This is a genomic window from Aliarcobacter faecis (genome assembly GCF_013201705.1).
Taxonomy (GTDB): Bacteria; Campylobacterota; Campylobacteria; order Campylobacterales; family Arcobacteraceae; genus Aliarcobacter; species Aliarcobacter faecis.
This window is the reverse complement of sequence record NZ_CP053837.1, coordinates 1-57,671: the sequence shown is the minus strand read 5'-3', so window position 1 is coordinate 57,671 and position 57,671 is coordinate 1. Positions and strand designations below refer to the sequence as shown.

The window sequence follows — 57,671 nt, the reverse complement described above, 5'->3', positions numbered from 1 at the left end:
AGCAAGTTCATATACCAAAGTAGGCACACCTTATACCGAAGATACGGTGCTAGTTTGCAGAGTTCCTTAAAGAGGGTTCTTCCACGCGCCTTAGAATACTCATCCCACCCACCTGTGTCGGTTTACGGTACGGGCAACATATAATATACTTAGTGGCTTTTCTTGGCACGACAGTATCATCGATTCTCCATCTCCTCCGAAGAGTGTCAAGAGCCTGTAAGATCTCGGTCTAACGTTAAGCGGATTTGCCTACTTAACAACCTACATCCTTCGAGCCACACTTCCATCCGTGACCTCGATTAACTCTATGCGTCCCCACATCGCGCTTATATGTTGGTATTGGAATATTAACCAATTTGCCATCGTCTACCCCTTTCGGACTCGACTTAGGACCCGACTAACCCTACGATGACGAGCATCGCGTAGGAAACCTTGGGTTTTCGGCGAAGGGGATTCTCACCCCTTTTAACGCTACTCATGCCTGCATGCTCACTTCTATCCGCTCCAGCACTCCTTACCGGTATACCTTCAACGCTGAATAGAACGCTCTCCTACCACTCAATTAAAATTGAATCTAAAGCTTCGGTGTACATCTTAGCCCCGTTATATTTTCCGCGCAGAATCACTAGACCAGTGAGCTGTTACGCTTTCTTTAAAGGATGGCTGCTTCTAAGCCAACCTCCTGGTTGTCACAGTAACTCCACATCGTTTTCCACTTAGATGTAACTTAGGGACCTTAGCTGTTAGTCTGGGTTGTTCCCCTCTCGACGACGGATTTTATCACCCACCGCCTGACTCCTGTGATTCCACATATAGTATTCATAGTTTGATAGGGTTTGGTACCGCGGTAAGCAGCCCTAGCCCATTCAGTGCTCTACCCCTATATGCTACAACACAAGGCTATACCTAAATATATTTCGGAGAGAACCAGCTATCACGAAGTTTGATTGGCCTTTCACCCCTATCCACAAGTCATCCCAAGACTTTTCAACGTCAGCGGGTTCGGTCCTCCACTGGCTCTTACACCAGCTTCAACCTGCTCATGGATAGATCACTTCGTTTCGGGTCTGCAGCATCTGACTATGTCGCCCTATTAAGACTCGCTTTCGCTACGGCTTCGCACTTGGCTTAACCTTGCCAGACACCACAACTCGCAGGCTCATTATGCAAAAGGCAGTCCATCACCCTGATAAATCATAGGGCTCTGAATGATTGTAAGCTAATGGTTTCAGGTTCTATTTCACTCTGCTCGCTGCAGTACTTTTCACCTTTCCCTCACGGTACTTGTTCACTATCGATCTGTAAGTAGTATTTAGGATTGGAGGGTGGTCCCCCCAGCTTCAGTCAAAATATCACGTGTTCCGACCTACTCAGGATACCATTAAAGTTATTGAGAATTTTAATTACAGGAGTTTCACCTTCTATGCTACACTTTTCCAAGTATTTCATCTATCCTCTTTAATCTTATATCATGGTCCTACAACCCCCAATGCAAGCATTGGGTTTGTCCTAATCCGCGTTCGCTCGCCGCTACTTACGGAATCTCTTTTGATTTCTCTTCCTCTAGCTACTGAGATGTTTCACTTCACTAGGTTTGCTCCCCGTAGGGTAATATAATTCTCATTATATTGGGTTGCCCCATTCAGAAATCCACGGATCAAAGCTCTTTGGCAGCTCCCCGTGGCTTATCGCAGCCTAATACGTCTTTCTTCGCCTCTTACAGTCTAGGCATCCACCATTAGCCCTTAATAGCTTATATACGGAGCCTAAAAAAATCTTACGATTTTATTCAGGTTCCTTTTTTCTTGCCTATAAATATAATTTCTTATATTTATAAATTTGATAATATTCTTTGGCTACTATCTTATTAAACATATATATCTCTATATACTCTAATAATCTAGTTGTGTTATCTATAGTTAATTTAATATCTCTATTAAATTTTAGATATGAAATTTTTTTGTTTTAAAATTAAATATTTCTATTTAACCTTACGAAAAAAATTAAAAGACTTTAACATTATATTTTTAAATATCTTTAGAAACTTCTATTTAAAGCTCTAATATAAATCTTATATCTCTATAAAACTTATATTAAATCTCTCTTTAGTGGTGGAGAATAGCGGGATCGAACCGCTGACCTCCTGCGTGCAAAGCAGGCGCTCTCCCAGCTGAGCTAATTCCCCACTCTAATCTTTTAAGATTATTTAATGGTGGGCCTATCAGGACTTGAACCTGAGACCTCACGATTATCAGTCGAGCGCTCTAGCCAGCTGAGCTATAGGCCCATTTCACCTATTTATCAAATAATCTTTATAAACCGAATATATTATCTTGATTTTCTTTTTTTCTCTTTTGAATCATTAAGAAACAAATCTTAATTCTATTCTCTGAAAGGAGGTGATCCAACCGCAGGTTCTCCTACGGTTACCTTGTTACGACTTCACCCCAGTCGCTGAATCCACTGTGGAAGGTAGCTATTTTAGCATCCCCGCTTCGAATGAGTTCAACTCCCATGGTGTGACGGGCGGTGAGTACAAGACCCGGGAACGTATTCACCGTAGCATAGCTGATCTACGATTACTAGCGATTCCAACTTCATGTAGTCGAGTTGCAGACTACAATCCGAACTGGGAGGTATTTTATAAGATTTGCTCCACATCACTGTATTGCCGCTCTTTGTATACCCCATTGTAGCACGTGTGTAGCCCTGGACGTAAGGGCCATGATGACTTGACGTCATCCTCACCTTCCTCCTACTTGCGTAGGCAGTCTCCTTAGAGTTCTCAGCCGAACTGTTAGCAACTAAGGACGAGGGTTGCGCTCGTTGCGGGACTTAACCCAACATCTCACGACACGAGCTGACGACAGCCGTGCAGCACCTGTATGCAAGTTTCTGCAAGCAGACACTAATCTATCTCTAAATCATTCTTACTATGTCAAGTCCAGGTAAGGTTCTTCGTGTATCGTCGAATTAAACCACATGCTCCACCGCTTGTGCGGGTCCCCGTCTATTCCTTTGAGTTTTAATCTTGCGACCGTACTCCCCAGGCGGTACACTTAATGTGTTAACTGCATTACTGCAAGATCTAGTCTCACAACAACTAGTGTACATCGTTTAGGGCGTGGACTACCAGGGTATCTAATCCTGTTTGCTCCCCACGCTTTCGCATCTCAGCGTCAATAATGTTCCAGTAGATCGCCTTCGCAATCGGTATTCCTTCTGATCTCTACGGATTTTACCCCTACACCAGAAATTCCATCTACCTCTCCCACATTCTAGATTAACAGTTTTCAAAGCAGTTCTATAGTTAAGCTATAGGATTTCACTTCAAACTTATCAATCCGCCTACATGCTCTTTACGCCCAGTGATTCCGAGTAACGCTTGCACCCCCCGTATTACCGCGGCTGCTGGCACGGAGTTAGCCGGTGCTTATTCATATAATACCGTCATTATCTTCTTATATAAAAGGAGTTTACGCACCGAAATGTGTCATCCTCCACGCGGCGTTGCTGCATCAGACTTTCGTCCATTGTGCAATATTCCCCACTGCTGCCTCCCGTAGGAGTCTGGACCGTGTCTCAGTTCCAGTGTGACTGATCATCCTCTCAAACCAGTTATGTGTCATTGTCTTGGTAGGCCATTACCCCACCAACTAACTGATACAATACAGGCCAATCTCTTACCGATAAATCTTTCCCTTATTAACTTATGTTAATAAGGAGTATAAGGTATTAGCAAACGTTTCCATTTGTTATCCCTTAGTAAGAGGCACATTACCTATACATTACTCACCCGTGCGCCACTTAGCTGACAACTATAGCAAGCTATAGCCCGTTCTCGTTCGACTTGCATGTGTTAAGCACGCCGCCAGCGTTCACTCTGAGCCAGGATCAAACTCTCCATAAATTTTTTATTCTATATTTAAAGTATGTATTTATATACATAAAAATTAAATATCTTTTATCTTTTTATAGTGTTTGAAACTGACATATTTTATAATTACTCTAAATTTCTCAATTTATTGTTAGTTACAAAATTATCACTCAAATTTATAGACAAGAATTTACTTCTTGTTCTTTTTTATTTTTTTTGAATATCAAGTTTAACATATTCGGTTTACAAAGATTACTTCACTTCTTCTTTACAAACTTACTTATCCTTTTAAAGATCGTAATTTTAACCCTCTGTGGTCAAATTGGACGGGAATTATAATAGGTTTTTTCCACTTTGTCAAGAGGTTTCTTATTAAATCTAGCTTAAATTTGCGGATTTGCGTTTTATTTACCTTTTATTTACCAAATTTATATACTATAATGTCTAACTTAATATATTTATTAAGAAAAATTTGTTTTCAAACTTTAAAATAAAAGGAAGAGAAAATGTATAACAGAGATTATTTAACTGATCAAACATCTCAGTATTCACAAGAATCATCACAAGCTTCTATGATAAGCTTTTTAAAAGCTACATATCAATTGTTTGCTGGTTCACTTTTAGCAGCAACTGCTGGAGCTTATATTGGATTAGGAATTGTTAATATTTTAGCAGGTCCAATGAAATGGGTTTTATTTGCAATAGAAATTGCTCTAATTTGGTTTGTAATTCCTAGAGTTAAACATACTCCAGGTGTTAATTTAGCTGTATTATTTGTATTTACATTTATTACAGGTCTTACAATTGCACCTTTATTGTACTCTATTTTTGCAATGCCTGATGGTGCTGCTATTGTTGGACAAGCATTTTTAATGACATCTATTGCATTTGGTGCAATATCTATGTTTGCTATGACAACTAAAAGAGATTTTAGTTCTATGGGGAAATTCTTATTCATTGCTTTAATTATTATGATTGTTGCTGGTATCTCAAATATCTTTATTCAATCATCAATGATGCAATTAATGATAGCAAGTGCTGGAGCTTTAATTTTCTCTGCATTTATTTTGTACGATACACAAAATATAATAAAAGGAAACTATGACTCTCCTGTTGAAGCTGCTTTATCTTTATATTTAGATTTCTTTAATCTATTTATATCACTTCTTCAGATTCTTGGTATTGCAAGAAATAATGAATAAAATAAAAAGAGGTTAGAAATAGCCTCTTTTTTAATAAAAATATGCAAAGTAATACTTTAAGAATAATAGACGCAAACCTTAATAGATTAAGAGAAGGAATTAGAGTTGTAGAAGATATTTTTAGATATATCTACAATAATAAAGAGATTTCTATAAAATTAAAAGAGTTAAGACATCTTGCTAGAGTTGAAAATTTTTTTGAGATTTTAGAAGCAAGGGATGTCCAAAATGATGTTTTACGAACATCAATAAAAAGTGAACAAAATAGAACTGATTTAAACTCAATTTTAATAGCAAACTTTAAAAGAGCACAAGAGAGTGCTAGAGTCTTAGAAGAGCTTACAAAATTAACTTCAATAAAAGATAGTGAAAACTTTAAATATATAAGATATGAACTTTATAATTTAGAGATTGTTTTAACAAAAATAACTTCAAATTCTAAATAATTTAAACTATACTCTTTATAAAGTTTTTTTGCTTTTTCAAAAGATAGTTCATTACTTCCACTAACACCTGATTTCTTAATATAATCAAACAAAGATTTTTTATCCTCAAACTCTAAGTTATAAGAAATTTTTTCAAATTCACATAAAAAATATTTAGAAAAAGCCTCTTTTATACTTTGTTCATCTAATATTGGTGATTTAGAATTTGTAATATTTTGAATAGTTTTAAAAGTATTTGAAGTGAATAAAACTGCATTTATCTCTTTTGTAATCTTTGATAAAGCCTCTATAATTTTTTTTAAATCATTAGACCATTGTAGGGCAGATGAAGATAAAACCATATCAAAACTCTCTTTTTTTATCTCTTTAAAAAACTCAACACTGTCAAAATTTAGACATTTAACACTTAAATTCTTTGCTTTTGGATGGAGTTCACACATCTGCTTTGAGCCATCTATTGCTAAATATTTATTAAATTCCCAATTTATATTTGAAAAGATTTGTCCTGAACCACAACCTAATTCCAAAATCCTCTTAGGTTTTGATTTTAGTTCTCTCACCAATGATTTTGCACAAATTTGTTGAATAATATTATATGATTTATACTCTTTTGCATATTTTGAAAATTGGTTTTTTTCTTGCATCTATCTCTTTAAGATTAAAATTTAAGTTTTATTTTAGCTAGTTTTTAATAAGCATTGGATAAAATAGACACCATTTTTTAAAAAGGAATATAGATAATGACATCTACACTTTTAATAGTTCAATTTGTTTTAGCAGTGCTTATTGTAATTGTAGTGCTTCTTCAAAAAAGCTCAAGTATGGGGCTTGGAGCATATAGCGGAAGCAATGAATCACTTTTCGGAGCGAAAGGACCTGCTAATTTTCTAACAAAAGCAACTATGGCTTTAGGTTTAGCATTTGTTATAAATACACTAGTTTTAGGTTATACATACAATCAAGAGAGAAATAAAAGTGCTATTGATTCAGTAAAACAAGAATCTTTAATACCAGCAAATCCAACTCCTGTTCAATCTGCACCAACGGCTCCAGTTGCTCCAACAACTGATAACAAAGTACCTGAAAGCAAATAATTAATCACTTATGAAGTATCTTTTACTTCTTTACTTTTTACCTTTGTATCTTTTTGCAGATGCAAAGGTTTTTGTTTATCATAGATTTGATGATTCAAAACATCAAAGTACAAATACAAGTCTAAAAGAGTTAAAAAAACAATTTGAATATTTTAAAACAAATAATTATGAAGTTGTTCCTTTAGAAAAGATTTTAACTAAGCTTCAAAATAATGAAGAAATTCCATCAAACTGGGTTGCACTTACAATAGATGATGCTTACAAAAGCTTTTATACAAATGGTTTAAAACTTTTCAAAGAATATGGTTATCCTTTTACTCTTTTTGTATATGTTGAAGCAACTAATGATAAATATGGTGATTTTATGACTTGGGATGAGTTAAAAGAGACAAAAAAGTATGGGGATATAGAACTTCATTCATACTCTCATAAATCTTTAGTAAAACTTTTAGATGAAGATATAGAAAAAGATACACAAAAAGCTATTGAACTTTTTGAGAAGAATATGGGCTATAAAGCAAAAATCTACTCTTATCCATATGGTGAATATGATGATAGAGTAAAAAACAGACTAAAAGAATTTGATTTTATCTCAATATTAAATCAGAATAATGGTTCAATAAACTCTAAAAGCGATATTTTTGATATAAATAGAATTGCTTTAGTTGGTAATGTAAATATAGAAGAGAAAATCAAATATAATAGCTTGGAAGTAGAATGGATTGAACCAAAAGAGTATCCAAAAGATGGGATATTAAAAAGTATTAAAGCTAAAGTTGATCCAAAAATTGAGAAAGCAAAAGTTTTTGTATCTACTTATGGTTGGCAAGATGTAAAAGTAAATAATGGTATAATTGAAATTCAATTAAATAAAAAACTAAATTTAGCTAGAAATAGAGTTGCAATAAGCACGGATTATTATACTATTTCAAATAAATTATTAATCAAATAAAGGAGAATTAATGTTGAATGAAGTTTATTCACAAACAAAAGAGCAAATGGAGAAATCTATTGAATCTCTAAAAAGAGATTACAAAACTTTACGAACAGGTAAAGTAAATGTAAATATTTTGGACAACATCAAAGTTGATTACTATGGAACACCAACTGATTTAAGCCAAGTTGGTTCTGTTTTGGCAACTGATGCTACAACTATTACAATTAGTCCTTGGGAAAAAAACCTTTTAGGAACTATTGAAAAAGCTATTCAAACTGCAAATATAGGAGTAAATCCAAACAATAATGGAGAAGTAATCAAACTATTTTTTCCACCAATGACAGTTGAACAAAGACAAGAAACTGCAAAACAAGCTAAGGTTATGACTGATAATGCAAAAGTTGCAATTAGAAATATTAGACAAAATGCAAATACAAAAATTAAAAATCTTCTAAAAGATAAAGAGATAACAGAAGATGATAGTAAAAAAGCACAAGATGAAGTTCAAAAAATAACTGATAGTTTTGTTATAAAAGCTGATGAAACTTTAAAAACTAAAGAGAAAGAGATTTTAACGGTATAAATATGAATATAGAACAAATTTATAAAAATTCTAATGCTCTTCTTGAGGGGCATTTTAAACTAAGTAGTGGTAACCATTCTAGTTTTTATCTACAAAGTGCAAAAGTTTTGGAAGATCCAAAAACAGCAAAACTTTTAGCTGAAGCATTAGCAGTTGAGATAAAAAAATCTGGAATAAAAATAGATGCTGTTTGTGCTCCAGCACTAGGTGGTTTAATAGCTGGATTTGCTCTTGCAACTGCTTTAGATGTACGATTTATCTTTGCTGAAAGAGCTGAAGGTGAAATGACTATAAGAAGAGGGTTTGAAGTAAAAGAAGGTGAAAAATATCTAGTTTGTGAAGATATTATAACAACTGGTGGAAGTGCATTAGAAGCTGCAAGAGAAATTGTAAAAGGTGGCGGAGTTGTAGTAGCTTATGCGGCTTTAGCAAATAGAGGTTTTTGTCAAAGAGTGGGAAGTGAAATAGAGAGAAAAGATAACTGTAAATTACCACTTGATAAACCACTTTTTGCACTAGAAGATTTTGCATTTGAAATGTATAGTCCAGAAACTTGCCCTATGTGTAAAGAGGGTAGTATAGCTATAAAACCTGGTAGTAGAGGGAACTAATGGCAAAATGGAGAGATGTAAAACAAAATAGAATTAAAAAATCTGATGAAAAGTCTATAAAACAAGCTTTAAAATCAAATGGTTTTGCAACTCTTGGGAAAAGGCTTAAAGCCTTTTTAATTGACCTATTCCTAGTAACTACTCCAATATTTTATATTGTAATCTATTTTATAATGGGTGGAGGAGAAGGTTTTGCACAAAATAGAATTTTAGGTTGGAGTATTATTTTAATTGTTGTTTTTTTAATACTTATATCTTTATGGCTTAAAAATGGTCAAACACCAGGGCTTAAAGCTTATGGAATAAAACTTGTAGATAAAACTACAAAAGAGAAAATCAACTTTTTTCAAGCTCTTATTCGTTACTTTGCAACACTTTTCTCAATCATTTTAATAGTTCCACTTTTTTATCCATTTTTTAATAAAGAGAAAAAAACTGTACAAGATATACTTTCAAGTACAATAATAATAGATGAAGAGTAATGCTCTTTTTTAATCTATCTGCATTTTATTTTTTCTATTTTGCAGCAACAGGAATATATGTAATCTTTTTACCAAAAGTTTTAAATGATATAGGATATAGCTATTTTGATATAGGTGTGGTTCTAGCTGTTGCTCCTTTAATGAGATTTTTAGTACCTTTTTTATTTCTAAAGCATATCAAACTCGATAGCTCAATGTTTACAAAATCACTTTTTATAGCTATTTTAGGAGCTACTTTATTTTATCTTACTATTAATAATTTTTATCTATTTTTAGTAAATAATGCTATTTTAGCGGCTGCTTTATCTCTTATCTTACCATATTTAGAAATTACTGCTATATCAATTCTAGGGAAAGAGAAGTATGGAAAATCAAGGCTTTTTGGTTCTATTGGATTTATGGTAATAGCTTTAGTTCTTGCAAAACTTTTAACAAATAGTTTTGTGGCTATTCACTTTTATTTAGCTGTTATTATACTAACTGTAATTTTTTCTCTACTTTTACTAAAATATGATAAAAAAAATGATGTAATAAATAGTTCAAATGAGAGTTTGAATTTTTTTAAATATCTTCCTTTTTGGTTAGCACTATTTTTTATGCAATTAAGTTTTGGTTCTTTTTACAACTTCTTTACAATCTATGAAACAGATAATGGAATAAGTCTTGAAATAACATCTTATCTTTGGTCTTTTGGAGTAGTTTGTGAAATTTTAATGCTATATTTTCAAGCACCAATTTTAAAAAACAATCTTTTAAATATTATAAAATTTTGTTTAGCTATCACCTCTTTTAGATGGTTTTTACTCTTTTTATTTCCAAACTCTTTAGAAATTGCCTTTTTAACTCAAAGTATTCATGCTTTCTCTTTTGGGCTTTTTCATAGTGCAGTTGTGATTTATCTATACTCTATTTATGAAAATAAAAAGTTGGCTCAACAATTTATGTATGGAGTTGCTTATGGACTTGGAGGATTCTTAGGAGCCTTAATTGCTGGAAAAACTTATGGAGAATCTCTATTTTTATATAGTGCAATATTTGCTTTCATCGCTTTTTTATCACTATTTTTTATGAAAAAAAAGATTTTAAATTAAGCTAATACATATATAATTACCCTTACTTTTTATTAGGGAGAGAATTATGTGTACAAGTATTTTTACAAAAACATTAGACAAAAATTATATGTTATCTAGAACTATGGATTTTGAAATTGAGTTAGAAACATATCCGACATATATTCCAAGAGATTATAAATGGATTTCCAAAGCAGACAGCAAAGAGTATATAACAAAATATGGCTTTATTGGAGCTGGTTCATTAGGGCTTAATTTTGTAGCTGATGGTGTAAATGAGTGTGGACTTTCAATTGCAGAACTTTATCTTCCAGACGAAGTTAAATATTTAGATAAAGCCAATAGTAATAAAAACAACTTTGCCCCTCATGAGCTTATTTTATATATTTTAGGTAACTGCAAATCAATTAGTGAAGTAGAAGCTATTATTAATAATATCGCTATTGTAAATAGTCCTGTTCCAAAACTAAACATAGTAGTTCCTCTACATTGGATTATTACAGATTCAACTGGTCGTTGTGTTGTAATTGAGCCAACTACAGAAGAACTTAAACTTAAAGAAAATCCAGTTGGAGTTATGACAAATACTCCACAACTTGAGTGGCATATTCAGAATTTAAGAAACTATTTAAATGTTCGCCCAAAACAGTATGAAGCAGTAAAATTTGGAGAGTACATAGCAAAACCATTTTCACAAGGAACAGGAACTGCTGGTTTACCAGGAGGATATACACCACCTGAAAGATTTGTTCGTGCAGCATTTTTTAAAGAGCATATAGAAACTGCTAAAAATGAGCAAATGGGTGTAACTAATGCTTATCATATTTTAAACAGTGTTCGTATTCCAAAAGGAGCGGTAATAACTAATACTGGAGCTTTAGATTACACTTTATATGTAAGTTGTATGTGTAACAATAGTAAAACTTACTACTTCTCTTCATATGAAAATCATCAAATTAATAAATTAGTACTAAACGATGAGTTACTTAAAAAAAGTGAACCAATTATTTTTAAATATGATTCAAAAAATGAGAATTTTAATACATTAACAATTTAAAATAAAAAACTCTCTTTAATCTACCATTCGTTCCCAAGCTTATAGCTTGGGAATATTTTTGCTTTGATAAATTAAAATCTCTTATTTTAAATCCACTTCTTCTTTTTAAAAATATAAAATTGAAAGCCAACAACCGTAACTAAAATCAAAATAAATATATAAAAAGCATTATCAGAAGTTGCACCTGGAATCCCACCAACATTTATCCCTAAAAGCCCTGTTAAGAATGTAAGTGGCAAAAAGATTGCAGATAAAATAGCCAAAATATACATCTTTTTATTCATCTGTTCAGTTAAACTATTTACTAACTCTTCTTGAAAAAGTATAACTTTATCTCTAATTGTATCAAGCTCTTCAATATGTCTTATTAGTTGGTCTGTTGTCTCTCTTAATTCAATCTTTTGATACTCATCTATCCATAAAAGTTTTTCATTATAAAGTTTTACTAGTGCCTCTTTTTGTGGAGTTAAGTATCTCTTTAAAATAATACTTTCTCTTCTAATTTTTAATATTTCTGTTCTAAACTCTGTATTATTCTCAGCATCTAAAATATTTTCTTCCAAAAAATCAGCTCTATCTTGGATTTTATCTATTACACTATCCATTCTATCTATCATTCTATAAGTTAGTTCAACCAAAAATTCTGAAGAACTTTTTACACCTTCTCCATTCCTTAAATCTTCACTTATCTCTGATACAGATAATATATTTTTTCTACTTGTTGAAATAATTAAATCTGAAGATATAAAAATACGAATAGAAATCATCTTCTCTGGTTTTGCATTTTTCTCTAAATTTACACCTCTTAAAGCGATTAATAAAGCATCATTTAAAAGAACTGTTCTAGGTCTTGTTTCATCTGCTAAAAGCGCATCTACAGCAATAGAATCTATTCCACTTTTATTTGTAATCCAATCTTGTGCTTCCTTACTTGTATAATCAAAGTGTAACCATAAAATTTTATTAACTCTTTCTAAGTTATCTAATTTCTCATATTTTAACTCTTGTGCTGTTCCATCTTTTTGTATTAAAAAACCTTGAAATGGTTTCATGTTTTTACCTTTAATTGATACTATAAACTATCTCTTTTTTTAATTTTTGCTCTTTTATCTCAACAATAGATAAATTCTTTATCTCAAGATTTAAAAGTTCATCAAAAGTTTTTATATCTTTTTGTGCAAGTAATTTTAAAATTTCTCCTCTATAAGCTTTTGCAAAATGGCTTACAACCTTCCCATCTTTTATAAACTTCATAGTTAAATATGTTTTTTTTATAGTATAAAATTTCTCATAAAATCCTGCTCTTAAGTCTAAAATATCTTCATCTTTTAAATATTCATCTAATGAGTTTGAGAAATTATCGTTATAAAACTTCTCTATTTTTAGAGATTCAAAAGTTTCACCTTGTTTGAGTTTATAATCTGGTATCTTATCACTTGCTTTTAAAACGCCAAAAAGATTTGAAAATATTAGTGTATTTTCATCTATATATTTTTGTGCATTTTTATCTAAATTATTATAATCCAAATAATCATAAGCAACTCCTTCATATCTTTGAATTGCTTTCATAGTAGGACTTTTAAAAATATTTATTTTATATTTTTCTATAATATCAGCTTTCTTTGTTCCAAAAAGTTTTTCTAGTTCCTCTTTTGAAGCTGTTCTTAAAAAGTCATTGTAAGTGTTTACTATTTCTAATCTTTTTTCATAAAGTTCTGGAAAAATAAATGAATTTTTATTTAAAAATTCTTCATCTCCACCAGCAATTTTTGTCTCACTTGGAGAAAATAGTATCTTCATATTTATCCTTTAATTTGGAAAATTTAAAATTATCTCTTTAACACCATTTATAACAAATTGTGTTCCCATACAAACAAGTAAAAATCCCATCAATCTTGAAATTGCATCAACACCATTACGACCTACTATTCTCATAATAGTATCCGCACTTCTTAAACTTAACCATAAAATAAAACTTAGTATTAATGGAACTACAATAGATGAAACATATATTATCCACATAGGAGTTGTGTTTTGATCACTATGAACAGTTGAAGCTACACTAATAACCATAGCAATAGTTCCAGGTCCAGCAGTACTTGGCATTGCAAGTGGAACAAAAGCTATACTTTTAATTGTCTGGGTTTTAGTATCATCATCTTTCTTTTCAGGGAAAAGCATTCTAAATCCAATATATGCAACTATTAATCCACCAGCTATTCTTAATCCTGGAATAGATATTCCAAAAGTCTTCATTATAAATTGCCCAAAGTAAAACGAGATAACAAGAATAAGGAAAACATAAACTGAAGCCAAAAAAGCCTGTCTATTTTTATCTTGTTTAGTCATATTTTGACTAAGTCCAATAAACAAAGCTACAGTTGTTATGGGGTTTGCTAATGGAACTAGAATAATAAGTCCCATTGAAATAATATTTAGTAATTCAAGCATTATTTTCTCCTATAAATTTCCCATCTACATAAAACCAAAAGTTATTCTCTTTTTTAAATCGGCTCTTTTCTATAAATGATATATCATTTTTATTTTGAAATAGTGTTGCTTTAAATGTTACAAAACTTTCAAATTCAGCTTCTATAAACTCTAAAATCTCAAGCTTAACAAAATCTGTATTTACACTAAAAAGTTCAATATCTTTTTTCCAATTTAAAATATCAGTTGAAAAATCTGGATTATCTTTATGTGTTGTTTTTATAATATAGTTACTTTTACAAAATACAAATGCAGAAAATCTTGACTTCATAAGGTCAAGGGCAGTTGAAGGATTCTTTATTTTATCATGAAAAATTTTACAACATTTTTTATATTTTTTGAGACTTCCACATGGACATAAGGAATTAACAGTAAATTTCAAAATCTTCCTTTAATTTTTGAAAAATTTTATCATAAAGAACTAAAACTAAAGCCCAAAAGCCTTAGTTTCATTTTGTTAGTTTAAAGCTTTATTTATTTTTTTAAAAGCTTTATCTTCTAAATTATCTTTTTCTTTAGTTAATTGTTTAGATGGTTTTTCTTTAATTTCATCAATTTTCTTTGAAGCTATATCTTTAACATTTACATCATTTTGTACATTACCAACAACATTGTCTCCAAAACCTTTTATATTTTTTAAATCTTCTGGTTTTGAAATTTTATTTGTTTTTCTATACTCAATAATTTGATCAGCTTTTTTCTCACCAATCCCTTTTATGCTCATAAGTTCTTCTTTTGAAGCTGTTTGCAAATTAATTGCACCAAATAATAAACTACTACCTAAAGCTAAAATAGCTAAAATTTTTTTCATTCAATCTCCTTTAAAATAATTCAAAAAATTATATCATAAAAATATATTTTTCTATAACGAAGTAATGAATTTTTTTAATGCTTTATGATTTAAAATTTTAATAAAACCTTTCTCATTTTGTATAATCTCATCTTTTTTTAGCTTTGAAAGTTGTCTTGAGAAAGTCTCGGGAGTTATGTTCAAAATTTGTGCAATTTTTACCTGCTTTAAACTTGGTAATAAGCTTTCATTTTCATATAAAAATTTTGCGATCTTTTCCATACTATTTAGTGCAATATTATAGTTTATAAAATTCTCTAAAAATTTTATCTTTTTAGTAAGTGATTTTATAAAAAACATTGAAATCTCTGGTTTTTGTAAAAATTCTTCTTTAAATCTTTTATAATCTATTAAAATTACCTCCGCATCTGTTTCAAAAGAGCAATTTGCTAAAAAATTCATCTCTTCGTAATTCATAATTTCAGCTATTAATGCAGGTCCCATAAGATTATGAATTACTACTTCATTATCTTTAAAATCATGTGTATATAGTTTTGTAATACCTCTAACTAAAAGATGAAGATATTTAGATTCATCTCCTTTATAAAATAGTATTTCATCTTTTTTATATGATTTCTTAAATGATATATCTTTTAATTTTTCTAAATCTTTTGGATCTAAAAAATTAAAAAAACTATAATCATCATCTCTTTTTGGCAAACTTCCCATTTTATTCTCCATTATATTGATACCTATCAATTTTATATTAATTATTGTATGTAAAAATCTTATAAAGTAAAATTAAAGTAACCTAAATGACACATGAAAAATTTGAATCTGAGATAAACACTCTCAAAAAATTTTATGAATTATACTGCATAGATAAACATGAAAACCAAAAAATAAGACTTGAAGTATTAGAATATAAAGAAAAAAAGTTTTTTTTGGAGTTAAATTTATGTCCTATATGTTACGAAGCAATATCTTACTCTTTTAATAGACTTCAAGGATGTCCTCACGATATAAAACCAAGATGTCGAACTTGTCCAGCTCCTTGTTATGAAAAACAAAAATGGAAAGAAGCTGCAAGAGTCATGAAATATTCGGCAATAAAACTATCTTTAGGAAAAATAAAATCAAGAGTTATAAATATTTTTAGCAATTCTACCAAAGAATAGCCTCTTTTTCTAAAGATATTAAAATTTCATTTGTTTTTGAAAAATGTTTACAACCAAAAAATCCTCTATATGCACTAAGTGGGCTTGGGTGAACAGTTGTTAAAATATGATGCTTTCTTTCATCTATTAAAACTTTTTTTCGTATAGCAGGGCTTCCCCACAATAAAAATACAATATCCTTACAATTTTGACTAATATATTTAATAATATTATCTGTAAAAATCTCCCAACCCATATTTTGATGACTTCCAGCTTTTCCTTCTTCAACTGTTAAAACTGTATTTAAAAGTAATACCCCTTGCTTTGCCCAAGGTGTTAAATCTCCATCTATACAAAGTGAAGTTTTCTGTAAATCATCATATATCTCTTTTAGTATATTTTGCATTGAAGGTGGATTTTTAATATTTGCTGGAGTTGAAAAGGCTAAACCTTGAGCTTGACCAAAACCATGATAAGGGTCTTGTCCTAGAATTACAACTTTTAGATTATCAAGTTTTGTGAGAGAAAAAGCTTTAAAAATATCCTTTTTTTCAGGAAAAACTCTTGTAGCTTCATATCTTTCATCAATTTGTACTTTTAAACTTTTATAGTAATCTTTCTGTTTTTCTAAATCTATTACTTCTTCCCAATTCATAACAAATATCCTTTATCTAAAAATAAAAAAAGCTAAGGTTAAAAAACCTTAGCTTTATAATATCAAAAAATCACAAATTATAAAACTGGTGATTTTATAACCATCATTTTTTCTACACTCATATCATGCATTGAGTGTGGAATTCCACCCATTCCAAGACCTGATACTTTTGCTCCACCAAATGGCATCCAATCAACTCTAAATGCAGTATGGTCATTTACCATTACTGCTGTTGCATTCAATCTTTTTACAGCTTTTAAAGCTTTATCAATATTTTTTGTAAATACTGCTGCTTGGAAAGAAACATCAAGTTGATTTGCTCTTGCAATTGCTTCATCTAAATCTTTATATGAATAAATACAAACAACTGGTCCAAATACCTCTTTAGTTGAAACTAAAGCATCTTCAGCAGGATTTAAAATAACTGTTGGTTGGAAGCAAGAGTTAGAGATTCTTTTTCCACCAGTTAAAATTTTTCCACCTTTAGAAACTGCTTCGTTTACCCACTCTTCAACTCTATCTACTTCACCATTATTAATAAGTGGTCCAACTTCTGTTTTTGGATCTAATTGATCTCCAACAATAAGTTTTGAAGCAGCAGCAGCTAATTTAGTAGCAACTTCTTCGCAGATTGACTCTTGAACAAAAACTCTTTGAACAGAAACACAAACTTGTCCAGCATGATAGAATCCACCTTTTGCTAAAGCTGGAATCATATCTTCAATATCAGCATCAGCTTCAACTATTACAGGTGCAACTCCACCATGTTCTAATACAACTCTTGTTCCATCACTAGCTTTTGAGTTTAAGTACCAACCCACACTTCCTGAACCAATAAATGTTAAGAATGCAGTTTTTGGAGATGTTGCAAGTAATTCTCCACCTTTTCTATCACAAACAACAGCTTGAGCCCATCCATTTGGAAGCCCTGCTTCTTTTAAAATCTCAACTAATTTTACCGCACTCATAGGAGTTTGAGTTGCTGGTCTAATAATTACTGGACATCCCGCTGCAATAGCTGGAATTACTTGATGAACTGCCAAATTAAAAGGGTGGTTAAATGCAGAAATTGCAGCAACAACCCCTATTGGTTCTTTAAATGTATAAGCTAATCTATTTGCACTTGTATTTGTATGTCCCATAGCAACTTCTTTACCTTCAAATACGCTAAGATGTTCAATAGCTATTTTAATACCATTTATTGCTCTTAAAATCTCAACTTTAGAGTCCATATAAGGTTTTCCACCTTCACTAGCACAAAGAATTGTAAGATCTTCAACTTGAGAACTCATAATTTTCATAACATTTTCTAAAATTTCAACTCTTTTATATTTTGGTAACCATCCATCTTTATTTATAAAAGTTTTATGTGCTAAATCAATAGCTGCTTCAACCTCTTCAAATGTATTAAAATTTACAGTTCCAACTACTTTTCCATCAAATGGTGATGTAACTTCTATCGTACTCATATTTTCTCCTTTATATATTTTAAGATTAAAAAAAGGGGCTTTAAATTTAAAGCCCCTTTTTATTTAGCTTAAGCTTATACCATACAAGCTTTTTGTGGTAATAACTCATTTAAAATTGCATGATTTAAAGAGTAATCAACTGCTAAATCAATTAAATGTACTCCTTTACTATTTACACATTGCTCTAAAGTTTTTTCAAACTCTTCTACTGAAGTTGGTCTATAACCTTTTGCTCCATAAGACTCTGCATATTTAACAAAATCTGGGTTTCCAAGATCAAGTCCGAATGACTCAAATCCCATTCCTGTTTGTTTCCATTTAATCATTCCATAAGCATTATCATTTAAAATAACTACTGTTAAATCTAATCCTAATCTAACTGCTGTTTCCATCTCTTGTGAATTCATCATAAATCCACCATCTCCACAAACACTTACAACTTTTTTATTTGGATTAATCATTTTAGCCATCATTCCTGAAGGTAATCCAGCTCCCATTGTAGCTAATGCATTATCTAATAATAATGTATTTGGTTTTGCACATCTATAATTTCTTGCAAACCAGATTTTATAAACACCATTATCAAGTGTTACAATATCTTCATCTGCTAAAGTTTTTCTAATAGCTCTTACAGCTCTTTGTGGTAAAATTGGGAATCTATTATCACCAAAATATTTAGATAATCTTGTTCTAATTTCATCTGCTAATCTTGTATAGTAATCAAAATCCCAGTGAGCTTGAACTGTAATTTTATCTGTAAATTTTTTGATATTTCCAGCAATATCTCCAATAACATCCATTTGTGGGAAATATGTATCATCTACTTCACTTGGAAAGAAGTTTACATGCATAACTTTTGTAGCACCCTCTTTATTTGACATAAAAAATGGTGGTTTTTCAATAACATCATGTCCAACATTAATAATTAAATCCGCTCTTTCAATTGCACAGTGAACAAAGTCATCTTTTGATAATGCAGCTGCACTTAAACACATTGGGTGATTTTCATCTACAACACCTTTACCCATTTGAGTAGAGAAGAATGCCATACCTGTTTTATTTACAAAATCTGTTAATGTATTTCCAATTCTTGTTCTATTTGCTCCAGCTCCAATTAATAATAAAGGTCTTTTTGCTTTTTCAATCATAGCAACTGCTTCATTAATAACATCATCAACAGCAACTGGATATTTTACATTTTGTACTGGATAAATAGTTGTATCAGCATCTACTTTTTCATCTGCAATATCTTCTGGTAATTCAATATGAACAGCACCTGGTCTTTCTGTTGTAGCAATTTTAAATGCATCTCTTACAACTGATGGAATATTATGAGCATTTACAATTTGTTTTGCAAATTTAGTCATTGGTCTCATCATTCTAACGATATCAACGATTTGGAATCTTCCCTGTTTAGATTTTTTAATTGGTTTTTGACCTGTGATCATCATCATAGGCATTCCACCAAGTTGTGCATAAGCAGCACTTGTAGCAAAGTTAGTAGCTCCAGGGCCTAAAGTTGATAAACAAACTCCAACTCTTCCTGTTAATCTTCCATAAGTTGCAGCCATAAATCCTGCACCTTGCTCATGTCTTGTTAATATAAGTTTAATATTTGATTTTCTCATAGCTTCTAAGAAATCTAAGTTCTCTTCACCTGGAACACCAAAAATGTACTCAACACCTTCATTTTCTAATGCTTTTATAAATAAATCTGATGCATTCATCTTTCTTTTACTCCGTTTATTATGTTTTATTAAAGACTATATTCAAAATATGAAAATTTTGTAATTTTATACAACTATTTATCATATTTGATAAACAATTGGTATTATAACCATATTCAAACTATACTTTATATAATATTAATATTATTTTACAAACTGCTCTTTTTTAATTAACAAAAAGTTACACTTTTCAAAAAAAGCCTAAAAAAGGGCTTTTCTTTTCTACACATCTTTAAACTACTTTGTTACTTATTAGTTTAACTTTATATTTTGAAAAAATATTATTTTTTGCTAAACTACGAAAAAAAGGAGAAATTATGCAAAAAAAAACTACTTTAATTTTTGATTTAGATGGAACTTTACTAAATTCTATAGATGATATTGCAATTTGCATGAACGAAGTTTTAAAAAGTTTAAATTTAAAAACATATGAAATAGATGAATATAAATATTTTGTTGGTTATGGAGTTGATGTTCTAGTTGATAATGTATTAAAAGATAATTTGTCATTAAAAAATGAGCTATCAAAAAGATTTAAAGAGCTTTATGATGATAATCTTCATAAAAATACAAAACCTTATGATGGAATTTTTGAGCTTTTAGATGAACTTGTAAAATTAGATTGTAATTTAGCAGTTTTATCAAATAAACCTGATTTTATGACAAAAAAATATGTAAAAGAGATTTTTAAAAATTATCCTTTTATAGAAATTCATGGACAAAAAGCTGATGTACCAAAAAAACCAGACCCAATAGCAGCAATAAATATTGCAAAATCTTTAAATATTCCTTGTGAAGATATATATTTTGTAGGTGATACAAAAGTAGATATGCAAACAGCAAAAAGTTCAAATATGAAAGCAATTGGCGTTTTATGGGGATTTAGAGGTGAAAAAGAGTTAAAAGAGAATGGTGCTGATTTTATTGTAAAACACCCTTTAGAGATTTTAAAAATTATAAAAGAATAGTTATAAGAGTAAGATAATTTATTGACAAATAGATTTTTTGGTTATATAATGATTTCACATTTTACTAAAAAGGATTAAATTATGTCAAACGTAGTAACACAATTAAAACAAATTCAATCAGATGCTCATGCACTGTATATAAAAATTCATAACTATCATTGGAATGTAAAAGGTATGGATTTTCATCCTGTTCATTCATATACAGAAGGTCTTTACAATCAAATGTCAGTTTTATATGATGATATGGCTGAAAGAACAATAATTTTAGGTGAAAAACCTTTTTTAACTTTAGATGAATTAATAAAAGCTACAAAAATCAAAACTGAAACTGCTGATAGCTTTAAATCAAGAGAGATTGTAGAAAAAATAATCGTAGATTTTGAATACTTATTAAAAGCTTTCAAAAATCTAAGTCAAAGTGCAAGTGAAGTTACAGATAAAGGAACAGAAGCATTTGCAGATGAAAAAGTTGCAAAACTTGAAAAAGATTTATGGATGCTAAATAGTATGCTTAAATAAGTAAAATATATAAAAGAGGATAAAAGTATCCTCTTTTTGCTACAATTTCTATCTATTTAAAATATTTTACCTACATTTATACAATAATAAATTATAAAGAGTTTTTATGAAAAAATCAATTAATCATATATATTTAATAGTTTTAATATCTATTTTATCATCAGTTGCTCCTATGGGAGTTGATACTTATTTACCTTCTATTCCAGAAATTGCGAAATATTTTGAAGTAAATATCCATAAAGTTGAATTATCTTTAGCAATTTTTTTAATAGGGTTCTCAATTGGACAGATATTTGGTGGTCCAATATCTGATAGGTATGGAAGAAGATTTGGCTCAATTATTGGGCTTTTAGGATATGCAATTTTTAGTTTTTTAATCATTTTTAGTTCAAATATCTATGAACTTTGGGTTTATAGATTTTTAGAAGCATTCTTTGGTGGAATTACAGTTGTAAATGCAGCTGCTGCGGTAAGAGATAGATTTAACGGGCAAGAAGCAGCAAAAGTTTTTTCACTTATTGGAATGGTAAGAAGTTTAGCACCTCTTTTAGCACCTGTTATTGGAGCTTTTATTATTCACTTTTTCCCTTGGGAAGGTGTTTTTATATTTTTAACAATTTATGCTTTACTTGTTGCATTTTTTATTTACAAAGATTTACCAGAGAGTTTTGTCTATGTAAAACAGTCTATTTTTGAATCATATAAAATAGTTTTAACTCATAAAACTGCAATGAAAGCTATGTTAGTTTTGGCTTTAAGTTTTGGTGGATTTTTTATTATTATTTCAAAAACATCATTTATATATATTGAATATTTTCATATTTCAACAGACTATTTTCCTCTATTCTTTGGTATAAATTTTATTATTCTAATTTTTATGATAAAAGTAAATGTTAATTTACTAAAAAAATATAAAGCTTTAAATATCATAAAAAGTGCTCTTTTAATCCAAATTATTGTTGGAATAATCTTTATTCTAATTCATAAAGAGATGAACTTAGTTTTAATGGTAATTATACTTGCTTGTTATATGAGTATGATGGCATTTATTTTTGGAAATTGTATGTCTCTTGCTATTGAACATTTCTCAAAAAATGCTGGAGTTGCAAGTGGTGTTATTGGTGTCTTACAATTTGGGCTGGGAGCATTAATCTCTTCTCTTACTTTAAACTTTCATGATGAAGGGTTCTTTATAATATCTATAAGTATTACAATAATCTCTTTTATATCTTTTTTAATAATTCGTAGCTATAAATAGTTGATTGTGTTAATCAACTATTTATTTATAAGCTATATTTTATATTTCTTTTATATAATTCTAATTAAATAGGTGAAATATAAAAGGAGTTAAAAATGTTTACCTTTAATAATATCAGTACAAGGAAGAAATTACTGTTTTTTCCAACATTATTTATTTTTATTGTTATAAGTTCAGCAACAATCTATAAATATTTTAGTGATTATGCAATTGAAAGAACAAATATTGCAATTATCACAGAAGAGCTTGTACAAAGTAATTTAAAAGGAAGAATCTCTGTTTATCAATTTTTGAGAACTCCAACAGAACAAAATCAAAAATTAGTTTTAAGCAATTTTAATAATTTGATTGTAGATATATCAAAACTTAAAGATAGTTTAGTAAGCCAAGAGAATCAAAAGATTTGTGATAATATTATAAATCATACTAAAGATTATATTGAACTTTTTAAAAGTTTCTCTCAAGATAAAATAGTAAATTCTTTAAATCAAGAACCAGAGACAAACAATATTTTACAAAAAATTGCCCAAATGGTGAAAATTGGATTAAATCTTGAAGAAGAGATTATGCAGATAAATCAAAGTTCAATAAAACTTAGAGATAGTGCTTACTCATCTTTAAATACAGATTTATTAATTTTAAGTGTAGTAGCTATTACTATATTTATATTATTCTCTATACTTATTTCTAACTCTATTATTAATTCTATAGAGAGCTTTAAAGAGGGATTATTAAAATTTTTCTCTTATTTAAATAGAGAATCTAAAGAGATAAACCTAATAAATATTAGTTCAAAAGATGAATTTGGAGAGATGTCAAAAGTAGTAAATGAAAATATCTTAAAAACTCAAAAAGGAATAGAAGAAGATAGAATATTAATAGACGAAACAATAGCAGTTTTAAGTGAATTTGAACAAGGTGATTTATGCCAAAGATTAAATCTAAGTGTTAAAAATCCTGCTTTAATGGAGCTAAAATCAATTTTAAATAAAATGGCAGATAACTTAGAAAATAATATTGATAGTGTTTTAAATATCTTAGAAAAATATAGTAACTATAACTACTTAGATAAAATACCAACATATAATCTAAAACAACACCTTTTAAAACTATCAAATGGTGTAAATACATTGGGTGATTCAATAACACAAATGTTAATTGATAATAAAACAAATGGTTTAACTTTAAAAAATAGTGCTGACTTACTTTTAGTAAATGTGGATACATTAAATATATCTTCAAATGAAGCTGCTACAAGTTTAGAAGAGACTGCTGCTGCACTTGAAGAGATAACTTCTAATATTAGAAATAATACTGAAAATATTCAGAAAATGGCTATTTTATCACATAATGTTACAACTTCTGCAAATCAAGGAGAAACATTAGCAAATCAAACTTCTCTAGCAATGGATGATATAAATATACAGGTAAATTTAATAAAAGAAGCTATAGGAATTATAGATAATATAGCTTTTCAAACAAATATTCTATCTCTTAATGCTGCTGTTGAAGCAGCAACAGCAGGAGAAGCAGGAAAAGGATTTGCTGTTGTTGCTGGAGAAGTTAGAAATTTAGCAAGTAGAAGTGCTGAAGCTGCAAAAGAGATAAAAGATATAGTTGAACTTGCCACAAAAAAGGCAAATGAAGGGAAGAATATAGCTTCAAATATGATTATAGGGTATAAAGAGCTTAATTTAAATATTTCAGAAACTATGGATTTAATAGATGATATTCAAAATGCATCAAAAGAACAATTAACAGGAATTGAACAGATAAATGATGCTGTAAATAGACTTGATAGTCAAACTCAAAACAATGCAATGGTAGCCTCTCAAGCACATAATGTAGCAACTTCAACTGGTGAAATTTCAAAAATAATAGTTGAATATGCTGATAAAAACGAGTTTATTGGAAAAGATTTAATAACTTTTGAAAATGGTGGTGGAATTTAAATATCATATCTTTTAATTAAAATCAGTTACTACTTATCACTTATAGTAACTGATATATTAATTATTTATATATTAATTTCAAAAAACTCTTCACAAACCTTTTGATATTTTGCAACAGAACAACTAATCTTTATTGCATTAGAATAATCTTTAAACTCATCTAAAAATAGTTTCTTTAACTTTTCAACTTCTGCTGTTCTAAAGATAAAAAATCCTAAAATCTCTGTTTTTCTCTCCCCTGCTTTTTCAATACCAAAACTATCAAATTTCCAATTTACACCTTTTGAGAAGAAAAAAACTTCACTTACTCTTTTTTCTAGTTCATCTCTTACATTTTGATTGAACTCTTTTAAATGAATATAAAATGCTACATTACAGTTATATTCAGATTGTACTAAATCATCTAATATTCTACTCATTCTTTTGCCTTTAAAAAAATTACTTGTTGTTATAGTATCCATATTTAGCTACAACCTTTCTTGAATAAGTTCTATTAAAATTTAGTTTTAATATTAAAATTTGGTTAATAAAGTTATTATAAAATCTATAAATTTTTATCTAAGGTTTACTATTTTGAAATCTATTAAAACCACTTTTTTACTATTTTTTATAACACTTTTTTTAAGTTCTTGTGAACAAAAAGAACAATCAAAAACACAAAATCAAATACCCATTGAAGTTGGCTTTATAAATATCAAAAAAGAGCCTGTATATTTACAAATTGAACTTTTAGGAAAGGTTAAAGCAAAAGAGATTGCACTTATAAGACCCCAAATTAGTGGTATTATAGAGAAACAACTTTTTCGTGAAGGAAGCTTTGTAAAACAAGGGGATATTTTATATAAAATTGATAGTGCAACATATAAAGCAAATGTAAATCAAGCTGAAGCTTTATTAAATAGTGCAAAAGCAAATCTACAAAGTCTTGAAGCAAAAAATAAAAGAGCAGAAGAGTTGATAAAATTTGATGGTATTTCAAAACAAGAAGTTGATGATATAAAAGCTTCAAAGCTTCAAGCAATTGCCTTAGTAAAACAAAGAGAGGCTGAACTTGAAAGTGCAAAAATAGATCTAAATAGATGTGAGATAAAAGCACCAATTAGTGGATATATTGGTATATCAAATGTAACAGTTGGAGCATTAGTAAATGCAAATCAAAGTGAAGAGTTAGCAAATATAAAAGATACAAAAACAGTTTTTGTAGATTTAACACTATCTTATAATGAGATTTTAAATCTAAAAAACCTTATGAATTTTGAAGATAATATGAATGTAACACTTAAATTTGATGACAATAAAGATTATGGTATAAAAGGAAAACTTGAAGCAAAAGAGTTAAGTGTTGATGAAAGCAGTCAAACTGTAACCTTACGAGCTGTTTTTTCTAATCCAAATAATCTTTTACTATCTGGAATGTTTGTAAAAGCAACACTTGAAAGCCAAAATAAAATTGATGCCTTTTTAGTACCTCAACAAGCAGTTTTAAGGGACCAAAAAGCAAATCCAATAATTACTTTAATAACTAATGAAAATAAAACTATAACAAAAATATTAAAAACACAAAGAGCGATAGATAATAAATGGCTAGTTTTAGATGGAATAAATCAAGAAGATAAGATTATTGTTGAAGGATTAAACAAAATAAATAGTAGAAGTGTAGTTATCCCAAAAGATTTAAATACTCAAGATAAAGATTAAAAGATGATTGCTAAATTTTTTATTTTTAGACCAATATTTGCTTGGGTAATTTCACTTATTATTATGATTAGTGGTGTAATCAGCCTTTATATTTTACCAATAGAACAATATCCTGATATTGTACCACCCCAAATAAATATAAATGCTTCATATTCAGGAGCTGATGCTAAAACTGTAGAAAATAGTGTAACTCAAATCATAGAACAACAACTAACAGGACTTGATGGAATGATTTATTTCTCTTCTAGTTCAAGCTCTGCTGGAAGTTCAAGAATAAGAATCACTTTTAGTCAAGAAATAGATGCAGATATTGCACAAGTTCAAGTTCAAAATAAAGTAAATCAAATAATATCAAGACTTCCAGAAGATGTACAAAGACAAGGGGTTAGAGTTTTTAAATCACAAAGTGATTTTCTAATGATGGCCAGTGTATATGATTCAACAGGGAAAGCTGAAAAAACAGATATTAGTGACTTTTTAGTAAGTAATTTACAAGATAGTATTTCAAGAATTGAAGGTGTTGGTGATGTACAGGTTTTTGGTGGGCAATATGCTATGAGAATTTGGCTAGACCCATACAAACTTGAAAGTTATAACTTAATTCCAAAAGATGTAGAAAATGCAATTTTAGCCCAAAATTCACAAGCTAGTGCGGGAAGATTAGGAGCTATGCCTACACTTGACAATCAACAACTATCTGTTGTTGTAACAGCAAGAAGTATGTTTCAAACTGTTCCAGAGTTTGAAAATATTGTTTTAAAATCAAATTTAGATGGAAGTATTGTTAGGATTAAAGATATTGCAAGAGTTGAAATAGGAGCTCAAAACTATAGTAATGTTACAGCATTAAATGGTTTCCCAGCTTCAGGTATTTCAATACAACTAGCAAGTGGGGCAAATGCTGTTGCTACTTCAAATAGAGTAAAAGAGTTTTTAAAAGAGTCTGAATCTATTTTACCAGAAGGTTATAAAATAGCATATCCAAGAGATACTACTCATTTTATCAAAGCTTCAATAAATGAGGTTGTAAAAACTTTAATTGAAGCGATAGTTTTAGTTGTTTTAGTAATGTTTTTATTTTTAAAAAGTTTTAGAGCAACACTTATTCCAGCCATTGCAGTACCTGTTGTACTTTTAGGAACTTTTGCTGTTTTAAATATATTTGGATACACAATAAATACTCTCACAATGTTTGCACTTGTTTTAGCAATAGGACTTTTAGTTGATGATGCTATTGTTGTAGTTGAAAATGTTGAAAGAAATATGAATGAAAAAGGCTTAAATGCTAAAGAGGCAACAATTTTATCTATGAATGAAGTAACTAGTGCTTTAATAGGAATTACAACTGTTTTATCTGTAGTATTTTTACCTATGGCATTTTTTAGTGGTTCAACAGGAATAATATATAGACAATTCTCAATTACAATTATCTCATCTATGGTTTTATCTGTTATTGTTGCCTTAACTTTAACTCCAGCACTATGTTCAACTATCTTAAAACCTCATAATAAAAAGGAAGAAAAGAGAAGTGGATTCTTCTTTTGGTTTGATAATAAATTTGAGAACTTTACAAATAGATATAAATCTTGGGTAGAAAAACTACTTTTTGCTCCAAAAAGATGGATGATGTTCTATCTTATTATTATTCTATCTTCTAGCTATATTTTTATAAAACTTCCTACAAGCTTTTTACCAAAAGAGGATCAAGGAAGCCTTATGGTTCAATATACATTACCTGTTGGTGCCGTTGCACAAAGAACAGTTGATGTAGCAAATATCGTAAGAGACTATTTTATGCAAGAAGAGAGTGAGGCTTTAAATACTATTTTTACAATTTCTGGATTTAGTAGTAGAAGTAGTGGTCAGAATGTAGGAACTGCTTATGTATCTTTGCAAAATTGGGATTTAAGAGATAAAAATAATCATGTTGATGAAATCTCAAAAAGAGCAACAAAAGCTTTTAATGACCCAAAAAGTAAATATTTCATAAGAGATGCTAGAGTATTTACTATAAATCCTAGTGTTATTCAAGGACTAGGGTCTAGTGATGGTTTTGAGTTCCAACTACTTGCTAGTTCAAATTTAAGTAGAGAAGAGTTAAAAGATGCAAAAGATAGATTAATTCAAGAAGCAAATAATAACCCAAAAATAAGCTCAATAAGAGCAGATGGAACAGAAGAATCTCCTCAACTTAAAATCTCTTATGATACAAATAAAGCTTTAGCTTTAGGTATTAATATAAAAGATATAGATACAACTTTAAGTGCAGCTTGGGGTGGAAGTTATGTAAATGACTATATTGATAGAACAAGGGTAAAAAGAGTTTATATTCAAGGAGATGCACCTTTTAGAAGTACTCCTGAAGATTTATACAAATGGAAAGTAAGAAATAGTAATGGAAATATGACTGCTTTTAGTGAATTTAGCTCTTTTTCTTGGGTTTATGCACCAGAAGAGCTTACACGATTTAATGGTTTTATCTCTTATGAAATTCAAGGTAGTGCAGCAGAGAAAGTTAGTTCAGGAGATGCTATGAATGAGATGGATAGTATGGCTTCAAAATTAGGAAATGGAATAATGCATGCATATAGTGGAGCTTCATATCAAGAGAAAATTGCAAGTAATCAAACACTAATTTTATACTCTATCTCTCTTTTAGTTGTCTTTTTATGTTTAGCTGCTCTTTATGAGAGTTGGAGTGTTCCATTTTCTGTTTTACTCGTTGTTCCATTAGGAGTTTTAGGTGCTGTTTTAGCAATATTTTTACGAGATTTAAGTAATGATGTATATTTTCAAGTAGCACTTTTAGCTGTTATGGGATTAGCTAGTAAAAATGCCATCTTAATAGTTGAATTTATAAATAGTGCATATAAAGATGGAATGGATTTATTTGAAGCTGCAATAAAAGGGGCAAAACTAAGATTAAGACCTATAATTATGACTTCATTAGCTTTTATTGCAGGTATCATTCCTCTTGCTATTTCAAGTGGAGCTGGGGCAAATAGTAGAATTGCAATAGGAACTGCAATTTTAGGAGGAACAATAAGTGCCACAATTTTAGCAATATTTTTTGTACCACTATTTTTTATAATTATTAAAAAACTATTTTCAAAAGAGGTAAAAAATGTTTAAAAAATCTCTAAGTCTCTCATTTTTTACCCTATTCTTTACCTCTTGTGTATCAATGGCTCCAAATTTAGAGTTAAATAATAGTGATATTATTCCAAATAGCTTTAAAAACTATCAACAAATAGAAAAGAGTGAAAATATAAGCTTAGATAACTTTTTAATAGATGAAAATCTAAAATCTATTGTAAATTTAGTTTTAGAAAATAACAAAGATTTAAAAATAGCTCTTTTAAGAGTGGAAGAGTCAAAATCACTTTATAGAATTGAAGAGTCAAATTTATATCCAAAAATAGATGCAAATGGAAATTTTAGTAGAGAAAAAAAAGATGAAGTTATAAAAAATAGCTATAAAGCAACGGTTGGAACAGTTTTTGAACTTGATTTATTTGGAAAAAATAGAAGTTTGAATGATACTGCAAAAAATAGCTTTTTTGCTACACAATATGCATTAGATTCTACAAAATTAGCTCTTATTTCACAAACTATAAACTCTTATTTAAGCCTAGCTAGTAATCTTGAAAATCTAGCTTTACAAAAAGAGATAAACCTAAATCTAAATAGTGTTTATGAATTAACTAATAAGAAATTTCAAGCTGGAGTTATAAGTAAAGAAGATGTTCTTTCTAGTCTTGCTATGTTAAAAGAGAGTCAAAATCAGATAATAACTTATGAAAATCTAGTGCAAATTGATATAAACTCTCTTGAGTTATTATTAGGTTCAAATCTAAACGAAAAATTAATTCCAAATAGTTTAAAAAAAGATGATAGTTATGTTGCTTTACTTAAAGCGGGAATTAACTCAAATATACTTTTAAATAGACCAGATATTAAAGAGCTTGAATATAAATTAAGAGCAAAGAATGCAAATATTGGTGTAGCTAGAGCTGCTTTTTTCCCAAATATTACTCTAACAGCACAAACAGGATTTGCAAGTTCAAGTTTAAATAATCTCTTCTCAAATTCAAATAGTTTTTGGCAACTAAGCCCATCAATTAATATTCCAATTTTTAGTGCTGGTGAAAATAGTGCTAAACTAAATTTAAGCCATACACAAAAAGAGATTGCTTTAAATGAGTATCAAAAAGGGATTCAAACAGCATTTAAAGAGGTAAATGATGCCTTAGTTATTAGAAAAAATATCTATACAAAATTACAAAATCAAAAAGAGCTTACAAAAGTGGTTGAAGATGCTTATAATATAGCTTTAAACTCATATAAAATTGGGTATGGAAGTTATTTAAATATGTTAATTGCACAAAAAGCTTATATAAATTCTCAAAAAAATTTAGTACAAACCTATTTAGAAGAGTTAGAAAATAGAGTTGAAATTTTTAAAACTTTGGGTGGGAGTTTTTAAAAACTCTCCCACTCATCATCACTTGATTTTGCCTTTATAGGTTCGACTTTTTTAACTACTTTTTTCTCTTTATAATTGTCATTTTTAAGAGTAGTTTTAATCTCTGTTTTTGATGTTTTTCTTGATTGTTCAACTATCTCATCTTTTCCTAAAAATCTTTTTTCTATAACATCTTCTACTATATGTTTTGCAATAGAGTCTGTATCATTTGCAATTTCATGAGTTCTTGAGGCAATTGCAGCATTTTGTTGTGTTTGTTGATCAAGCATTGTAACTGCATCATTGATTTGAGAAATTCCACTTTGTTGCTCTTTAGAAGCATTTGAAATCTCAACTATCATTGAAGCAGATTTTTCAATATTGTTTAATAAATCCTCATATCCTTTTATCATCTCATCAGAGATATTTTTTCCTTCTTTTGCTTTTGATGTTGCAATTTCAACAATATTTTTAATCTCTTTTGCTGCTTCAGCACTTCTACTTGCTAGATTTCTTACCTCTTGAGCAACAACAGCAAAGCCTTTTCCTGCTTCTCCTGCTGTTGCTGCTTCAACTGCTGCATTTAAAGATAGAATATTTGTTTGAAATGCTATTTGGTCAATTACAGTTATTGCTTCATTTATATTTGTTACTTGGTTTGTAATCGAATCCATTGCAACTGCAGTATTTCTAGCCATTTCTTGACCTATTTTAGCTGAATTACTAACTTGACTTGAATACTCTTGCATCTTCATAACATTGTTAGTATTATTTACAACTGTACTTGTAATCTCTTCTAAAGCTGCTGCTGTCTCTTCAAGACTAGCTGCCGCTTCATTTGCACTTGTATTTAACTTATTTACATTTTCTATTAATATTTTTGAAGAATCCTCAAGTTTTACACCACTTGTTAAATTATCTTTTAACATTGAAGTAATTGCTTTTTGAAGAGCATTAATTCCTGTAATCATTTTTTCAAGAACTCCTCCTTCCTCATCATCATCACCTAACTCTAAAACTGTTCTATAATCATAATTTGAGTAAGAAGCCAATACTTCATTTATATGAACAAACCTCTCTTTAGTATGGTTTATCATCTCATTTAATTCATTTTTAAACTCATTTAGTGAAGCATTTGGTGTAGTTTTATCTATTGTTTGATAATACCATCCATTTCTAACTCTTATCATTACAGCTTTTGCTTCAGCAATTAACTCATTATCTTTTACTATTGTATCTTGAACTATATTAATATTTTCATTTATAAGTTTTGCTATCTCTCCAAACTCATCTTTCGAACTATCATCTAGTTTAATAATATTATTTGATTCTCTATTTAAAAACTTAAAGAAGCTTAAAAGCCCCTCTTTTGCATTTAATAAAGATTTTACAATACTATTTGAGATTAATATAGAAATCAGTATAAAGATGATAGTTGCTACTACTCCTAAAATTGCCAAATATAGAGTTAGATCTTTTATTGCACTATTTCCAATACTTATAAGATTCTCATTTAATGTAAAAATCTTAGCCTCTAAATCTTTTCCTATTGAAGCCATTCTTTGAATATCACCTGAATATTTACTAAAATTATTATCTTCGTCTTTTAATTTTAAATTTGACATTTTTTCAAAAATAGATAAATACTCTTCTATTAGTAAAATACTCTCATCACATAATTTTATGTTTTTTTCTACATGTATCATACCTTTAAGATTTAAAACTTCTTTACCTAAATTTTTAAAATTTCCTACTACACTATCTTTTTTTTCATTTGTAGTCTCTAAGAAAAATTGATAAACACTTATTCTTGCTTTAAGTAGATCATTTGTTATCTTACTTGCTTTTTCTGTAATTATTGTTCTATTTTCAATATGATTCATTGAGGTTTTATATAAAATTGCTGAAATTATCATTATTAAAATGAACAAGATAGGGAAAATTAATAACTTCTTTTTTGCAGTTAAATTTTTCATCACAATACCTTTAAACTTAAATTTTTATAATAATATCTAAATTTTAAATAATTTTTATTATGTTATATCAATCTAATTATTAATTCTTATAATTATAAATGAATAATTTATTTACTAAAACTTTTACCAACCAAATACCCACTTGCCCATGCAAAATGAAGATTATATCCACCTCTATTACCAACTATATCTAAAACCTCTCCAGCAAAATATAGCCCTTTGCAAAGTTTACTTTCATAAGTTCTATTGTCAATTTCACTAGTTTTTACTCCTCCTCCACTAGCTTCTGCATGAGAAAAACCTTGAGTATCTATAACTTTTAATTTCCACGAATTTAATTGATGAGCTAAAGATTTTATCTGTTTGATATTTATCTCATTTGCTTTTGTATTTATATCAATCTTACAAATATTTAGTAAAATAGGAGCAATTTTATTTGATACAAGCCCTATTAAAATATCAACAGCCCTTTTTGTTGGTAAATTTTTAAACAAAGTTTGAATTTGATTTGCCAAATCATTTACATTTATTTTAGGGGAAAAATTTATTCTAAGCTCTACATCAAAATATTGACTCAAAGATAAAACAGCTCTTTGGGAGATATCTAATATAGCAAATCCAGAAACTCCATAACTTGTAAACAGTACATCACCAAAAATCTCTTGTTCAAAATTACCATTTACATATAAAGCGACATTACACTCTTTTTTTACACCTTGAAGTTTTCCATTGTAAGTTTCTTGAGTTTGAAGTCCAACCAAAGATGGATATGTAGGATTAAAACTATGTCCAAATTTTGAAGCGATATCTAGCCCAATTTCAGTAGCATTTAGTTGAGGAGCTGCTCCTAAACCACTAGAGATAAGAACTTTATCATAATTTTTAAACTCTTTTTCATTTGCCTTAACTATAAATTTATTCTCTTTTTTATCTAAGTTTTGCACAAAATGTTCACAAAAAATATTTATATCTAACTCTTCTAAAGCTAGTTGTAAAAGATTTGTTACAGATTTGGCTTCATTTGAAAGAGGGTAAACTTTTCCACTCTCTTTTATATCTAGCATTAGCCCAATAGTTTTACAAAATTTCTCAAAGGCTTTGAAATCAAACTCTTTTAAAGCAAATTCAACAAAAGATGGATTCTCTCCAATATAGTTTTTTGATGAAATTGTCGTATTTGAGATATTACATCTTCCATTTCCTGAAGCTAATATCTTTTTTCCTATACTTTTATTTGCATCAAAAATATCAATTTGTAAATCTTTATTTAATCTTTTTGCTGTAATTGCTGCTATTATTCCTGAAGCCCCTGCTCCAATTATTGCTATTTTCAAAATATTTCCTTAATAAAAAACTGCAAACCAAATAGTTGGTTCATTTTGGCTTGTAAACTTTACTCTATGTTTTTGTTTTGCTTTTATATTCAAACAATCACCCTTTTTTAATTCTACTTCACAATCTTCAAACTCCAAAATAGCAAAGCCACTAAGAAGTAAAATATACTCGCTCTTTTCTTGTTCATACCAAAAATTCTCAGGTGATTTTTGTCCATTTGAAACAATTTTTTCTACTTTTATAGTCTCATTTTTAAAAAGTTCAAAAAATTTCTCTTCTTTTTTATCTATTGGAATTTCATCAAAAATATTATATTTCTCTATCAATTTATCTTCTTAAATATTGATTTTTAGGTATTTTATCAAAAAATATATTAATCTATAATTCATACTTGATTAAAATAGTACAGATATTACAAAAGCCCTATAAATACTATATTTATATAAATTTGATTAAAAAGCTTGACAATTTAAATAAAATTGTTTATAATTCTGCATAAATTTAAATCTGATTAAAAAACAAAGGATAGAAAAAATGCAAAAAGATACTATTGCAATCCATACTGGATATGATAAAAAGAGTGGAAATGGAGAGATGGCAGTTCCAATTTCTCAAACAACAGCTTATGCTTTTAGAGATAGTGAACATGCGGCAAACCTATTTGCACTAAAAGAGTTAGGACCAATTTATACAAGATTAAACAATCCTACAAATGATATTTTAGAGCAAAGATATGCACAACTTGAAAATGGAGCTGCTGCTCTTGTAACTGCAAGTGGAGCTAGTGCAATATTTTATGCAGTGGCAAATATTGCTGAAAGTGGAGACAATATTTTGATCTCAGATAAATTATATGGTGGGAGTGTAACTCTTTTCCATTTTACTTTAAAAAGATTTGGAATTAGTGTTAAAACTTTTAAAAGTGATGATGCTAGTGATTTAGAAAGTCTAATAGATGATAAAACTAAAGGAATTTTCTTTGAATCACTATCAAACCCACAAATTGCAATTCCAGAGATTGAAAAAATTGTACAAATTGCACAAAAATATGGAATTATAACTATATGTGATAACACAGTTGCAACTGCAAGTTTGTTTAATCCAATTTCATGGGGAGTTGATGTTGTTGTTCACTCTACAAGTAAATATACAAGTGGAAATGGAACAGCTTTAGGTGGAGTTATAGTTGAAAGAGATAATTTAGCAGAGTTTTTCAAAAATAATAGTGCAAGATATCCTCACTTCTCAACTCCAGATGCTTCATATCATGGTCTTGTTTATACAGATGTTCCATTACCAAACTTTTGTTTAAGAGCTAGATTATCACTTTTAAGAGATATTGGAGCAACTCCTGCACCATTTAACTCTTGGCTATTAATTCAAAGTTTAGAGACTTTAAGCCTTAGAGTAGAAAAGCATTCACAAAATGCTTTAAAAATTGCAGAGTTTTTAAAATCTCATCCAAAAGTTAAAAATGTAAGTTATCCAGGATTAAAAAGTGATAAATATTATGAAAAAGCACAAAAATATTTTAAAAATGGATTAGCAAGTGGATTAATATCATTTGAAGTTAGTACATTTGAAGAGGCTAAAAAAGTAATTGATAGTGCAAAACTATTCTCTGTTGTTGTAAATATAGGAGATAGTAAATCACTTATTGTTCACCCTGCTTCAACAACTCACTCACAATTAAGTGAAGAAGAGTTAAAAAAAGCTGGTGTAAATCCAATAACTATAAGACTTTCTATTGGTTTAGAAGATACAGTTGATTTAATTGAAGATTTAAATCAAGCTTTAAATTAAGGATGTAATATGCCTTTAATTTCGACAAAAGGAGTTTATGGTTTAGCTGCTATGTATGAGTTAAGTCGCCATACAAGTGATGCTCCCATGCAAATACGGGATATTTCAGCAAATGCCTCTATCCCACAAAATTACTTGGAACAACTTTTAAGTAAATTAAGAAGAGCTCAATTAGTTACAAGTATAAGAGGTGCTAGAGGTGGTTATCTTTTGGCAAAAAGTCCTGAAGATATAAAAATAGTTGATATTTTAGTTGCTCTTGAAGATGATATAAAAATAGTTGATTCAAAGGTTGATAATCCAATTTTAGATCTATTTTTTGAAGAATCTAAAGAGAAAATGAAAGAGATTTTTGATTTAAACTTATCAAAATTAGATGAGTATCAAGGTAGATATAACCAATTTTTACATTACAATATTTAAGTAAGGCTTTGTTCTCAAAGCCCTTTTGTTCGCACGAGGCGAAATTTCACCTCATTGCATGGTTTTTACTACTTTTTAGGGACTTTCAATCCCCACTTTAAAAAGTAAATAAATATAAAATTAGGTTCTCTTTTAAATAAGAACCATTTGAAAGGAAGAAAAGATGAAATATGCAAAAAATATAACAGAATTAATAGGGAATACTCCACTAATAAAACTACAAGATGCAAGTCACACAAGTGGTGCAACAGTTTTAGGTAAATGTGAATTTATGAATCCAAGCCATTCAGTAAAAGATAGAATTGGTACAAATATGATAAAAGTTGCTCTAAATAATGGTCTTATAAACAAAGATTCAACTTTAATAGAGCCTACTAGTGGTAATACTGGTATTGCATTAGCTAGTGTTAGTGCTGCTTTAGGATTAAAACTTATCCTTGTAATGCCTGCTTCTATGAGTATTGAAAGAAGAAGACTTCTTCAAGCTTTAGGTGCTAAATTAGTTCTTACTCCTGCTGAAAAAGGTATGAAAGGTGCTATTGAAAAAGCGAATGAGTTAAAAGAGGGAACTCCTAACTCTATTATTTTACAACAGTTCCAAAATGAAGCAAACCCAGCAATTCATAAAGAAACTACAGCTTTAGAAATCTTAAAAGATACAGATGAAAAAGTTGATATCTTTATTGCTGGTGTTGGAACTGGTGGAACATTAACTGGTGTTGGTGAAGTTTTAAAAGCAAAAAATCCTAATATAAAGATTATTGCTGTTGAACCTGAAGCATCTCCTGTTTTGAGTGGTGGAAATCCTGGTCCTCATAAGATACAAGGTATTGGTGCTGGTTTTGTACCTGATGTATTAAATACAAAGATTTATGATGAAGTTATTAAAATTGCAAATGATGATGCAATAGAGAGTTCAAGAAATTTAGCGAAAACAGAAGGTTTACTTGTAGGTGTATCTTCAGGAGCAAATGCTCTAGCAGCAAAAATTGTGGCTTCAAGACCTGAAAATAAAGGTAAAACTATTGTTACTATTTTATGTGATACTGGTGAAAGATATTTAAGCTCTGGGTTATATGATTATACAGAAGAATAATTCTTCTGTATAGTTTTTATAATATAGGAAATTTATGCACGAAAAACCTTATAGATCAGTTGCCAAAGCAATATCTTGGCGAACAGTGGGAACACTTGATACGATTATAGTATCTTACTTTATAACAGGAAATTTAGTTATGGCGGCTTCGATTGGAACGATTGAAGTTATTACAAAAATGATTTTATACTACTTTCATGAAAGAGCTTGGAATAGAATAAAATTTGGTACAGTAAAACCAACAGAAAACGACTATCAAATTTAAGGTATTTTATGAATTTAAAAATAGTAAATGATATTAAAGAAAAAATTTTATCTTTAAATACTAGTGATTTAATCAAATATATATTAGAAAATCACAAAAATGTAGCTCTAAGTTCAAGCTTAAGTGCAGAAGATCAAGTACTAACAGATATGATTTTAAAAGTTAATAGAAATAGTAGAGTATTTACGCTTGATACGGGAAGACTTCATAGCGAAACATATAAAGTAATGGATGAAACAAATTTAAAATATGGTGTAAAACTTGATATTTTTTTCCCAAAATTTGATAGTGTTGAGAATTTATATAAAACTCAAGGTGTAAATGGACATTTTGAAAGCATACAAAATAGAAAGAACTGCTGTAACATAAGAAAAATCGAACCTCTAAAAAGAGCTTTAAAAGGGGTTGATATTTGGATAACAGGACTTAGAGCATCTCAAAGTATTACAAGAGAAGATATGCCAATTATTGAATGGGATGAGAATTTTAAAGTAATAAAACTAAATCCTCTTATAAATTGGAGTGAGAGCCAAGTTTGGGAATATATAAAAGCAAATAAAGTTCCATACAATAAGCTACATGATAAAGGATATCCTAGTATTGGTTGTGAACCCTGTACAAGGGCTATCAAAGAGGGTGAAGATATAAGAGCTGGAAGATGGTGGTGGGAAGACCCAGAACATAAAGAGTGTGGACTTCATAAGAAGTAAAAAGGAATAAAACCTTTAACAATCATTGATTTGTAAAGGAAATTCCAAGTTCCAAAAATGAATAAAAAGGAAAAAATATTAAATGTTAGATACAAAACAATTAACACATTTAAAACAACTTGAAGCAGAATCAATTCATATAATAAGAGAAGTTGTTGCAGAGTTTGATAATCCTGTAATGATGTATAGTGTGGGAAAAGATTCAGCAGTTATGCTTCATCTTGCACTAAAAGCTTTTGCTCCTGCAAAGTTACCATTTCCACTTTTACATGTGGATACTTTATGGAAATTTAAAGAGATGATTGCTTTTAGAGATAAAAGAGCAAAAGAGGAAGGTTTTGAACTTTTAGTTCATACAAATCCTGAAGGAATTGAGATGAATATCAGTCCTTTTACTCATGGAAGTGCAGTTCATACAGATATTATGAAAACTCAAGGTTTAAAACAAGCTCTAAATAAATATAAATTTGATGCTGTTTTTGGAGGTGCACGACGAGATGAAGAGAAAAGTAGAGCAAAAGAGAGAATATACTCTTTTAGAGATAAAAATCATAGATGGGATCCAAAAAACCAAAGACCTGAACTATGGAATATCTACAATGCAAGAGTTCACAAAGATGAAAGCATTAGAGTTTTTCCACTTTCAAACTGGACAGAATTAGATATTTGGCAATATATTTATTTGGAGCAAATTCCTATTGTTCCTCTATATTTTGCTGCTAAAAGACCTGTAGTTGAAAAAGATGGTGTAAAAATCATGGTAGATGATAACAGAATGCCAATATCAAAAGATGATGTAATAAAAGAAGAATGGGTACGATTTAGAACTCTTGGTTGTTATCCACTAACAGGAGCTGTAAACTCAACTGCAACAACACTTGAAGAGATAATTGAAGAGATGCTTTTATCAAAAACAAGTGAGCGACAAGGAAGAGTTATAGACAACGATAGTGCTGGGTCTATGGAGAAGAAAAAAATAGAAGGATATTTTTAAAATGGAAAAAATTGATGATATTAAAGCTTATTTAAAAGAGCATGAAAATAAACAACTTCTTAGATTTATTACTTGTGGGAATGTTGATGATGGAAAATCTACACTTATTGGAAGATTACTTCACGATTCTAAGATGATTTTTGAAGACCAATTAGCAAGTATAAAAAAAGATAGTAAAAAGAATAATTCAACAGATAATGAATTTGATTTATCACTTTTAGTTGATGGGCTTCAAAGTGAGAGAGAACAAGGGATTACTATTGATGTTGCCTATAGATATTTTGCAACAGATAAAAGAAAATTTATCATTGCTGATACTCCAGGACATGAGCAATATACAAGAAATATGGCAACGGGTGCAAGTACAGCAAATTTGGCAATTATTTTAATAGATGCAAGATATGGGGTACAAACTCAAACAAAAAGACACTCTTTTATAAATAAGCTTTTAGGGATAAAACATATTGTTGTAGCAGTAAATAAGATGGATTTGATGGATTTTAGAGAAGATATTTTTAATAATATAAAAGAGGATTATCTAAAATTTGCAAAAGAGTTAGGGCTTACAAACAATATAACTTTGATTCCACTATCTGCACTAAATGGGGATAATGTAGTTGAAAGAAGTAGTAAATCTCCTTGGTATAAAGGTGAAACTCTAATGCAACATTTAGAAAATGTACAAATTGATAGTGATAGAGATTTAACTCATTTTAGATTTCCTGTTCAATATGTAAATAGACCAAATCTTGATTTTAGAGGATTTTGTGGAACAGTTGCAAGTGGAGTTATAAAAGTTGGCGATGAAATAACTGTTTTACCATCTAAAAAAAGTTCAAAAATAAAAGAGATTGTAACTTATGATGGAAATTTAGAGTATGCCTATGCAGAACAAGCAATTACTCTTACCCTTGAAGATGAGATTGATATAAGTCGTGGTGATGTTATTGTTAAAAGTGATGAACAAGCAGATGAAGCAAATAATTTTGATGTTGATCTAGTATGGCTTAGTGAAGATCCTCTTATAAAAGGAAAACAATATTTTATAAAAAGAGCAACAAGCTCAACAGTTGGAACTATTAGCCAATTTTATTATAAAACTGATGTAAATACTTTAGAAAGAAGTGCAACAAATACTCTAAATCTAAACGAAATTGCTAGAGCAAAGCTTGATTTAGAACAAATTATCGCCTATGATACTTATGATAAGATTAAATCAATGGGTAGCTTTATTGTAATTGATAGAGTTACAAATAATACAGTCGGTGCTGGAATGATAAGAGCAAAATCAAGTGATCAAAGTAAAAAAGATAGCTCTTATAGTGCTTTTGAAATAGAGTTTAATGCTCTTGTTAGAAAACATTTTCCACACTGGGAATGTAAAGAAATTTTTTAAAGGTTTTTTATGTCTTACAACTTAAATATGGAAAAAATAAAAAGTGATAAATCAAGCAGTGATATTATTGCTGATATTTTTTACTATTGTGTTACAGGTGAAAGAGTAACAAAAGAAGATTTAGAGCGATTTAAATGGTATGGAATTTATGCAAATGATAGTGAACAAACATTTTTTAACTTAAAAATTCCATTAAATTTAGGTGAACTAAATTTAAATCAATTAAAAACTATATCAAATATCTTAAACGAATTTGATATAGAAGAGTTAAACTTTAAAGAGGGTCAAAAGTTAGAGCTTAAAAATTTAAAGCTTTTTTCTCTTCCAAAAATATTTAATCTTTTAAAAGAGCAAGATTTATCAAGCTTTTTTGAATCAGGACATAGTATAAAGAAAGTTATAACTTGCCCTGTAAATGGTCTTGATAAAACTCAAATCTTTGATGTTGAAGAGTTAGCAAATAAATTAAATAAAACTTTTGTTGGAAATAAAAACTTCTTTAATCTACCAAACTCTTTACAGTTTGCAATAAGTGGTTACCGTGAGGGTTGTGATGCAGGATTTACTCCTGATGTTAGTTTTAATGCCTCTAAAAATGTAAAAGATAAAATAGTATTTGATGTAAAAATCTTAGATACTTACATTGGAAATATAACAAGCTCTCAAATTATCCCAACAGCTAGAGCTATTGCAAATATTTATAAAGATTTTGGTCCAAGAGAAGAACAAGAATCTACTAATTTTGAAAGCTTTATAAAAAATTTAGAATTAATAAATTTTAACAATATTTTATCATCTATGCTAGATTTTAAAATTCAAGACCCTTGTTTTATAAATACAAGAATAGAGCCAAAAAAACCAAGAATGGGAATAAATGAGAGTGTAAAAAGTGGTTACTCTTTTATAGGATTTAAATCAAAAAGTGCAAAAATCTCAAAAAAAGATTTAGAAAAACTAATTACAAGTTTAGAAGAGTTTGGTGCAACAAAACTAAAAATAACTCATAAATCGAATATTATAGTTTTAGATGTTCCTACACAAAATAACGAAAATTTAATCTCTAAGTTAAAAGATATAGAATTAACTTTTTAATCTATATCTTTTGGCTCAAATTTCTTTGCCATTAATAGTAAAATAGCTCCACCAACTACAATAATAGCTGTTAAAATAAGTGCATAATCATAACTTCCATATTTTTCAATAAAATATACACTATATAATGGTGCAATTACCTGCCCTATTCCATAAGAAGTTGTTAAAGCACCCATTAAAACTACTGGATTTCCTTTTGATAATTGTCCTCCAAGATTCATAAAAAGTGCAACAAGCCCTATAAATGTTCCTCCATATAAAACTCCACTTAAAAGATTTAGGTAAACATTTGTAGAAAAAACTGGTATCAAAATACCAACTGCTTGTAGTAATAAAGCAATTATAATTATATTTGAACTTCCAAATCTATGTGCTAATAGCATCCAAATAATACAAGATGGTATTCCAGCAACCCCAACAAGTGTCCAAGTAATACTCCCATACCCTTCTAACCCTTTAAGATTATTTATAATATCAGGTAAAAATGTAGCTTGTACGACAAATCCGACACCTTCAGCGAAATATGCCATAATCAAAACTATTACAAAAGGAGTAAAAATAGAGAAATCAAATTTTGTTTTAACTGCTTTTTGCTTAACCTCTTTATCAAAAGATAAAATGTAAACACTATAAAATGATAAAATTATTGCAAATATTGCTAAAACACTCCAAGAATCTCTCCAAGTATAATTTAAACTCAAAATAAATCTTGCAATTAAATCTGTTGTTAAAATTGAAAATCCAATCCCACTAAAATGAATCCCCATAGCTTTTGTTTTACTTTTAATAGTTAATTTCTGCATAACAATTGCTGTCCCAACAATCAAACACATAGCTCCTGCAAAACCAGCTAATACCCTTGATATCATCCAAAGTGTGTTATTATCACTATATGATAAAACAAATGTTGTAAGAATTGCTAAAACAACTCCAAATCTATACAAATAAACTTTTACATTTATATCTTTAATAAATATTGAAAATAGTGATCCACTTAAATATCCAGCAAAATTTAATGATGCTAAAATTCCTACAAATTTTATACTTAAATAATCATCCAACATAGCAGGAATTAGCCCAGTAAAAGCAAATCTAGCAACTCCTAAACCAATAATTATAGAAAAAATACCTGCTATTAAAATTGCTATATTATTATTCCTATCAAAAAGTTTTAACATTATCTCATCCTTGTCAAAATTTTGTTATCATATCACTAAAGATTATTCTATGTCAAATAATCAATAATGATAGGTGATATAAGGGAAAATGATATGGATTTAAATTTATTAAAAGTTTTTGTAAGTGTTGCAAACCATAAAAGTATCTCTATTGCATCAAATGAACTAAAATGTACACAATCAAATGTAACTTCAAGAGTAAAACAGCTTGAAAAAATCTTAGGATTAGAACTTTTTCATAGAGTTCCAAAAGGGGTAATTTTAACTTCAAATGGAGATAAATTTTACCCACAAGCTTTGGAGATAATTCATAAAATGGAAAGCTCAATAGCTAGTTTATGTGAAGATACCATATTAAGTTCTTTAAAGATTGGCTCAACTGATTGTAATGCAGTTGTAAGAATCTCCCCTTTTTTACTAAAACTTCACAAAGATTTTCCAAATACACAACTTGAACTTTTTACAGGAACTACAAAAGATATTATGCAATTAATCTTAGATTATAAAGTTGATATTGCCTTTGTTAGTGGTGAGCCCACAAATGATAGTTTAATGGTTTTAAAAAAATTTGAAGAAGAAATTGCTATTTTGGAACCTCAAGAGAAAAATACTCCAAATGTAACTTTGACCTTTAAAGATGGTTGTGTATATGATGAGTTTTTAAAAAGTTATTATAAACAAAAAAATATCTATGTTGAAAAAAGCTTATCTTTTGGTAATTTAGAGACAATTTTATCTTGTATAAAAGTTGGAATGGGAAAAACTTTACTTCCTATAAGTATAGTAAAGAAAATGGGATATGATAAAGATATAAAAATTACTATTTTGCCAAAAACTGAAGCAAATATACCAACTTGCCTAATTTGTAGAAAAGATAATATTCCAAAGATTAGTGATTATTTAAAGAAAATGGAACTATAAAAAACATTTATACAATACAAAGTAGTTCAGGTCTCTCTTTTGAACCCCAACGACACATTCCATCTAAAATAGGAATAAGTGATTTGCCACGATTTGTTAAACTATATTCAACTTTTGGTGGTATCATTGGATACTCTTTTCTATTAATCAATTCATCTGATTCTAATTCTTTTAGCTGAGAACTAAGCATTTTATAAGTAATACCACCTATTTTTCTTTGCAATTCGTTATACCTAATAACTTCATGTTCTGATAATAGATATAAAATTATCATCTTCCATTTCCCTGAAATTAAAGATAAAGTATAGCCAAATGGTGTCTCAGTTATATTCTTAGATTCTTTTTCTTTCATATACACTTTCCTTTTTGATAGTATATTACATAAAAGTACATACTTACATTTTATTTTGTATTTTAATATAATACTATCAAAATTTATAAAAAAAGGATTTAATATGAAGAAAATATTAGTAAATTTAGTTCACCCAAATTTTGAGAAATCAGTTGTAAATAAAAAACTTTTCAATGCAATTAATACACTTGAAAATGTAACAATAAATAATTTGTACTCAAAATTCAAAGATTTTGAAATAAATTCAAAAGAAGAACAAGAACTATTATTAAAGCATGATGTTATAGTTTTCCAATTCCCAATGTACTGGTTTAGTTCACCTTCTCTTTTAAAAGAGTATTTTGATATTGTACTTGAACATAATTTTGCATATGGAAATAATTATAATTTAGAAAATAAGTCTTTTGCTATTGCTGTTAGTTGTGGAGGAGATGAAAAAGCATTTTGTGAATCAGGTAAAGACAAAAAAACTGTTGAAGAGTTTCTTTTTCCATTTTTTGGTACTGCAAACTATATAAAAATGGATTATAAAAAACCTTTTATTACTTATGGAACAGAAAAAAAATTGAGTGAAGAGACATTAAATACTTTTGCAAAAAAATATATTGAATACATAAAAGAGTTATCTTAGTAAAATAGATAGAGCTATAAATTAATAAGCGATGAGTATAGTGTTTTAGTTAAACTTCTGCTGTAAGTTTTATACTCATCGATTATCAATATTTTAATTTTTCTGATTATATCAAAAATTTATTTTATTTACATTTATTTTAAAAACTTATACTAAATTTTAATAAAAGTGTAACCATATGTAGGAAAATTATAAAAATAATCCTACAACTATTGTTAAAATACCTAAAAGAGCTAAAAATACAAACCCAGAAATTGCTTTTTGTTTCCCAAACCAGATTGTATATACTGCTTTTAAAATATTATTACTTCCAGAAGCAATTATAACAGCAGATGCAACTGCTCCAGTATCTATATTATATTTCCCAGCTAATAAAGATAAAACAAATGGGTCAATATCTGTAAATCCAATTATTAAAGATAGTACATTTAATCCTGTTGCTCCAAAATTATCAACTACAAAATTTGTAATCATCATAGTTACAATAAATAAAAATGCAAATAAAAATGCTGTTCCTAACTCTAAAGGGTTTGAGTCTGATAATTCAATACTACTACTACAATTTGAAGCTTTTTTATAATATACAAAAACTACTATCAAGCAAATAACTGCAAAAGCTAAAAATGGATACAAAACTATTTTAAAAACTTCCATATTAAAAATTGCTGCAATTACAGTAAGTCTTAAATACATCATCAACGTTGCCCCAACTACTGAAGCTGTAAAAATATGGCTATTTTCTATACCTTGAGACTTTTTTGATAAAACAACAGTTGTAGCAGTTGAAGAGTATAGCCCACCTAAAATTCCAGTTAAAAGCATACCTTTTGATGGAAATAAATATTTCTGAATTAGATAACTAATATATGAAATAGTCGAAATTACTACAACTGTAAGCCAAATTTTATATAATGAAATACCTATATATGGAATGGTTGTATCTTTTGGAAGAAGAGGTAAAACAACAGCTGAAAGTAAAATAATCTTACCTAAAGTCTCTAACTCATAAATATTAATTTTAAGATTAAAACTTAAAAGCCTATTTTTTGCATTTAATAAAAAAATTATTATTACAAAAATTAAAGATACTAGCCAAAAAGGAAAAAGATTTATTAAACTTCCAAAACTATAAACAATCATTGCAACTAAGTATAAAACTATACTACTTTTTTTATCTTCTAATAATCTATTAAAAAACATAGCATAAAGTAAAGTTATAGCTAAAAATCCAACTATATAAATAGAGAAATTTTGAGGTTCAATTTTATAGAAGATAAATCCAACTATCCCTATAAAGGTATAAGTTCTTGTTGTTCCTAAAAAAATTTTGTCGTCATTTTCATGAAACTTTGCCATATAAGCTTTTACTTCTAATCCTATTAAAAAACTAAAAACTGTTGTTGCAAGGAAATATATTAAAAGATAGTTTAAATCCATTGAGAAAGCCTTATTTATAGTTAAATTTTGTAATAATAACATATTATTTTTATAAAATTACATTATTTATTAAGGTATATAAAGCTAATATTTACTTGCGTTATATATTATTTAATATAACAAAGGATTAAAATGTCAATATCATCAAATTTGACTTTAGAGCTTTTAAATCAACCTTTTTTACTTGAAAAAAGAATTGAATTACTTATGGCTATCAAAAAAACTGGTTCTATAAATAAAGCAGCAAAAGAAGTTCCTATGAGCTATAAAACTGCTTGGGAGACTGTTGAAGCTATGAATAATTTATCAAATACACCAATAGTTTTAAGAGAAACTGGTGGTGCGGGGGGCGGAGGAACAACCCTTACAAAATATGGAGAGAACCTTTTAACAACATATTTTTTGTTAAAAGAGGAGCAAAGAAAGTTTATTGAAAATCTAAATCGAATTACTGATTTGAATACAGGATCTTTAAAAACTATAAGGAGATTATCAATGCAAATTAGTGCAAGAAACCAAATAGTTGGTATAGTTGAAAATATTTCATTAGGAGCAGTTAATGCTGAAGTTCAAATAAAACTAAAAAGTGGAAATAGATTAGTTTCTATTATCACAAATAGTTCTATCGAGAATCTTGGCTTAACTATTGATGATGAAGTTGTTGCTGTTATTAAATCTAGTAATGTTTTATTATCTACTGAAAGTAACTTAAAACTTAGCGCAAGAAATAGTTTAAAAGGTACTATTGAAGAGATAAGTTTAGGAGCAGTTAATGCTGAAGTTGTAATAAATATTGGAAATGAGGATAAAGTTGTTGCGATTGTAACTGCAAACTCTATAAAAAATATGGATTTACAAATTGGAACAAAAGTTGATGCAATTATCAAGGCATCTGATATTATGATAGGAAAATAAGGAAAAAATATGAAAAAAATTATTTTAGGATTAGCATTTTTATGTTCAACTATTTTTGCTGGAACAATTAATGTAGCAGTTGCTGCAAATGTTAGTTATGCAATTAATAATTTAATCGCTGAGTTCAATAAAACAAACCCAGATACAAAAGTAGAAGTAGTTCTTGGAAGTAGTGGAAAATTCACAACTCAAATTCAAAATGGAGCACCATTTGATATCTTTATGAGTGCTGATATGAAATTCCCAGAAACTTTAGAAAAAGAGAATTTAACTGCTACAAAACCAGTTATTTATGCTCAAGGAAGTTTAGCAATGTTAAGTGCAAAACAATTAGATTTCTCTAAAGGAATTAAATTAATAGCTGAAGATTCTATCTCAAAAATTGCTGTTGCAAATCCAAAAACAGCACCTTATGGAACTGCTGCTCTTGAAGCTATGAAAAATGCAAACATTTTAGATAAAGTAGAAAATAAATTTGTTTATGCTGAATCTATCTCTCAAGCAGTAACTTATGCTATGACAGCTGCTGATGTTGGGTTTATTGCAAAATCATCTTTATATGATGAAAAAATGTCTCAATACAAAGAGAATGTAAACTGGGTAAGTGTTGATCCAAAATTATATACTCCTATTGACCAAGGAATTGTTATTTTAAGTAAAGCAAAAGATAATGCTGAAGCAAAAGCTTTCTATGATTTTATTTTAGGTGAAAAAGCTAAAAAAATCTTTATTGATTTTGGTTATTTAGTAAAATAAAGAAGAGTAAGTTATGATTGCAAGAGTAAAAGATATTCAAACTTTAGATAGTTTAAATATCGTAAAATTTGAGTTTAATAATATGATTTTTAAAATGATGAGTTTAGATTTAAACTCTGATGTAAAAGTTGGAAAATATGTTGAACTTTTAGTAAAGCCAACAAATATAATAATCTCAAAAAAATTTATAGATGATATTAGTCTATCAAATCAAGCTCTTGCAAAAATAACTGATATAAGAAATGGAGAACTACTTAGTTCAATCTCTTTACAAATAGCAGATACAAACTTAGAAAGTATCATCACAAAAGAGTCTTCAATAAAACTAGATTTAAAAAAAGATAATGAAGTAAATATTTTGATAAAAGCTAGTGATTTATCTATTCTAAGGGTTTTAAATGATTGATTATTTATTAAATGTAGACTATGCACCATTTATTTTATCGTTTAAATTAGCATTTATTACAACTTTGATTTTGTTTATTATATGTATGCCACTTGCTTGGTATTTATCTCAAACAAAGTCAAAATCTAAGCCATTTTTAGAAGCCCTTTCAACTATGCCATTAGTTGTTCCACCAACAGTTTTAGGATTTTATCTTCTTTGGGGCTTATCTCATAACTCTCCAATTGGTCAATTTTTTCAAGACTATTTTGGAATAAAACTAGTATTTAATTTTTATGGAATAATTATCGCTAGTTGTATTTATAGTTTTCCTTTTATGGTACAACCTCTTCAAAGTGGATTTGAAAGTTTAAATAAAAATATGATTGAAGCTAGTTATATTAGTGGAAAAAGTAAATTTAAAACAGTTTTATTAGTTGCACTACCAAATATAAAACCTTCACTATTAACTGCACTTATCATAACTTTTGCACATACTGTTGGAGAGTTTGGAGTTGTTTTAATGATTGGAGGAAGTATTCCAAATGAGACAAGAGTTGCGGCCATTGCTATATATGAATTTGTTGAAGTATTAGACTATAAAAATGCTCATATTTATAGTTTAATTATGATTATTATAAGTTTTTTAACTCTACTAGCAGTTTATATTTTTAATGGTAATCAAAAGAAAGATAGGTTTATATAGATGATAAAATTAAATATAAATAAAGAGCTTCATGGAAGTATTGGAAAAATGCTTTTAGATATAAATCTAACTTTAAATAGCGGAGAGTTTGTAGCATTAAGTGGTGTTAGTGGAAGTGGGAAAACTACTATTTTAAGAATACTTGCTGGACTTGAAGAGGCTAATGGAGAGATTATTGTAGATAATGAAATTTGGTTAGATAAAAACTACTCAAAACCTATTCAAAAAAGAGATATTGGTTTTGTTTTTCAAGATTATGCCCTATTTCCAAATTTAAGTGTAATTGACAATCTACTTTATGTAAAGAAAGATAAAGAGTTAGCAAAATATCTCTTAAGTATGACAGATATGTATGAGTTAAGAAATAGATATCCAAACTCTTTAAGTGGTGGACAAAAACAAAGAGTTAGTCTTTGTAGAGCTTTAATGAAAAGACCAAAAATACTTCTTATGGATGAACCGCTCTCAGCACTTGATCCTCTCATGAGAGCAAAACTTCAAACTGAGATATTAACTCTACATAAAGAGTTTAATACAACTACAATTATGGTAAGTCATGATCCTAGTGAGATGTATCGACTTGGGTCAAGAGTTTTAGTTATTAATAGTGGTAAGGTTATTGATGATGGTTTACCAAAAGATATTCTTCTAAAAACTCAAGGTAGCCAAAAATTTAGTTTTGAAGGTGAACTTTTAGAGATTATAAAAGTTGATGTTATAAACATAGCTATTGTTGCTATTGGGCAACAAATTGTTGAAGTTATAATAAGTAATGAAGAAACAAAATTTTTAGAGATTGGGCAAAAAGTAAATGTAAGTACAAAAGCATTTACTCCTATAATAAGAGGAGTATAATTAAAAAATTTTAAGGTACTGATATTTTATATACCAAAAATATAAGGAGAAGAAATGGCATTAAAGAATACAAATTTGGACAAATTAGATTTTGCAAAACTATATAAAAAACAGATGAAAAACTCTACTTTCAAGGGTAAAAGTAGTGGAGATTGGGATAAAAAAGCCCAATATTTTAGTCAAAATGTTATAAACAGCCCATATACAAAAGAGTTTATAAGTAAGGTTGATATAAAAGATTGTGAAACTCTACTTGATGTTGGAAGTGGTCCAGCAACAATTTCACTAGCACTTGCTGATAAATTAAAAAATGTTTATGCACTTGATTATTCAAGTGAAATGTTAAATTATGCAAAACAAAATGCAAAAGAGAAAAATATTGAAAATCTTACAACTATTCATAAATCTTGGTATGATAATTGGGAAGATGTTCCAAATGCTGATATTGTTGTAGCTAGTAGGTCAATGGAAGTAAAAAATATAAAAAAAGCTTTAAAAAAATTAAATGAAAAAGCAAATAAAAGAGTATATCTTACTACAAAAGTTGGTGGAAGTTTTGTAGATAGAGATATTCTGGCTCAAATAAAAAGAGAGATTATTCCAAGACCTGATTATATATATCTAGTAAATACTCTACATGGTATGGGAATTTTTGCAAAGGTTGATTTTATAAAAACAAAAAATTCAAAATTTGATACTCCTAATGTTGATGAATTTATCCAAAGCCTAAAATGGAGTTTAGGAAAAATGTCTAAAAAAGAGGAAAAAATTTTAAGAGAGTATTTTAATACAACTTATAAAAATAAGAAGATAAAAGAGTTCCTAATTTGGGCATTTATATCATGGGAAGTTGAAAAATGAGAAAAGTATTATTAGTTTTAATATTTACATTTAGCCTATTTGCAAATGAAAATTATAAGATATCAACACAAATTGAAGTTTCTGGTTTAGTAGAAAATATACTAAAATTAGATGTAAAAGAGCTTGAAAAAATGAGTTATTTTAAAAGTGGCTCAACTCCTGTTGTTTGTATGAGTGGCGAGACAAAAGACAATGTAGAAAGCTATGAAGGTGTTTTATTAAAAGATATTATTGATAAGGCTATTATAAAAAGCAGAGAGTAAAAAGGATTATAATAACACATATTTTAAAGTTATTGCAACAGATGGTTATGAAACAATTTTTTCATACAATGAGGTTTTTAATACAAAACTAGGCGATAATATTATAGTTTTTTATAAGAAAAATGGAAAATATCTTGAAGATTATCAAGGAAAAATTGCACTTATTAGTATAGATGATATAAAAAATGGTCCTAGACATATAAAATGGCTTGAAAAAATTATTGTAGGAAAAATCTAAACTAAATTATCAAAGCTATAAAAAGATATCTTGATAGCTTTGATATTACTACTAAAATAACAAATATTTTAAAATTATATCTTAAAACTCCAGCTACAAATGTAATAGGATCTCCAATTATTGGTAACCAAGCTAAAAGTATACAAATAGCTCCATATTTATCAAAATAGTTTTTTGACAAATTTATATATTTCTCTTTGATAAATTTTTTATTTACTAAATACTCTTCACCTTTTAATCCTAGATAGTAGTTTAAAACTGAACCAAGACTATTCCCTAAAGTTGCAATAAGCAGAAGAAGATAAATATTATATCCCTCTTTAATATTATAAATAAGCAAAGCTTCACTTCCTAGTGGAAGTAGTGTTGCTGATAAAAATGCAGATATAAAAAGTATTAAATATGCCATAATTCTCTTTTTTATAATAGATTAATCTTATCTTGGTTATAATCCAAATCTTTAAAAAGTAGCATTGAGAACATAAAAAATGTTTTGAATGCTCCTTTTTAGACCCTTTCAAGTTTTACTAAAGGCAAAGCCCCAGGATGGGAACATAGCAAGGCACCTTTTTTAGGGTTGTGATTGGGTATCTGGAAAGGAGTACTTTTTTGTACTTCAAATTTTTAAATCAAATCATTAAAATCTTCATTTAAAATCAAAAGTTTTTTATCTTTTTTATTATAAATAAATCTTTTATCACCTTTTTTTATAGCATTAAAAATAATGCCTTTTATCTCAATTTCACTCTTATTTGCTCTTTTTAAAATAGCAAAGAACTCTTTTATCGTAATAAATTCATTTGAGCTTGAGCTAGATTTAGAAAACTCTTTTTTATCTTCTATTTGTGGTTTATATATAGCTCTCATCTCATTAAAAGCACTTTGCAAAAGTTTTATTTCACTATTAAAAACTTCAATTATCCTTTTTTGATTTTTTTCAAGTCTCTCAATTTCTGAAACATACTGTTTTCTCATCCATTTTATTGACTTTTTTAAAAGTGAAATTTGTTCATCTTTTGACTCAATTACCTTATCAAAAGTATTAAAATCTAGTTTTATATTATGATTATTTGTATTTGAATTTTGATTGTTATAAGTTAAATTATCATCAAGATAAACAAAGAGTTTTCCATCTTTTTTCTGCGATTTTAATTGATTATTTTTAATTCTATAATGAATTCCTTGTAAAGATAAGCCCAAAATTTCTGAAGCTTCTTTTGTTGTAACTAATCTTTGCAAGGCTTTTCTCTTATATTTTTGAGCTATCTATTTCAATAACTGTATGAACATTTCCTCGTGGTTTAAAATCTGCTATAACTTTAAGCCATCTTGGTTCTAGCTTAGAAAAAAGTGTATCAAAAATCTCATTTGCAGAGTTCTCATGAGAGATATATCTATTCATAAAAGAGTTTATATAAATCTTCAAAGCTTTTAATTCAATAACACTTTTATTTGGAGTATATTGTATTTTAATTGTTGCAAAATCTGGATAACCACTTCTTGGGCATTTTGCCATAAACTCTGGTAATTCAATATCTATTATATAATTTTTACTATGTTCATTTGGCCAAAAATTTTCAGGATTATTTATATCAAATTCTAAAATCTCTTTTTCACCATATTTTATTTCCATTATTAACCTTTTTTTTGAATTTTTTATAAAAAGTTTTATAACTAAGATTTAAAATCTTAGTTATTTTTATACATCAAGATGTTCAACATCTTTTGCGTGAGATTCTATATAATTTCTTCTTGGTTCTACTTCATCACCCATAAATAGAGTAAATGTATCACTAGCAGCTTCTGCATCTTCTATTTTTACTCTTAAAAGCCTTCTATTTTCAGGTGTCATTGTTGTCTCCCAAAGTTGTTCAGGATTCATCTCTCCAAGACCTTTATATCTTTGAATATAAGCACCTTTTTTAGCTAAACTCTCTATTTCTTCAAGAAGCTCAATTAAATCTCTTCCATCAAATAGTGCTAAATCTCTCTCTTTTAACTTATTAAAAATAAATGTAGATTCACTAAAATATGGAGATGCAAAAAGTTCATCATCAATAATTAACTCTTCAAGACCCTCTTTTGTTTGAACAAATAATTGAATTTTATCTTGAGTTACAGTTTTTGATAAAATATTATGCCCTTTATTTTCAATAAACTCTTTTACTTTTTCATATAAAGTGCTAAATTCAAGATTTACTAAATCACTATTTTCAATTAGGTGTTTTAATACTTCAAGTAAAGAGTATCTTTTTGCTAACTGTTCAAGCATAGCTCTATATCTTGCTACTTGTTTAAATAGATCTAATAAATCATTATATCCCATACCTTCAAACTCAAAATTTTCTAAACCATTTTCAATTAAATATGAAGATAAAGCTCCATTATCTTTTAAATATATCTCATTTTTACCTTTTTTATATCTATAAAGTGGTGGTTGAGCAATATATAAATAACCTTTTTCAACTACTGGTCTTAAAAATCTAAAGAAAAATGTTAAAAGTAGAGTTTGAATATGGCTACCATCAACATCGGCATCTGTCATAATTATGATTTTATGGTATCTGATTTTTTCTTCATCAAAATCTTCACCTATTCCACAACCTAAAGCTGTAATAATATTTCTAATTTCATCAGATTTTAAAATTTTATCAAGTCTTGATTTTTCAACATTAAGAATTTTCCCTTTTAGTGGTAAAATTGCTTGATAAACTCTATCTCTTCCTTGTTTTGCACTTCCACCAGCAGAATCTCCCTCAACTAAATAAAGTTCTTTAATTGCTGGATCTTTACTTTGACAATCTGCAAGTTTTCCAGGAAGTGTTCCAACACTCATAGAGTCTTTTTTTCTAGTTAATTCTCTTGCTTTTTTAGCAGCTTCTCTTCCTCTTGCTGCCATTAAAGATTTTTCCATTACAGCTTTTGCATGAGTTGGATTTTCTTCAAAATATTTATCTAAATTATCTCCAGTTAATTTTTGAGCAATTGGTCTAACATAAGAGCTTCCCAATTTTCCTTTTGTTTGTCCTTCAAATTGAGGTTCAGGAACTTTAACAGAAACAACAGCAATTAAACCTTCTCTTACATCATCACCTGTTATTTTTGTATCTTTTTCTCTTGCAGCTGCATTTTCATTTAAATATTTAGAGATACTTCTTGTAAGCCCTGCTTTAAAACCTGCTTCGTGAGTTCCTCCATCTATTGTTCTAATATTATTTACAAAAGATAGAGTTTTTTCTATATATGTATCATTATACATCATAGCAATATCAACTTCAACTCCATCAACTTTATCACTAAAATATATAACCTCACATAAAGCTGTCTCTTTATTCATATCAGCAACAAATTGTTTAATTCCACCTTCAAAGTGGTAAACTTCTTTAATTTTAGCTGCTTCATCTTCTAATGTTATAGAGATAATTGGATTTAAATAAGCTACTTCTTTAAATCTTTTTTTAAGAATATTAAACTCATATTTTATAACTTCAAAAATAGAGTCATCAACTAAAAATTCAATAGTAGTTCCTGTTTTTCTTGGACTATCTCCTATTACTTCTAAAGTTCCTTGTGGAATTCCTTCTTTAAACTCTTGATAATGAATTTTTCCTTCTCTATAAATTGTCATTTTAAGATGTTTTGATAGAGCATTTACAACTGAAACCCCAACACCGTGAAGTCCACCTGAAACTTTATAAGTATCTTTATCAAATTTTCCACCAGCATGAAGTACAGTTAGAGCAACAGTTGCAGCACTTATACCTTCAGTTGGGTGAATTGCAGTTGGAATTCCTCTTCCATCATCTTCAATTTTAGCCCAACCATCTTTTGTTAAAGTTACTTTAATATTTTTACAAAATCCTGCCATTGCTTCATCAATAGAGTTATCAACAACTTCATAAATCAAATGATGAAGACCATTTATATTTGTATCACCTATATACATACCTGGTCTTTTTCTAACAGCTTCAAGACCTTTTAAAACTTTAATATTACTAGCACCATACTCTTGTTGTGACATTTTTATAAATCCTTATTATTATTTTTCTAAAACAATTGGCATTACAACTGTATAAAATTTATCATCTTCTAAATAAAATGGTAAATTCGACTCATTAAATCCTATTTTTATTTTTTCACTATTTGAAGTACTTAAAAAATCAAGTAGATATTTTGCATTTACAGCTAAATAGAACTCATTTGGAATATTTATATCAATATCTATTTGAGTTGTAGCAACACTATCTTCATCTAATGACTCAAAAATTATATATTTTGGATTGAATGTAATTTTAATATTTGAAAATAGTGAAGTTACAAGTTTAATTGATTCAACTAAAATATTTTTAGGTAGTGGGAAACTATATTTTAATGTTGATGGAATAATTCTTTCATAATCAGGAAATTTTCCATTTATAAGTTTTGTAAAAAATTTTGTATTTTCATTTGAAACAATTAAGTTTGTTTGGTCACAATAAATTTTTGCATTATCTAAAAATAGTTTTTGAATTTCTATAATTGCTTTTTTAGGAATAATTAATTGTATTTCATCATTTGATATATTTTCTAAATATGATAATGCTAATCTTCTAGTATCTGTTGAAACAAAGTTTATTTTTTGACTTTTTATATCTAATAATGCTCCATTTAATTCAAATTTAGGATTGTTATTATCAATAGAAGGAGTTATTTTTTTAATAGAGTTTATAAAGTTCATAGTTGAAATTGATAACTCTTTTAGATTTTCATATTTGTTTAGTATTGGATATTCATTTGCATCATAAGTTGGAAGTTTAAATATTGATTTATTCTGTTTTATTACAAGATTATTTCCATTTGTTTCTAAAGTAATATTTTCATTTTTTAATCTTTTAATAATTCCAAGTAAATTATTTCCATTTACTGTTGTTTTTCCATCTTCTATTTCAGAAATGTTATCTATTGTTGTTTCTAAACCAATTTCATAATCAGTTGCTTTTACAATTAGTTTATCATTTTGTGTTTCTAAATATACATGTGATGTTATTGCACTTGAGTCTTTTTTTTCTAAAAAAGGTTGCATTGAAGCTATAACATTTTCAAGTATATTTTTTGTAATTACAAACTTCATTTTTTCTCCTATGTTTGTTTATTTTTTAGTAAAAGTAGTAGGTGTATGTGAAAAGATGAAAATATAGTTAAAAGCACTATAAAATCGAAACTTTATAAGGTGATTAAAACTAGATATATATTCACATCTTTTCACACAACAGTTTAAAACTTCTACTCCTTATTTATGATTTTGTTCTTTAAATTTTGAATTACTAATTTAAAGTTTTCATCTTCTTCCATTAACTCATTTGCTTTTTTAATATTATGAGAAATAGAGCTATGATCTTTCATTCCTAGAACTTTTGCTATATCAGGCATTGAATTATGAGTTAATTCTCTTGCAAGATATATTACAACTCTTCTTGCATTTGCAACTGTTGCTGTTCTTTTTTTAGATTTTATATCACTTTGTTTTATATTTAATTCACTTGAAACAATATTTATTATATCAGGAAGTTTAATATTCTCTTTATTCTCTTTGATTTGTTCTTTTAAAAGCCCTTGAACCATTGCTAAATTTATCTCTTGATTAAGTAAAGATGCACTAGCATTTATTCGTATAATTACACCTTCAATTTCTCTAATAGAATTATCTAGTGAAGTTGCAATAAAATTTATAATCTCTTTACTTAATTTTATTCCGTTTAATTCAGATTTTTTTTCAATAATAGCTATTTTTGTTTCAAGTCCTGGTATTTGGACATCAGCTGTTAATCCCCATTCAAATCTTGATTTTAATCTATCAACAAGACTAGCTATTTGAGAAGGAAGTCTATCACTAGTCATAACTATCTGTTTTTTTGCATTATGAAGTTCATTAAAAGTGTGAAAAAACTCCTCTTGAGTTTGTTCTTTTCCACTTAAAAATTGAACATCATCTATCAATAAAACATCACAATTTCTATATTTTGCACGAAAATGTTCCATATTTTTATTTTTAATTGAAAATGTAAAATCATTCATAAATTGTTCAATTGTTACATAAATTACAGTTTTTCCATTTTCTAAAGCATGATTTCCAATTGCTTGTAAAAGGTGAGTTTTTCCTAGACCTGTTCCCCCATAAATAAATAGAGGGTTATATTGAATACCTGGTTTTGTAGCAACTGCTAAAGAGGCATTATATGCCATTTGATTTGAAGAACCAACAACAAATGAATCAAAAGTGTAAGATGGATTTAAAATAGTGCTTTCAGAACTTTGATTTTCAACTTGCTCTTTTAAAATCTCTTTTTTTGTCTTTTTTTCACCAGCTAGTCTTATCTCTATTTTTGGTTTTGAACTATCATAAATTTCAAAACAGTGTTGGATTAAATCTGTAAATTTACTTTTTATCCATGAAGCTATATATTTATTGTTTACTTCAAAAATAGCAATATTTTCATCTGAAGATACTTTTTTATAAACTAACTGTTTTAAGTATCTTTCATAATCGTTTTGATTTGCTTCTTTTTTAATAAGTTCTAAAAAATCTTTACTTGTCAT

Annotated in this window: 57 protein-coding genes, 2 tRNA genes and 2 rRNA genes (1 of these 61 running past the window's edge); 34 read left to right on the top strand and 27 right to left on the bottom strand. The window is 28.5% G+C overall.

Annotated elements, in window-relative coordinates; translation table 11 throughout:
• From AFAEC_RS00305 to AFAEC_RS00290, 4 genes are all read right to left on the bottom strand, one after another.
• Positions 1–1,759, bottom strand: a 23S ribosomal RNA gene (locus tag AFAEC_RS00305) (it extends 1,154 nt beyond the left edge of the window).
• A gap of 350 nt (positions 1,760–2,109) precedes the next feature.
• Positions 2,110–2,185 (bottom strand) — tRNA-Ala (locus tag AFAEC_RS00300).
• A gap of 25 nt (positions 2,186–2,210) precedes the next feature.
• Positions 2,211–2,287 (bottom strand) — tRNA-Ile (locus AFAEC_RS00295).
• Positions 2,288–2,392: 105 nt separating this feature from the next.
• Positions 2,393–3,910 (bottom strand): 16S ribosomal RNA (locus AFAEC_RS00290).
• Together the 16S and 23S rRNA genes with 2 tRNA genes alongside form the textbook arrangement of a ribosomal RNA operon.
• A 473-nt stretch (positions 3,911–4,383) precedes the next feature.
• Between AFAEC_RS00290 and AFAEC_RS00285 the strand changes: the two genes are divergently transcribed.
• Positions 4,384–5,079, top strand: coding sequence for a Bax inhibitor-1/YccA family protein (locus AFAEC_RS00285; RefSeq protein ID WP_026806521.1), 696 nt, complete (start codon positions 4,384–4,386; stop codon positions 5,077–5,079).
• 41 nt (positions 5,080–5,120) lie between these two features.
• On the top strand, positions 5,121–5,525 hold the full coding sequence (locus AFAEC_RS00280; RefSeq protein ID WP_026806522.1) for a hypothetical protein: 405 nt from the start codon (positions 5,121–5,123) through the stop codon (positions 5,523–5,525).
• Here AFAEC_RS00280 and AFAEC_RS00275 read toward each other — a convergent pair.
• Complete coding sequence (locus AFAEC_RS00275; RefSeq protein ID WP_026806523.1) at positions 5,477–6,169, bottom strand: methyltransferase; 693 nt, start codon at positions 6,167–6,169, stop codon at positions 5,477–5,479. The two genes, AFAEC_RS00280 and AFAEC_RS00275, sit on opposite strands and share 49 nt — an antisense overlap.
• A gap of 96 nt (positions 6,170–6,265) precedes the next feature.
• On the opposite strand from AFAEC_RS00275, the gene secG reads away from it, so the two are divergent.
• From secG to AFAEC_RS00240, 7 genes are read left to right on the top strand one after another with little or no spacing between them, the layout of a single operon-like run.
• Positions 6,266–6,619 carry a preprotein translocase subunit SecG gene (gene secG, locus AFAEC_RS00270; protein WP_026806524.1) on the top strand — a complete coding sequence of 118 codons (354 nt, stop codon included), beginning with the start codon at positions 6,266–6,268 and terminating at the stop codon, positions 6,617–6,619.
• A 10-nt stretch (positions 6,620–6,629) separates the two neighbouring features.
• A complete protein-coding gene (locus tag AFAEC_RS00265; RefSeq protein WP_026806525.1) occupies positions 6,630–7,571 on the top strand; it encodes a polysaccharide deacetylase family protein in 942 nt (313 codons plus the stop codon).
• A 10-nt stretch (positions 7,572–7,581) separates the two neighbouring features.
• Complete coding sequence (frr, locus tag AFAEC_RS00260; protein WP_026806526.1) at positions 7,582–8,139, top strand: ribosome recycling factor; 558 nt, start codon at positions 7,582–7,584, stop codon at positions 8,137–8,139.
• 2 nt (positions 8,140–8,141) lie between these two features.
• Positions 8,142–8,750: an orotate phosphoribosyltransferase gene (pyrE, locus tag AFAEC_RS00255; RefSeq protein WP_026806527.1), complete on the top strand. Its 609-nt coding sequence runs from the start codon at positions 8,142–8,144 to the stop codon at positions 8,748–8,750.
• Positions 8,750–9,232 (top strand): RDD family protein, encoded by a 483-nt coding sequence (locus AFAEC_RS00250; RefSeq protein WP_026806528.1) that lies wholly within the window; start codon positions 8,750–8,752, stop codon positions 9,230–9,232. The genes pyrE and AFAEC_RS00250 overlap by 1 nt, the downstream gene beginning before the upstream one ends.
• The gene (locus AFAEC_RS00245) at positions 9,232–10,323 is read left to right on the top strand and encodes an MFS transporter (RefSeq protein WP_026806529.1); all 1,092 of its coding nucleotides are present in this window, start codon (positions 9,232–9,234) and stop codon (positions 10,321–10,323) included. The genes AFAEC_RS00250 and AFAEC_RS00245 overlap by 1 nt, the downstream gene beginning before the upstream one ends.
• A gap of 46 nt (positions 10,324–10,369) precedes the next feature.
• A complete protein-coding gene (locus tag AFAEC_RS00240) occupies positions 10,370–11,359 on the top strand; it encodes a choloylglycine hydrolase family protein (RefSeq protein ID WP_026806530.1) in 990 nt (329 codons plus the stop codon).
• An 86-nt stretch (positions 11,360–11,445) separates the two neighbouring features.
• Here AFAEC_RS00240 and AFAEC_RS00235 read toward each other — a convergent pair whose 3' ends face one another.
• The 6 genes from AFAEC_RS00235 to AFAEC_RS00210 all read right to left on the bottom strand — a co-directional run bounded on the left by AFAEC_RS00235 (position 11,446) and on the right by AFAEC_RS00210 (position 15,380).
• On the bottom strand, positions 11,446–12,411 hold the full coding sequence (locus tag AFAEC_RS00235) for a zinc transporter ZntB (RefSeq protein ID WP_026806531.1): 966 nt from the start codon (positions 12,409–12,411) through the stop codon (positions 11,446–11,448).
• Between the two features lie 10 nt (positions 12,412–12,421).
• Positions 12,422–13,159 carry a YaaA family protein gene (locus AFAEC_RS00230; RefSeq protein ID WP_026806532.1) on the bottom strand — a complete coding sequence of 246 codons (738 nt, stop codon included), beginning with the start codon at positions 13,157–13,159 and terminating at the stop codon, positions 12,422–12,424.
• 9 nt (positions 13,160–13,168) lie between these two features.
• Positions 13,169–13,810, bottom strand: coding sequence for a MarC family NAAT transporter (locus AFAEC_RS00225; RefSeq protein ID WP_026806533.1), 642 nt, complete (start codon positions 13,808–13,810; stop codon positions 13,169–13,171).
• Positions 13,803–14,231: a YchJ family protein gene (locus tag AFAEC_RS00220; protein ID WP_026806534.1), complete on the bottom strand. Its 429-nt coding sequence runs from the start codon at positions 14,229–14,231 to the stop codon at positions 13,803–13,805. Before AFAEC_RS00220 ends, AFAEC_RS00225 begins: the two co-directional genes overlap by 8 nt.
• Before the next feature lie 75 nt (positions 14,232–14,306).
• The gene (locus tag AFAEC_RS00215) at positions 14,307–14,660 is read right to left on the bottom strand and encodes a ComEA family DNA-binding protein (RefSeq protein ID WP_026806535.1); all 354 of its coding nucleotides are present in this window, start codon (positions 14,658–14,660) and stop codon (positions 14,307–14,309) included.
• Between the two features lie 51 nt (positions 14,661–14,711).
• Entirely contained in the window at positions 14,712–15,380 is a 669-nt protein-coding gene (locus AFAEC_RS00210) for a Crp/Fnr family transcriptional regulator (protein WP_225442380.1), read from the bottom strand.
• Positions 15,381–15,454: 74 nt separating this feature from the next.
• Between AFAEC_RS00210 and AFAEC_RS00205 the strand changes: the two genes are divergently transcribed.
• Positions 15,455–15,817, top strand: a complete 363-nt coding sequence (locus tag AFAEC_RS00205) for a nitrous oxide-stimulated promoter family protein (protein WP_026806537.1) — start codon at positions 15,455–15,457, stop codon at positions 15,815–15,817.
• Here the strand turns inward: AFAEC_RS00205 and ung are convergent.
• From ung to AFAEC_RS00190, 3 genes are all read right to left on the bottom strand, one after another.
• A complete protein-coding gene (ung, locus tag AFAEC_RS00200; RefSeq protein WP_026806538.1) occupies positions 15,804–16,451 on the bottom strand; it encodes a uracil-DNA glycosylase in 648 nt (215 codons plus the stop codon). The genes AFAEC_RS00205 and ung overlap by 14 nt on opposite strands.
• Before the next feature lie 77 nt (positions 16,452–16,528).
• On the bottom strand, positions 16,529–17,920 hold the full coding sequence (locus AFAEC_RS00195) for an aldehyde dehydrogenase family protein (protein ID WP_026806539.1): 1,392 nt from the start codon (positions 17,918–17,920) through the stop codon (positions 16,529–16,531).
• A gap of 74 nt (positions 17,921–17,994) precedes the next feature.
• Entirely contained in the window at positions 17,995–19,647 is a 1,653-nt protein-coding gene (locus tag AFAEC_RS00190) for an acetolactate synthase large subunit (protein ID WP_026806540.1), read from the bottom strand.
• A 317-nt stretch (positions 19,648–19,964) separates the two neighbouring features.
• Between AFAEC_RS00190 and AFAEC_RS00185 the strand changes: the two genes are divergently transcribed.
• The 4 genes from AFAEC_RS00185 (at position 19,965) to AFAEC_RS00170 (ending at position 24,344) form a co-directional block, all read left to right on the top strand.
• Entirely contained in the window at positions 19,965–20,615 is a 651-nt protein-coding gene (locus tag AFAEC_RS00185; protein WP_034216704.1) for an HAD family hydrolase, read from the top strand.
• An 81-nt stretch (positions 20,616–20,696) separates the two neighbouring features.
• Positions 20,697–21,134, top strand: a complete 438-nt coding sequence (locus AFAEC_RS00180; protein WP_026806542.1) for a Dps family protein — start codon at positions 20,697–20,699, stop codon at positions 21,132–21,134.
• 106 nt (positions 21,135–21,240) lie between these two features.
• A complete protein-coding gene (locus AFAEC_RS00175) occupies positions 21,241–22,392 on the top strand; it encodes a multidrug effflux MFS transporter (protein WP_081754542.1) in 1,152 nt (383 codons plus the stop codon).
• Between the two features lie 95 nt (positions 22,393–22,487).
• Positions 22,488–24,344, top strand: coding sequence for a methyl-accepting chemotaxis protein (locus AFAEC_RS00170; protein ID WP_034216705.1), 1,857 nt, complete (start codon positions 22,488–22,490; stop codon positions 24,342–24,344).
• Positions 24,345–24,409: 65 nt separating this feature from the next.
• Here the strand turns inward: AFAEC_RS00170 and AFAEC_RS00165 are convergent, their stop codons facing one another.
• On the bottom strand, positions 24,410–24,763 hold the full coding sequence (locus AFAEC_RS00165; RefSeq protein ID WP_026806544.1) for a hypothetical protein: 354 nt from the start codon (positions 24,761–24,763) through the stop codon (positions 24,410–24,412).
• A 154-nt stretch (positions 24,764–24,917) separates the two neighbouring features.
• Here AFAEC_RS00165 and AFAEC_RS00160 point away from each other — a divergent pair, with 154 nt between their 5' ends.
• Genes AFAEC_RS00160 through AFAEC_RS00150 form a run of 3 tightly spaced genes read left to right on the top strand, consistent with a single transcriptional unit; the run spans position 24,918 to position 30,528 of the window.
• A complete protein-coding gene (locus tag AFAEC_RS00160) occupies positions 24,918–26,042 on the top strand; it encodes an efflux RND transporter periplasmic adaptor subunit (protein WP_026806545.1) in 1,125 nt (374 codons plus the stop codon).
• Positions 26,043–26,045: 3 nt separating this feature from the next.
• Positions 26,046–29,174: an efflux RND transporter permease subunit gene (locus AFAEC_RS00155; protein ID WP_026806546.1), complete on the top strand. Its 3,129-nt coding sequence runs from the start codon at positions 26,046–26,048 to the stop codon at positions 29,172–29,174.
• A complete protein-coding gene (locus tag AFAEC_RS00150) occupies positions 29,167–30,528 on the top strand; it encodes an efflux transporter outer membrane subunit (protein WP_026806547.1) in 1,362 nt (453 codons plus the stop codon). Before AFAEC_RS00155 ends, AFAEC_RS00150 begins: the two co-directional genes overlap by 8 nt.
• Here AFAEC_RS00150 and AFAEC_RS00145 read toward each other — a convergent pair.
• The 3 genes from AFAEC_RS00145 to AFAEC_RS00135 form a co-directional block, all read right to left on the bottom strand.
• Positions 30,525–32,483, bottom strand: a complete 1,959-nt coding sequence (locus tag AFAEC_RS00145) for a methyl-accepting chemotaxis protein (protein ID WP_225442379.1) — start codon at positions 32,481–32,483, stop codon at positions 30,525–30,527. The genes AFAEC_RS00150 and AFAEC_RS00145 overlap by 4 nt on opposite strands.
• A 107-nt stretch (positions 32,484–32,590) precedes the next feature.
• Positions 32,591–33,817 carry a BaiN/RdsA family NAD(P)/FAD-dependent oxidoreductase gene (locus AFAEC_RS00140; protein WP_026806549.1) on the bottom strand — a complete coding sequence of 409 codons (1,227 nt, stop codon included), beginning with the start codon at positions 33,815–33,817 and terminating at the stop codon, positions 32,591–32,593.
• A gap of 9 nt (positions 33,818–33,826) precedes the next feature.
• A complete protein-coding gene (locus AFAEC_RS00135; protein ID WP_026806550.1) occupies positions 33,827–34,144 on the bottom strand; it encodes a cupin domain-containing protein in 318 nt (105 codons plus the stop codon).
• A gap of 208 nt (positions 34,145–34,352) precedes the next feature.
• On the opposite strand from AFAEC_RS00135, the gene AFAEC_RS00130 reads away from it, so the two are divergent.
• The 8 genes from AFAEC_RS00130 (at position 34,353) to AFAEC_RS00095 (ending at position 41,597) form a co-directional block, all read left to right on the top strand.
• Complete coding sequence (locus AFAEC_RS00130; RefSeq protein ID WP_026806551.1) at positions 34,353–35,621, top strand: O-acetylhomoserine aminocarboxypropyltransferase/cysteine synthase family protein; 1,269 nt, start codon at positions 34,353–34,355, stop codon at positions 35,619–35,621.
• A gap of 9 nt (positions 35,622–35,630) precedes the next feature.
• The gene (locus AFAEC_RS00125; protein ID WP_026806552.1) at positions 35,631–36,044 is read left to right on the top strand and encodes an RrF2 family transcriptional regulator; all 414 of its coding nucleotides are present in this window, start codon (positions 35,631–35,633) and stop codon (positions 36,042–36,044) included.
• A 163-nt stretch (positions 36,045–36,207) separates the two neighbouring features.
• Entirely contained in the window at positions 36,208–37,140 is a 933-nt protein-coding gene (gene cysK, locus AFAEC_RS00120) for a cysteine synthase A (protein WP_027391056.1), read from the top strand.
• Between the two features lie 34 nt (positions 37,141–37,174).
• The gene (locus AFAEC_RS00115; protein WP_026806555.1) at positions 37,175–37,405 is read left to right on the top strand and encodes a DUF2061 domain-containing protein; all 231 of its coding nucleotides are present in this window, start codon (positions 37,175–37,177) and stop codon (positions 37,403–37,405) included.
• Positions 37,406–37,413: 8 nt separating this feature from the next.
• Positions 37,414–38,115: a phosphoadenylyl-sulfate reductase gene (locus AFAEC_RS00110; protein ID WP_026806556.1), complete on the top strand. Its 702-nt coding sequence runs from the start codon at positions 37,414–37,416 to the stop codon at positions 38,113–38,115.
• 82 nt (positions 38,116–38,197) lie between these two features.
• Positions 38,198–39,109 carry a sulfate adenylyltransferase subunit CysD gene (cysD, locus tag AFAEC_RS00105; RefSeq protein ID WP_026806557.1) on the top strand — a complete coding sequence of 304 codons (912 nt, stop codon included), beginning with the start codon at positions 38,198–38,200 and terminating at the stop codon, positions 39,107–39,109.
• A 1-nt stretch (position 39,110) separates the two neighbouring features.
• Positions 39,111–40,505, top strand: a complete 1,395-nt coding sequence (gene cysN / locus AFAEC_RS00100) for a sulfate adenylyltransferase subunit CysN (RefSeq protein WP_026806558.1) — start codon at positions 39,111–39,113, stop codon at positions 40,503–40,505.
• Between the two features lie 9 nt (positions 40,506–40,514).
• A complete protein-coding gene (locus tag AFAEC_RS00095) occupies positions 40,515–41,597 on the top strand; it encodes a sulfite reductase (RefSeq protein WP_026806559.1) in 1,083 nt (360 codons plus the stop codon).
• Here AFAEC_RS00095 and AFAEC_RS00090 read toward each other — a convergent pair.
• On the bottom strand, positions 41,594–42,775 hold the full coding sequence (locus AFAEC_RS00090; protein ID WP_026806560.1) for a YbfB/YjiJ family MFS transporter: 1,182 nt from the start codon (positions 42,773–42,775) through the stop codon (positions 41,594–41,596). The genes AFAEC_RS00095 and AFAEC_RS00090 overlap by 4 nt on opposite strands.
• 93 nt (positions 42,776–42,868) lie before the next feature.
• Here AFAEC_RS00090 and AFAEC_RS00085 point away from each other — a divergent pair, with 93 nt between their 5' ends.
• On the top strand, positions 42,869–43,696 hold the full coding sequence (locus AFAEC_RS00085; RefSeq protein WP_026806561.1) for a LysR family transcriptional regulator: 828 nt from the start codon (positions 42,869–42,871) through the stop codon (positions 43,694–43,696).
• A 7-nt stretch (positions 43,697–43,703) separates the two neighbouring features.
• Here AFAEC_RS00085 and AFAEC_RS00080 read toward each other — a convergent pair whose 3' ends face one another.
• On the bottom strand, positions 43,704–44,048 hold the full coding sequence (locus AFAEC_RS00080; protein WP_119173172.1) for a winged helix-turn-helix transcriptional regulator: 345 nt from the start codon (positions 44,046–44,048) through the stop codon (positions 43,704–43,706).
• 103 nt (positions 44,049–44,151) lie between these two features.
• Here AFAEC_RS00080 and AFAEC_RS00075 point away from each other — a divergent pair, with 103 nt between their 5' ends.
• Positions 44,152–44,679, top strand: coding sequence for an NAD(P)H-dependent oxidoreductase (locus AFAEC_RS00075; RefSeq protein WP_026806563.1), 528 nt, complete (start codon positions 44,152–44,154; stop codon positions 44,677–44,679).
• Between the two features lie 189 nt (positions 44,680–44,868).
• Here the strand turns inward: AFAEC_RS00075 and AFAEC_RS00070 are convergent, their stop codons facing one another.
• Positions 44,869–46,116, bottom strand: a complete 1,248-nt coding sequence (locus tag AFAEC_RS00070) for an MgtC/SapB family protein (RefSeq protein WP_026806564.1) — start codon at positions 46,114–46,116, stop codon at positions 44,869–44,871.
• A 132-nt stretch (positions 46,117–46,248) separates the two neighbouring features.
• On the opposite strand from AFAEC_RS00070, the gene AFAEC_RS00065 reads away from it, so the two are divergent.
• The 7 genes from AFAEC_RS00065 to AFAEC_RS00035 are packed head-to-tail and all read left to right on the top strand — an operon-like array spanning position 46,249 to position 50,857.
• Positions 46,249–47,031 carry a TOBE domain-containing protein gene (locus AFAEC_RS00065; protein ID WP_026806565.1) on the top strand — a complete coding sequence of 261 codons (783 nt, stop codon included), beginning with the start codon at positions 46,249–46,251 and terminating at the stop codon, positions 47,029–47,031.
• Between the two features lie 9 nt (positions 47,032–47,040).
• Positions 47,041–47,787, top strand: coding sequence for a molybdate ABC transporter substrate-binding protein (gene modA, locus AFAEC_RS00060; RefSeq protein ID WP_026806566.1), 747 nt, complete (start codon positions 47,041–47,043; stop codon positions 47,785–47,787).
• 13 nt (positions 47,788–47,800) lie between these two features.
• A complete protein-coding gene (locus tag AFAEC_RS00055; protein ID WP_026806567.1) occupies positions 47,801–48,193 on the top strand; it encodes a TOBE domain-containing protein in 393 nt (130 codons plus the stop codon).
• Positions 48,186–48,878, top strand: a complete 693-nt coding sequence (gene modB, locus AFAEC_RS00050) for a molybdate ABC transporter permease subunit (protein WP_026806568.1) — start codon at positions 48,186–48,188, stop codon at positions 48,876–48,878. Before AFAEC_RS00055 ends, modB begins: the two co-directional genes overlap by 8 nt.
• On the top strand, positions 48,879–49,733 hold the full coding sequence (locus AFAEC_RS00045; protein WP_026806569.1) for an ABC transporter ATP-binding protein: 855 nt from the start codon (positions 48,879–48,881) through the stop codon (positions 49,731–49,733).
• 54 nt (positions 49,734–49,787) lie between these two features.
• Positions 49,788–50,594, top strand: coding sequence for a class I SAM-dependent methyltransferase (locus AFAEC_RS00040; RefSeq protein WP_026806570.1), 807 nt, complete (start codon positions 49,788–49,790; stop codon positions 50,592–50,594).
• Positions 50,591–50,857 carry a molybdopterin-binding protein gene (locus AFAEC_RS00035; RefSeq protein ID WP_026806571.1) on the top strand — a complete coding sequence of 89 codons (267 nt, stop codon included), beginning with the start codon at positions 50,591–50,593 and terminating at the stop codon, positions 50,855–50,857. Before AFAEC_RS00040 ends, AFAEC_RS00035 begins: the two co-directional genes overlap by 4 nt.
• Before the next feature lie 239 nt (positions 50,858–51,096).
• Here AFAEC_RS00035 and AFAEC_RS00030 read toward each other — a convergent pair whose 3' ends face one another.
• The 6 genes from AFAEC_RS00030 to dnaA form a co-directional block, all read right to left on the bottom strand.
• Entirely contained in the window at positions 51,097–51,504 is a 408-nt protein-coding gene (locus tag AFAEC_RS00030; RefSeq protein ID WP_026806572.1) for a YqaA family protein, read from the bottom strand.
• 215 nt (positions 51,505–51,719) lie between these two features.
• Positions 51,720–52,334, bottom strand: a complete 615-nt coding sequence (locus AFAEC_RS00025) for a hypothetical protein (RefSeq protein WP_026806573.1) — start codon at positions 52,332–52,334, stop codon at positions 51,720–51,722.
• A gap of 10 nt (positions 52,335–52,344) precedes the next feature.
• Positions 52,345–52,722: a preQ(1) synthase gene (gene queF / locus AFAEC_RS00020; protein ID WP_026806574.1), complete on the bottom strand. Its 378-nt coding sequence runs from the start codon at positions 52,720–52,722 to the stop codon at positions 52,345–52,347.
• A 72-nt stretch (positions 52,723–52,794) separates the two neighbouring features.
• Complete coding sequence (gene gyrB / locus AFAEC_RS00015; RefSeq protein WP_026806575.1) at positions 52,795–55,116, bottom strand: DNA topoisomerase (ATP-hydrolyzing) subunit B; 2,322 nt, start codon at positions 55,114–55,116, stop codon at positions 52,795–52,797.
• 18 nt (positions 55,117–55,134) lie between these two features.
• Entirely contained in the window at positions 55,135–56,205 is a 1,071-nt protein-coding gene (gene dnaN, locus AFAEC_RS00010) for a DNA polymerase III subunit beta (protein ID WP_026806576.1), read from the bottom strand.
• 152 nt (positions 56,206–56,357) lie between these two features.
• The gene (dnaA, locus tag AFAEC_RS00005; protein ID WP_026806577.1) at positions 56,358–57,671 is read right to left on the bottom strand and encodes a chromosomal replication initiator protein DnaA; all 1,314 of its coding nucleotides are present in this window, start codon (positions 57,669–57,671) and stop codon (positions 56,358–56,360) included.

Coding starts and splice junctions, on each gene's coding strand:
- AFAEC_RS00115 (WP_026806555.1), top strand. CDS start 37,175: ATGCACGAAAAACCTTATAGATCAGTTGCCAAAGCAATATCTTGGCGA.
- AFAEC_RS00085 (WP_026806561.1), top strand. CDS start 42,869: ATGGATTTAAATTTATTAAAAGTTTTTGTAAGTGTTGCAAACCATAAA.
- AFAEC_RS00215 (WP_026806535.1), bottom strand. CDS start 14,660: ATGAAAAAAATTTTAGCTATTTTAGCTTTAGGTAGTAGTTTATTATTT.
- AFAEC_RS00250 (WP_026806528.1), top strand. CDS start 8,750: ATGGCAAAATGGAGAGATGTAAAACAAAATAGAATTAAAAAATCTGAT.
- dnaA (WP_026806577.1), bottom strand. CDS start 57,671: ATGACAAGTAAAGATTTTTTAGAACTTATTAAAAAAGAAGCAAATCAA.
- AFAEC_RS00170 (WP_034216705.1), top strand. CDS start 22,488: ATGTTTACCTTTAATAATATCAGTACAAGGAAGAAATTACTGTTTTTT.
- cysN (WP_026806558.1), top strand. CDS start 39,111: ATGGAAAAAATTGATGATATTAAAGCTTATTTAAAAGAGCATGAAAAT.
- AFAEC_RS00110 (WP_026806556.1), top strand. CDS start 37,414: ATGAATTTAAAAATAGTAAATGATATTAAAGAAAAAATTTTATCTTTA.
- AFAEC_RS00030 (WP_026806572.1), bottom strand. CDS start 51,504: ATGGCATATTTAATACTTTTTATATCTGCATTTTTATCAGCAACACTA.
- AFAEC_RS00280 (WP_026806522.1), top strand. CDS start 5,121: ATGCAAAGTAATACTTTAAGAATAATAGACGCAAACCTTAATAGATTA.
- AFAEC_RS00245 (WP_026806529.1), top strand. CDS start 9,232: ATGCTCTTTTTTAATCTATCTGCATTTTATTTTTTCTATTTTGCAGCA.
- AFAEC_RS00070 (WP_026806564.1), bottom strand. CDS start 46,116: ATGGATTTAAACTATCTTTTAATATATTTCCTTGCAACAACAGTTTTT.
- AFAEC_RS00265 (WP_026806525.1), top strand. CDS start 6,630: ATGAAGTATCTTTTACTTCTTTACTTTTTACCTTTGTATCTTTTTGCA.
- cysD (WP_026806557.1), top strand. CDS start 38,198: ATGTTAGATACAAAACAATTAACACATTTAAAACAACTTGAAGCAGAA.
- AFAEC_RS00155 (WP_026806546.1), top strand. CDS start 26,046: ATGATTGCTAAATTTTTTATTTTTAGACCAATATTTGCTTGGGTAATT.
- AFAEC_RS00180 (WP_026806542.1), top strand. CDS start 20,697: ATGTCAAACGTAGTAACACAATTAAAACAAATTCAATCAGATGCTCAT.
- AFAEC_RS00125 (WP_026806552.1), top strand. CDS start 35,631: ATGCCTTTAATTTCGACAAAAGGAGTTTATGGTTTAGCTGCTATGTAT.
- AFAEC_RS00130 (WP_026806551.1), top strand. CDS start 34,353: ATGCAAAAAGATACTATTGCAATCCATACTGGATATGATAAAAAGAGT.
- dnaN (WP_026806576.1), bottom strand. CDS start 56,205: ATGAAGTTTGTAATTACAAAAAATATACTTGAAAATGTTATAGCTTCA.
- AFAEC_RS00195 (WP_026806539.1), bottom strand. CDS start 17,920: ATGAGTACGATAGAAGTTACATCACCATTTGATGGAAAAGTAGTTGGA.
- AFAEC_RS00175 (WP_081754542.1), top strand. CDS start 21,241: ATGAAAAAATCAATTAATCATATATATTTAATAGTTTTAATATCTATT.
- AFAEC_RS00075 (WP_026806563.1), top strand. CDS start 44,152: ATGAAGAAAATATTAGTAAATTTAGTTCACCCAAATTTTGAGAAATCA.
- AFAEC_RS00055 (WP_026806567.1), top strand. CDS start 47,801: ATGATTGCAAGAGTAAAAGATATTCAAACTTTAGATAGTTTAAATATC.
- AFAEC_RS00150 (WP_026806547.1), top strand. CDS start 29,167: ATGTTTAAAAAATCTCTAAGTCTCTCATTTTTTACCCTATTCTTTACC.
- AFAEC_RS00235 (WP_026806531.1), bottom strand. CDS start 12,411: ATGAAACCATTTCAAGGTTTTTTAATACAAAAAGATGGAACAGCACAA.
- AFAEC_RS00275 (WP_026806523.1), bottom strand. CDS start 6,169: ATGCAAGAAAAAAACCAATTTTCAAAATATGCAAAAGAGTATAAATCA.
- gyrB (WP_026806575.1), bottom strand. CDS start 55,116: ATGTCACAACAAGAGTATGGTGCTAGTAATATTAAAGTTTTAAAAGGT.
- AFAEC_RS00190 (WP_026806540.1), bottom strand. CDS start 19,647: ATGAATGCATCAGATTTATTTATAAAAGCATTAGAAAATGAAGGTGTT.
- modA (WP_026806566.1), top strand. CDS start 47,041: ATGAAAAAAATTATTTTAGGATTAGCATTTTTATGTTCAACTATTTTT.
- AFAEC_RS00095 (WP_026806559.1), top strand. CDS start 40,515: ATGTCTTACAACTTAAATATGGAAAAAATAAAAAGTGATAAATCAAGC.
- AFAEC_RS00205 (WP_026806537.1), top strand. CDS start 15,455: ATGACACATGAAAAATTTGAATCTGAGATAAACACTCTCAAAAAATTT.
- AFAEC_RS00240 (WP_026806530.1), top strand. CDS start 10,370: ATGTGTACAAGTATTTTTACAAAAACATTAGACAAAAATTATATGTTA.
- AFAEC_RS00035 (WP_026806571.1), top strand. CDS start 50,591: ATGAGAAAAGTATTATTAGTTTTAATATTTACATTTAGCCTATTTGCA.
- AFAEC_RS00185 (WP_034216704.1), top strand. CDS start 19,965: ATGCAAAAAAAAACTACTTTAATTTTTGATTTAGATGGAACTTTACTA.
- AFAEC_RS00230 (WP_026806532.1), bottom strand. CDS start 13,159: ATGAAGATACTATTTTCTCCAAGTGAGACAAAAATTGCTGGTGGAGAT.
- pyrE (WP_026806527.1), top strand. CDS start 8,142: ATGAATATAGAACAAATTTATAAAAATTCTAATGCTCTTCTTGAGGGG.
- ung (WP_026806538.1), bottom strand. CDS start 16,451: ATGAATTGGGAAGAAGTAATAGATTTAGAAAAACAGAAAGATTACTAT.
- modB (WP_026806568.1), top strand. CDS start 48,186: ATGATTGATTATTTATTAAATGTAGACTATGCACCATTTATTTTATCG.
- AFAEC_RS00065 (WP_026806565.1), top strand. CDS start 46,249: ATGTCAATATCATCAAATTTGACTTTAGAGCTTTTAAATCAACCTTTT.
- AFAEC_RS00285 (WP_026806521.1), top strand. CDS start 4,384: ATGTATAACAGAGATTATTTAACTGATCAAACATCTCAGTATTCACAA.
- AFAEC_RS00080 (WP_119173172.1), bottom strand. CDS start 44,048: ATGAAAGAAAAAGAATCTAAGAATATAACTGAGACACCATTTGGCTAT.
- frr (WP_026806526.1), top strand. CDS start 7,582: ATGTTGAATGAAGTTTATTCACAAACAAAAGAGCAAATGGAGAAATCT.
- AFAEC_RS00040 (WP_026806570.1), top strand. CDS start 49,788: ATGGCATTAAAGAATACAAATTTGGACAAATTAGATTTTGCAAAACTA.
- AFAEC_RS00045 (WP_026806569.1), top strand. CDS start 48,879: ATGATAAAATTAAATATAAATAAAGAGCTTCATGGAAGTATTGGAAAA.
- cysK (WP_027391056.1), top strand. CDS start 36,208: ATGAAATATGCAAAAAATATAACAGAATTAATAGGGAATACTCCACTA.
- secG (WP_026806524.1), top strand. CDS start 6,266: ATGACATCTACACTTTTAATAGTTCAATTTGTTTTAGCAGTGCTTATT.
- AFAEC_RS00145 (WP_225442379.1), bottom strand. CDS start 32,483: ATGAAAAATTTAACTGCAAAAAAGAAGTTATTAATTTTCCCTATCTTG.
- AFAEC_RS00165 (WP_026806544.1), bottom strand. CDS start 24,763: ATGAGTAGAATATTAGATGATTTAGTACAATCTGAATATAACTGTAAT.
- AFAEC_RS00210 (WP_225442380.1), bottom strand. CDS start 15,380: ATGGAGAATAAAATGGGAAGTTTGCCAAAAAGAGATGATGATTATAGT.
- AFAEC_RS00090 (WP_026806560.1), bottom strand. CDS start 42,775: ATGTTAAAACTTTTTGATAGGAATAATAATATAGCAATTTTAATAGCA.
- AFAEC_RS00225 (WP_026806533.1), bottom strand. CDS start 13,810: ATGCTTGAATTACTAAATATTATTTCAATGGGACTTATTATTCTAGTT.